Consider the following 53,757-nt stretch of genomic DNA (forward strand, 5'->3'; position numbering starts at 1 on the left):
CTCCAGGCGCGGGCGATTCAGGCGGCCACGCGCCAACGGCTCACTCCACGTCGAAGCCTCAAACTGCGTCCACAACGACTCATACAACTCTGCCGCATCATTGCCGGCTTTCAAGAAGATAAAGTTACGGATGAGGTCTGTGGCATGCAACTCAGCGCCCCGACCATTGAGCGTTTCGAAAATGATCTGCGCATCGTCCTCCTCGCCGAGCGAGATGCAGACAATTGAAAGGTCAGATAGGACAGCACTGGCCAGGGCATTCTGGCGATCAATCGTGGCATCAGGATCCTGCGGCTCTGACAACCAGTTCGAAATCAATTCGTGGAACAGCAGAATCGCTTCCAATGCAGGCGGGTGAATGACGCCGATCTTGCGAAGCGATCCTGTGGCAGTGAAGCTCGCGGGAAAGCGTTGGAGATAGTCGACGATCGAATCGGCCGTCATCGCCTTCTCGTACTGGCCCCGGTCACGAAACGTCGGCCACAGTTTGAATTTCTCCACAGACGGGTCTTCCATCGTCTGCGGGTTATCGTTCATGAGACAGGCTTGTATGAGGGGCAGAAGCTTGTCTGCGCCAGCCTCCCGAAACGCAAGAAGCATGGCCATTAAAACGTACTGAAGCGTCGTAAGACGCTGCTGACCGTCGATGATGTGGTGGCGCTCAACCCCGATGAGCCCATCCTTCTTCTGCGGCTCAAGAACCACTGCGCCCATGAAGTGCGGTACCGGCTTTGCCCCGATCAATCTGCTTTGGGCTTTGTCTCGGATGTCATCCCAGAGCGGCAGCCATTGCTCGTCGCGCGACCAGACGTACGGTCGTTGAAAGAACGGGACGACATAACGACGCCGGTCCTGGAATACCTGCTGCACACTGAAGGTTCTGGATTCCATGGGGATGCGCTTTGACGAGTGGAATTGTCGGGAAACTTATCACACCCGGGCTGCGCGGCCCATGGCCAGGCGCACAAGCAAAAAGACCCGCCGTTCTTCCGGTTTTGAGGACGGCGGATCTGATCGAATTGCAAGGCATTCAGAAGCCCGGTGCGGGGTCTACGCTTACAGATTCAGCGCGCTTGGTGGCGATTGTCTCAACCACCTGGATCTTTCCGAAATCGATCCCCGTCGCGAGCCGTGCATCCTTGTGATCAACCTCCTTGTCTTCCAACGTTGAATGCGCGTCTGCGACTCCAATGTCAATCAGTTTTTCAACAATGTCCGCCAACTCTTGCGGGGTCGCTCGCATCTCGGTCTTGATAGGAATGGTCACCATCAGTGTCCTGTCAACCGAATCCTGCAACCCGTTTGCCTTCCCTGCCGCCTCTACACTAGAACCTTCCAGGGCCACTTGCGCGCGCACTCGCTCGCGCAGCGCAAAGAAGATTTCGGTTCTGCTTTCGAGATCGTCTGAAGCGTTTTCAATGAACCACCACAATGCATCCTGAAGTGGCAAGCCATTAACGTAATCGAGGTACTTCGGCGCGCCAGGACCTGCAGATGTCCTTGACATTACGATGCCCCAAGCCTCCGGGTTCTCCACGCCTTCCGTCTCGATCGCGTCCAGCAAAGCCGCGCGCTCGCTGGCGAATGGCCCGTGTTTCGTCGGCGCCTGATCTTCGGTGTCTCGCCAGTAATGCTGCCCTTCAATAACTTCCGACCGAACACAGGGGAGCCATAGCTCGCCTCGTGTCAGCCCAATGACGCACACCTCGCGCAGTTCCTCGTTCGACAGCGCATGGCAGTTGTATTTCGATTCCATGGTATGAAATTCCCCTCTGAAGACTGAATACGTTATAGGTCCGGCGACGCGGCCGGGCTCGATGCGGGATCGCTCTGGATCCGTTCGATATCAGTCCTTGGGCTGACCAGTGCCCCTTGCGCGCCCCCATCGACAGCCGGCGCCGCAGCTTCCGAAGCAAGCAGGTCCTGCGCGCGCTGCTCCAGATGCGCATAAAGCGGTACGCTCTTCAGCAACTCCACAGTCTTCTCTGCGAGAACGATTCGGTCGTTCCAGCGCCTTAGATCATCCGCCGAATAGTCACCGTTGATTTCAATCTTCATGTCCCGCAGCTCATGCGCATCGGACACGAGCGAGTCCAGCGAACCTAAGCCCGCGGATTCGAACTGACACGACGTCTCTTGCTCGTAGTGACGGACAGCGCGGCCCATCTCCACGATGAAATCCAGCCCCGCGCGATCACAGTGGTGCATGAGGTTCGTCAGCAGGTCAGCCACTGCGTCTTCCTCATCGCAGCGCGTTTCCGCCTTGAACGTCGCGAGGGCCTCGCGAGCCCACGACGGGCGCTCCGAGTTCATCCCCTCAGGATCGGGAACTTCAGACAGCTGCGCCAGCATGCCCATCTCCTGCCTTGCACTTTCTACAGCTTGGCGAATCACCTCCTCGCGCTTGCCGGCCGGCAGATCCTTCCCACCCACCAGCCGGTGCACCGCCTCCACCCGGCTTGCACTGGGGTCTTCCCCCATCGCCGTGAGGGCTTGGATGACATCTTCTTGCGTGACGTCGTTTGTCTTCTGGTTCATGTCTCTTTCCTCAGTGCAAAGGGCCCGGCTTACAGGTCTAATGAAGGTTCGGCCAGGTCATTGATGCTCTTCCCCTCAGAAACCTGCGAGGCCGCTTGATCCACCTTGGACATCATTTGCTGAAGCATCGGGAACAGATGGTTTCCTGCGCCAACGATAAGTGGACCCTTCAATCCCAGGGCATCGTCGATACCTTGGCGACACGCTTCCGCCTCAGCAGGCGAAGAAAAAACAAACTCCACGATATCGGCGTCCGCTGTGATATCCGTCTCGCGTGTGAATGTCACTTTGCTGCCGACCACGTTCAGGCCATCGATCTCATCGAATTCGTCCTCAACGGCACCGATCCCTTCTTGATAGGCCCTGAGTTCGTTTTGCGTAGCGAATTTGCGCTCCAACATGTTGTCCGGACGAACGCCGTTTCTGGCTTGGGAAATGTCCTCCTGTGTCGGAAGAATAAACACGACGATTTCCGGCGACTCCTTCGCGCCATCGGTCAAATCATTCTCCGCGGCAAATGCCAAGCTAACCTTCTCCCAGCACCAGCCCGAAGAACCCACGCTAAACACCTCAACACGCTGACCATCGACTTCAATATGAGTCGCCTTTTCGATGGCCACTTCCTCGCCTTCGTCCTTGATGCGAACGACGTTGTTGCTTACATCAAACTCAACCTCGTCGGGCATCAGTTCGGCGATCATCTGCACCGAGGCCCTGGGGAAATACGGCTGCTGGAAACCGTTCCAGAGCAGTCCACACGTGTACGCAGGAATACTGACGTCACCGTCAAACCATTCCCCCGTGACGTTCACGGCCTTGAACAGCATGTCAGGCTCTTTTGGGCGCCCATTGGTGCTACCTGCATTGGCCACCTCGCCACCGTCATATAGTCGTGCCGCGTATGTCTGCCCGACAATCTTGACCGCGTTGTCAGAGAATCGGCGCACGAGATCGACGGTCGTGGACGCGTCGTCATGCTTCGAAATTCGGACGCAATGAGGTTCAAGCGCGTTGCGTCCCTCTGAGTAGTACTCCCCTTGCAGCTGGTAAACGTCTTCACCACCAAAGCCCACGAGATACACCACAGCTTCCTTCTTGCCAACGGCGGTATCGAAGGCTCGGCTTGCGATGGCCGTGCCGTCTTTCGCCTGCCAACCGCAAGACACCAGCGTGTCGGTCACACGAGCGATGAATTGCGCCTTCGGCTCCAACACATCGACGTCATGCTGGGGAACGGCTACGCCACTCTTCATGCGAATGGCACCCCAGGCAAGGGCATCACCAAAGGCGGCAGCCCACGCCTGCTCCTGATTCGGATACTTCCCGTCGGCGTACACTTTCGCCTTCGGGAAAATCGTATGGCGCGCCTGCACACTCCAAACGTATTGGTCGGCTGCACTTTTAGCCAACTCGACGCTGTAACCCATCCCCGCCAACATCTGCGGCAACGTCTCGACTTGCCTACGCATTGCGTCCACCGCAAGCCGTTTCGCCTGATCGCTTGAACCGACACGAAAACCTTGCACGTTGACAAACGCGCGCACCGCCTCGACACGCCCTGCACTGGGATCCTCGCCCAAGCTCACCAGCGCGGCGATGACTTCTTCATTGGACATCTGTGTACTCAGCGAGCCAACCATTGCATGCTCCTCAATCCAGAACTGGCCGCGCGTCAGCCTGCCGCGCCTAAGCCGAAATCAACCGCCAATGCGGCGTCTCACACGCCAACGTCCGGCGAGACGTTTTCCTCGCGGGCTCGGTTCTTGTCGTTGACGTATTCCGTGTAGGCCTCGCGATCGAGCCTCCCAAAATTGAGCCCGTGCACATCGCAGTAGTGCCGCAGATCTGCGAGCATCAGTACAACCGCATCGCGCTCATTGGGACCGGCCACGAGGGAGGCAGACTCGTCGGCAACACGCCATGCCTTCATCGCCTGTTCGAATCGAGCAACCTGCATCTTCGGATTGAAGGACTGCTCTGCGCTGAACTCCGGCATCTGCGCCGGAATGCTGATGGCAACGTTCACGCGGGCCGGGTTGCCCAGATCGTTCAGCATTTCCTTGCCACGTGCTACCCAACGATCCGCTTTCTCGGCACCCATGTGTTCGCGATCGGCGCTGCACGGATCTGCCAGGAGCTCCGTCAGGTTCCCCAGCGCGAGTTCGACGATCTTCACGTCCTCACTCGCATCCTGTTCCAGCAGGCTGTAGTACTCCTCGCGCTGTTGCTCGGTGTACTGAAAGCATTCGTCCAAGCCAAAATGCTCACACACGAATTCCCAGGACGGGCGACCTTCGTGCGTGGCATCCTGCTCTTCATCGTCGCGCTTGAAATCTTTGACGAACTCTCCCAGCTCCGCCGAGCCCTCTGCGTCCCCCTCGTAGTAGACACGGCCGCCCGAAACAGCCTTCACGAAGACCGTGCCTTCGAGCTCGTCGTCGGCGAACCGATACGGGGCACCGACTTCAGGCTCGACCGGAGCAGCCGCAACTACGTTGTATCGGGCCGGGTTCGGCGTCATTTCCAAGACCCAATTGAGCACCTTCACACGCGTATCGAGTTCCACACGAGCATCGTCACCGACACGCGGAAATTGAGCTACCGATAGATCATCACTGTTGAGGGAGTCGCGGAATTTCGCGAGCTCCTTTTCAAACAGGTCCCTGCCCCAATTGATTTCTTTGGCCATCACTTCAGGCGTCAGCGGAATCGATACCTCGCCCTTCTTGACCGGCGTTGTGTTGACGTCAGGAAGCATCTCCAGAACCCAGTTCAAGCACGAGGCGCGAGTGTGCAATTCAATGGCTGCAAGCACGCCAGTACGGGGGAATTGCACACCCGAGTAGTCCTTCGAATTCAGCCCTGCATTCGCCTTGGCAAGATGTTGCTCGAAGAGAGAGCGCGCTTGCCGAAGGTCAGCCGCCATCGGCGGCAAGATCTGGTTCGGCTGCACGTGAACACGCTGCTCGTCGACGGCGCGGCGAATAGCATCCTCCCCAACCAGGTCGCCCTGCGCTGCGACCAGCGCGTGAACGGCATCAACCCGGCTGCCGCTCGGATCCTCGCCGTGAAAAATCAATGCAGCGAGTACGTCTTCTTTGCTTACACCGTTGCCATTGTTGGCTTGCATGATTCGATCCATTGTTGTTTGTCTGGGAAGGGTTACTCACAAGCCCGGAGCGGGCGTGCTGTCGTCCGGAGTGCTTGCGCGCGCAATCGCTGCGTCAGCGTGCATGCCCGCAAAGACGTTGGTAGCGGCATCGCGGCGGCGCGCGATCCATTCGGCGCTGGGTCGCTCATTCGAAAGTCGAATTCCCTCGCCCCACTGCATCAGAGATTCACCCGTGCGGCGATCCCACACGCCGTACGCTCCAACCGTGCACGTCACGATCTGAAGGTTGGAGACAGCCACCACCGGGTATTCGCGCCCAGCATGATCAAAGAGCGGCCGGGTAGGATCCAACGGAGCAACAGGTCGCGGATCCGCCTCGCGCAGGACCGTCATTGCTTCGTCTGGGATGCTGCTCGGCGCGGCCTTGGCAGTTCGCTCGTGCCCCGCTCGCCCTGCTTTCGCGCGGATATCGAGTACTGACCCGAAAACGGAGTCCTTCATTGCATGCTGCTGCAGCAGATCCGTTACGCAAGCGGTGAGCTCCGCCAGCTGCAGCGGCAGCTCAAAATCTCGCGGCAGTTCCTTCGGCAGATCCGTCACCTCGATAACCTTGTCCGGATAGAGACCGGTACGGGAAAGAAGCTCAACAAGCTCCTGATGACCAAACGGCGCGCCAACAGCCAAGATCAGATCATCCGTGGCATCTGTGCCACCGTCGAATCCGGCCAGCGTCAGTTCAAAAGCGAAGTCACCGGCAGCCGCCGGAATCTGCTGGCGCACGGCATTGACCGCCAAGCGAATCACGTCCTCACGCTTGCCGACATCCAGCACCATCTCAGCCAGGTGTGCGTGCACCGCTTCCACCCGGCTGGCGCTCGGGTCTTCACCAAGCGCACTCAGCGCAATCAGAACCTCTTCTGAGGTGACGTCCGTGACGGGTTGGGGAGAATTAGGTTTCATGGCAGCCACTCGGGTCAGAATTCAAGGCCTTGCTGCGCTTGCACAGCGAGCGCCGGCTGATCACGATTCGCGATGGCCGCGGCGGAACGCACGCTGTGGTGCGCATCGTTTAGCAATGCGTGTTGCGCCTCCTCGCTGCAGCGCGCGAACAGCGCTTCAGCGACCTTGAAGCGCGCGCCGCGATCCAATGTCTGCAGGTCAGCGGCTTCGATCGTGTCCTGGCCCGCCAGGTGGTTGACCTCGTTGTCGCGCAGCGCGTAGAAGAACTGCACAACCGGCGCCGGCATGCCGCCGCGCGCGTGATAGCGGTCGCTCAACTCGCGGGAAGAAGGAAGCTTTTCCGGGGCGGGACGCTTTTCGGGGGATACCTGATCCTGCTCGGTGAGGATCTCGGCCAGCGCGCGCGCCTGCGAAACCGGCGTGGCCGCGAATTTGTCCGTCAGCACCTTGCCTGCCACGGCTTGGCGCAGTTCGGCCATCAAAGTGGGGTTCTCGTCCGCCCATTGACGCCAGAGCCCTGCGTACGCTTTCCAGATCTCGTCTTGCGTCATCGGCTGCAGCGGGCTCTTGCCCTTGCCCAGGCGCCAATGGTTGCCCTGCACCCGGTACCCTTTCACATCGAGCTGGTACGCCTCCTCAATGGTTCGGCCGTCGGCAAGGCGCGCATTAAGGGCGCTGAAGCGCTTGTCACCAGCACTGGATATCTCATAGCCTTCGACGCCGGCAAAGGGGTAGCGCGACCAGGCAAATGCCGAGCGGCGTTCCAGCTGCAGCGCCTGCAGCTGCTTTCGGACATCGACGCTGTAGACGTGCAAGTCATTCGCATCGACGACGTGCGACTCGCGTCCTTCGTCCAGGAAACCATTGCACGACTGCACGGCCTGGAGAAGCGAATCGGTCTTGTGCGAGCAACCTTCATCGCACCACACGGAAAACTGCCCGCTCACCTCCGTTGGCCGGACTGCATCGGCAGCTTCAAGCTGAGCACGTGCCTCACCGCCGTCGGCCAACGACGGCTTGAGATAATTCGAATCGTTCGGCACTGGCGACCATGTCACACCATGGATTTCTACAGTCTTGTCGTAAAGCAGCTCCCTGAGCGGCACCTCAAACCGGATCTGCTTGCCGTGGTTACTGGTGTCGCCCGGATGAACCGCGACGCCACCAAAAAGGGTTGCCTTCGCGTCGTGGATGACCACCACATCCGCATCAGCGACCGCGAACGGGTAGCCCTTTAGGCGCTCAACCAGTCGCACCGGATAAACGCCAGGCAGCACCGTATAGAACGCATCCCATGCCGGCACAGGATTGCTTTCCCGGTATTCGGTCGGGGAAAGAACCTTGATGAATGCGGCGCCGCAAGCGTCGATGTGATTGCGCGCCGCGGAGACGACCTGCTGAATGGCCTCGGCACGCTCGCCAGACGGCAGATCGCGACCGGCAAGCTGGAGGCTCAGAGCTTCCACCCGCGTGGCATCCGGATCCTCGCCAAGAGTCGCCAGCGCCTCAATCACTTCTTCAGGCGTTGGTTGAATCGTTGCATCCAACTTGCCTGGGTGTTGCCCGTTTGTGTTGCCGAGTTCGACAACCGGCACGTATGCCTTGCCGTTCCACGCCTGCAAGTCCTCCATCGTGGCCCCCTGCCTGCTGCGATTAGCTTGGAGCAACGCATCAGCATGATCAGTGGCGCCGATCATGATCCAGCCATACGCCGACCGGCAGCGGTAGGACAAAAGCCCATGAGCGGCCAGCGGCTTGTTGGTGAGAGAGATGTCTTTCATGTTCAAGCCCCTTGAGCCCGTAGATTCAGTTCGTTGCGCCATGTTTCTAAGCCAGCCCCATCGCAGCAGCTTCGACTTCCGCCGCAGGGGCGCTGTCCGGCTCAGACACGGCAGGCGCGATACCGATGAGGGCGGCGATCGTCTTCTCGCCCTCACTGATCGCATACGCGATGTGGTTCTGACCGGCCAGAACGACCGGCGCACCACTTGAGGTGTCAATCACAACCTCGAAATGCGGGAGCGTACGAGCAAGCTCATAGCGAAGATCGCCGAGCCCGTTGGCCGCGTGCTTTGCGTATTCCTCGGTCAGCAGGTCAGTCGCCTGCTTCTTCGTCATCATCCCTTTGATTGGGTACTCGCCATCGCGCTGCCACACGCGCGCTTCGGTATCCACTTCATCAGTGCGATAGCGCCGCACGTCTTCGAGCAGCGCGGCCTGGTCCTCTTCCAGCAGTGAGTACGGGGTCTGGCCACGGGCCGACTCATGTGTGAGATCTGCACCGAAATCTTCCAGCACCAGCAGGCAATTTGCGAAGCCGAGCGCGGCCGCATAGTGGGCCGCCGTTTGCCCTTCCCTGTCGGTCGCGTTCGGATCAGCGCCCGCTTCGAGCAGCGCTGAGACCACCGACGCCCGCCCGCCGCGGGCCGCTTCCATGAGGGCATTCATGCCGTTGCCGACATGCAGTTGATTGATCTCAATAGGCCTGGCAGCCAGCTTGGCGACGGCGCTTGCCGGCTTACCCGTCCACACGGCGTCATACAGCTTGTTCTCCGCGGTGCTCACACGCAGCAGCGAAGTTTGCTGAACATCGCGATAGACGTCGTGCTTCTTGACAGTCGCATACAGGTGGACGCGATCGCCCACGTTGGCGACGTCACCGCCGGTGCTGAACCACACCAAAATGTTGCCCGCATCGTCACGGAACCGGTATAGCGTCTTGTCGCCATACTGGTCTCCCGGAATAACGGTGCGACCAATCACGACAACGGGGTGGTGCTCGATCTTTTCGTCGACCGTGCCGACGAACTGACTATCACGATCGCTGTCGCGCTCTGCAGCTTTGCGCTGCTGGTAGTCATACGAAGGCACAGCCGCAGCAACGATGCCGATATGGCGATCTGCAACGTCATCAGCAGAACCCAGCACTGATAGGTTATGCATGAACGTCGAGCTGGCCCGAAGCGCGTCCACTTCCTCAGAACGAAGCCAGGCAATAATCTTTTTCGCCTTCTCAACATCTTCCGGACGGACAACCTCAGGCTTGATGATCGGGCGCTTAGCGAAGTGCTCGCGAACGATGTCGCTCGTCGACATGACCATCTGCTGATCCGCTTTCTCCTTCGAGCGGTAGCCGCTCACCCGCACTTCCGCACAGGCGGCTTGGAGCACACGCTCAATGGGAAGCTTGGCGTCCTCACCGTTCGCATATGCCGGCTCACGGAGCTCGTCGATCAGGTCGTGCATCTCGACCAGCAGCTGCAGCATTGCCGTTTGGTGATGCGGGTCGTCACCATTGAAAAAGTCAGTCAGACATGACTGCCCGACCTGCTTGTATTCGCCGCTGGCGACCTCTTGCAACACGAAGGTGTGGACCCGTTGCCGGTTCAGCTGACAGTGATCGCAGTTAGGTTCGCAGTGCATGTATGACTGCGGGAAATCGAGACCACGAACCAACGGCGCATCCGCACCGGGTATGTGTTCGAGCTTTCCGACGATCCTATGGCCGGCAATGACTGGCTTCTGCCCAGTCACTTTGACGTCGCATGCCTGAAGCTCCACGCGTTCGCCGCGAGTCTCGCCGTCGTAGACGTGGACCTTCTCGAAGACTGCCAGCTTCGGCTCCGAAGCCTCCAGCGTAATCATCGGCATGCCCAGCTTGGCCGCACGCTTGTTCAGCCGCGCGATCACCTCACGCAGGCGCCCCATGTGCTCCAGTGGAATGGTGAAGATTCGCGAGAATTCGCCGGCAGGCACCTCTACCGTGTTCGACTCGGACATTGCGTCGAGCCGTTCGCGCGCTTGCGTCACGGCGAGACGCACACCGGAGGCGCGATCGCCTTCTGCCATGGGGTCGCCGGTGATGAGGCCTCGGACGGCCTCCACGCGGTTGACATCGGGATCCTCGCCGAGGTCCACCAGGACCTCAAGCACCTCATCAGCTGTCAGTACATCTCCTCTTGTCACCTGGCTCATTTTCGGCGCCTTGTCCGTTCATGCTCTTGGCCAGGATCGTATGCAAACAACTTAAAAAGAGCAAATATACTGAGCTATTTTGCGTTTTACTCCATCAATGATCTTTTTTAATATATTTTTCCGTTACCAAATCAGGGGGTGCGGTGTCGCTAGTGTGTGGCCCGGACCGCTATCCGTACGGCACGCGATCCGTCCACCGACCAACATGCACCTGGCTCCCAGCCCGATCCCGGGCAACAGTGCAAATTCGCTACAAGGTCCCGCACCGAATCCTCAAGGCGGCCAGCACCAACTCACCACATTCGCATCGGTTTAAATACCAGGAGACACGTCATCCCTCTCAAGCTGCCCACCCGGTGATTCCACTCTGATGAGTCCGCTTGGTAGCCTCCTCCACGTAGGATCCGCACGAACCCTATCGATATCTTCTTGACGGACAGACACCCCATGGCGGATCCCGTCCCGTACTACCTCAGGCGACGGGAAGTCCATTTTCCCCTCTCGCCCCCAACTACCAGAGCACCAGTTCAATAAGCGATTCCCGTTGACCTGCAGCTCACGAATCCCCAACCACCCTGCATATGACGGCTGCTCAAGGTAGGAGAGAATCGCCTTCGTGTCCCTCTCAGGCAACGGATCCCCCTTTGCTGAGTAGCAGCCTTTGAACATACCCTCGCCAACTTCTTGGGCGCGGCGGAATTTATCCTCCTCGCTCAAGGCGTGTTTCAGCGACCCGGCCTCCGATTTCGTCAACTGACGGACAGGCTTGTACGGCTCGTTCTCGTCCAGAGCCTTCTTGATTTCCCTTGCGCATTGCACAAGTGTCGGATGGTAGATTTTGGCAATACCAGCGTCCTCCGATCCGAACCCCAGTGCTTCAAGCTCAGCCTTCGAGATCGGCCCCGACCAGCTGGATGAAAACGGCAAACCGTTCGGGACCCGCTCGAACAGAAAGTATTCGAATTTGTCTGCACCCTTTTTATGTTCGCCGCGCTGCTTTGATCGCTGCACGCAGAATTCGCGTTTCGTCCGCGGATCAACAAATTCATGCTCCACCAGGTTGTGCTGGCCCTTCGCTGTTGCCACTAGTGCTTCACGAATTGCCTCCTCTGTAGCCGGCAAAGGCGGCGACTCAGGCTGATCTAGCACCAGCGCCTGCTTCAATGCCTCTCTTACCGCCTCAAGGACGAACTCTTGTCGCTGCTCGATGCCTGGAACCTGATCGAAGCCCACAGGGATCAGCGAACCGGCCACCAAACTGAAGTAGGCATAGTCCACGCCCTGCACCGCGAACTGAACGCCTTGCGAATCACCAACAACGCGAAACACCTGTTCCTTGTACTCATCCAACGAAGTAGCTTGCGGCGCCACGTAGTGACTCGGGTGCCATTGCCCATCTACATGGTGGGCAAACGCAGTCGACAATCCATTTGGAAACCTCTTGTCTTTCAGCAGTTCATGCACCCTACGCACGCGATTCGCGACCGGGTCCTCTCCCAATTCGGACAACGCCATCAAGACTTCGTCTTCGGTAATCGCGGCAATCGGCGATTTCTTCTTCATCGTGATTTCTCTTTGAACGGATCGCTTCGCATTCAAGGCTCGTACGGCATCGAGCTGGGTGCCTTCAGTTTCGCCTTGGCCATGTTCTGGTAGACGTGATCCGGGGCCATGGACATCCGCCCGCCATCCCACTCTGCACGCATGTCATTGAGAAGCCTGGGATCGATCCGGTCTGCGTGCTGGCGCAGGACCTCCGCCATGGCATCACTGATGCGCTCGATCACTGCCTCCGGATTGGAAACACGGCACATCGTCTTGCCAAACGCGAGCACCTCCTCGCGCGACGGGTATTTGCGCTCCTTGTTCAGCTTGAGCGCCATCTGCCGATCCGCGAGTTCCACGCCGTGCCGATTCTGGTACCGGTAGACCGTGGTCGTCACAACGTCATACAAAGGCGAGAGCATCGGTGAGCCCTGGGACGGATGCTCGTATGCCAGGCTGAAGTTCTTCAGGTGCGCATCGCTGTTGCGCACCATCACACTCAGTGCGAAGTACTCGAAAAATCGCTGCGCGCTCTCCGCGGCGTTCTCGCGGCAGTACGCGTCGATCACGCGTACAACGTTCTCGTAGCTGCCCTCGTACTTCTGCTCAGCCGAGCGGTTCATCAGCACGGTCATGTCCTCCTGCCCGAGCTGCTGGTCGCCATCGATGTCAAAGCGTTTCATCACGAACAGGTCGCCGGAATCGGAGAGCCAGAACTCCGGTACCCGAATCCCCGCGACGCGAGCCGCCTCCATGCAGAGGAATTCGTTTTGCGCCAGATGCGGGTAGTCGTCACCGCTGGCCTTCACGATCAAGTTGGGCGTGGCGATCGTAGCGCGCTCACCGAGATGCGAGTCGCCCTCCAGGTCGGGAATCATGACCTTCGGCTGGAACCCAGAGATGCCGGATTGCAGATAGGTGTCCACCAAGTACTCGAACAGCTCGGCCGACTGCTTACTCTTGAGCACCTCCGACAGCGCCACTTTGGCTGGATTGCCTTCCGGGCCGATGTCCGGCTCATAGAAGCGCAGGCGCCCAATCTGGTTGGACCCGGTCAGCGCCAACAGCCGCATGTCATCGAGGTTGTAGACCTTCGCGAACCGGCGCCGGATCCGCTCCAGCAGATAACCCTCCGGCCGGTTCATCGCAAAGATCGGGTGGAGCACCGAACTGCCATAGCTCTCCGCGCGAAGCGGCATGCCAAGGCTCACCTCGCGCTCCCGCAGCGGAGTGTCATAGTTGAAGACGAAGCGGGAATCCTTGTGCAGGATTCCCGACGAACCCTGCGGCGTGTAGATGCTGAGGCGTTTCAGCTTGTCATTCATCATCTTCGAGGAACGAAGCAATGGTGTCCACGGTGGGGCGTACGTCAGTGATGCCAACGCCCTTGCCAAGAAACAGCAGCATGTTGAACATCACGTGCGTGCCCACATTCTTGCCGGCCTCAAGGTCCGCAATGGTCTGGCGCCGCGTCTTCAGCGCGCGCGCGACGTCTTCCTGCGTTTTCCCCAACGCCTTACGCGTGTTCTTGAGCAGGGTTCCAAGATCCTTGGGTGTGAGTGCTGTGTCCATAGGTTCGATTAAGCGGACATCTTAGAAGCCAGTATAGGCAAATGTTCGCTTAATCGCACGAGAAATGGATCAATCGCGGCGTCTTTAAAATAGACAAGCACCGATCGGATCACATTTCCAGACTGTCTTCACCGCTTGTCGCAGTTGCAGCGGCCCCTTGCGACTCTTTTCGCACCGGAACGTCGAGGGTTGCGCGTTCTCGCTTGGCCATAGTGACCTCAAAGCGGACAACCAACTCACTGGGCTGTCGGAGCGGGTTAGGGATCTTCGCCGTGGCCGGATCCCCCTGGTATGAGTCCCAGAAGGACTTGATCTCAGCGAGCTTTGCCAGCCCTCCAGCCTTGCTGAAATATCCTGCCTGGTCGAAGTAGCGCACAGGCGCGTAACCGTTGATCTCCGGCTCGCCACGCACAATCCCATCGAACGTGCACCAGAGCAGCTTGCCATCTTCCAGCTCCTTGTATTCGCGAAGCAGCGACTTGGCGACCGTTGCGTCCTCCGGGGTATCCGGAAGGAAGCGCGCGCAGAAGTCGTCTGCATACATGGAGCCTCCAAAGGGCGAAGGCTTCTTGTGCTCACTGAGTCGAATGTCGACCAGCTGCCAGCACCCCGTGCCCTCATGTAGCGTCATGGCTGCAACGACGTCGCGCTCATCGCGAGCCTTCGACGGGTCGTCGATCACCAGGGAGATACGCCCCTTTTCCGTGATCAGCTTCGTTTTGACGCCGGTCGGGCCCTTCCCTTCCAGGCGCTCAGAAAGCCCCAAGATGGCCCGGAAGTCTTCCGCCTTGCGCATGGCCTTGGCTGACCCCAGATCGAGCGTCACGTCGAATGCTGAGCCATCCGCCCAGATCCTCAACCCACGCAGAACACGGGGCTTTTCATGCTTGGAGCGACGCACCAGGTCAACGCACGTTTCCGAGAATTCCGCGGCGTAGCCCGCCGCGATCGCGTCGTTGATCACTTGGCGCTTTGCTGCGGAAAGAACCGACAACATCTTTGGCACGCTCGCGCGAGCATCATCGACAGCCGAACGGATAGCTTCAAGCCGCCCCTCCGTTGGAAGCGACTGGCCAAGCAGATGCTTGTGCACGTCCTGTACGCGGGTCGCCGTGGGATCCTCCCCGGCTTGTACCAACGCGGACATGACCTCTTCCTGGGTGATCTCTCGTTGATCGGCTTCAACTGCCATGATTTTCCCTATGGAGACGGCGATTCATCGACATCACTCTTTGTGGCACGCTGCGATGCCAATTTATTGGCCATTTCGACCGGTTCGAAGCTCGCTTCGAGCGGCGATGTCCAACACGTCAACCCTCGTTCTCTCGCGGTCCGAAACTGCTGACTCGTCCCGACACAACCGTTGAAGTAGCCACCGTCATACTGGTCGTACGAGATTCCAATCTCTCTGAGAAGACCCGCATGCTCCGGCGTCCCCTCAATCACGCCTTCCCACTTTATGGTGGCGACCATGGGCACGAAGTCGACGCGCCCGTGGCCTGACGATGGCACTCGCTCCGAGATCGAGAGCTTGACCTTGATGTGGTCCCTCGATCCTAGGCAGGCATATCCGGATCCTCACCCGCGGCGACCAGCGCCAGCATGACTTCCTCTTCGCTGATCGGTTTGATCGGTGACTGATAGCTCATTGTCTTTAGGCTCCTCGAAGACAAGTCGCTCACATGCCCGGAGACGGAGCGACATCGTCCTGTGTCGGAATCAACTTTTGCACTACGACCGGATCAAGTTCATATCGACGGGCGACATCTGCAAGGCCGGCACGTCCAAGCGCCTTCGCCGCCTCCTCCATCGCCTGATCGAAAGCATCCGTGATCCCCTCGATGTGAAGGACAGCATCCACCGCACCTGCTGTGTTGGCGCGCAAAAGAACCCCAACCAGGGACGACAGCGCAGCACCTGGCGCAGTCTGCAGTACCGCAGGCTTCGTCTTTTCGCCCAAAGCTTGCTCAACCAAGCTCTCGACCGTGCGCCGCAGATCTCCAGCGAGCATTGGGAAGCGACCATCGTCGCCATGCTCTGCGAGCCAGCTGAGCTTTTCGATGTCTTCGACGCTGAGCGAATACTGGTGCCGCACCCCAGTCTCATCAGACTGGTCTTCCTCGGGCACGAGCCGCTCCTGCAGAAACGCGGCGTACTCGTACTGCCCTGCGATGAACGCCAGAGTGCGCTCATCGCGGGGCGTTAGCACCAGGAAATGCCGGTCGCGCAAATCCAGGGGCTCATCACTGATTTTCTCGACGCTCCCGGAATCGGTATAGGCGCCCTCTTCATAGTCGTCATCCTGCGCAACCGGCCGCCCACGCCAGTCAACCACGTCGATCTGGAAATCATCGAGGTTCTCGATACCCTGGCGCCCGTGGAAAATGTCCTTCGCGGCCCCAGCTCGCTGGCCATTCGACATCCCGGTGTCGTCGAAATCAAAGTTGACTGCCCAAATGCCGGCGAGACCTTCATCACTCGGGTCATCGAGCTCGTCCACTACCTGCCTCACGTTCACACGCAAGCTTCGGCCGCAATCGACCATTGCGCCCGGCACAGGCCAACGAGGAGCCCCGTCTTTCACAAGATCGGGCCCCTGATCCGGCAACCGGGTCACCGTATGCGAATCGCCATCATGAGGGCTCTTCCAAGTGTCGCCCACTCGGAGGCTGCGGATGCCCGCCAGATCTTCGACAGAGTAGCCCGTCGCCTCGCTGAAAAACTCCACACCGAGCACCTGCGTGCCGGGCTTATGGAAATTCTGATCCCACGATGCCGAGTACTGTCGAAGGTGCATGTGGTGAGCCATCTCTGGAGAAATTGCCGTCATGTTCTCGTTCCAATAATCAAGAGGTCAGGGTTCAAGATCAGCAGGAACGTCGGCGCTGCGCGAAACTGCGATTATGTGCTCGCCGAGCTTCGTTTCCAGATCGGCGATCGCCTGTGCAACGGCTGCGGCGTCAGATGCAGCAACGCGCGCCTCGCCAACATGCACAACCTCACCCGCCTCACCAATGGGGACGCCCTTATACTTGGCCGCAAAGAGAGCATCCGTACCATCAATGCGAGACTCCATCCATGCGGTACAGTCGTTGTAGAACCTGCAGAACACTCCCGGCTCAAATTCCTCTGTCCAGACACCTGGGAGCCGCAGCGTCAGCTCGCCTGCGCTGTTTTCCTTTTCTGCCTCTTGCGCCGCCGCAACCAATCGCTCCACATACTCGATCTTGGCGACGTCCTTGCCGCTGCACACCAAAACATCTGCAACAGTATTCAGGCGACTGACGACTTCGCGCGATTGCCCGTGGAAATCGTCCGTCTCGCTGAAAAACATCCTGAGATCAGCTGTCGTCAGCATGAATTGATCGTAGAGAAACGCCCACGCCTTCTGCTTAACATCGGGCAATACCTGGTCGTTCTCTACGGCGACTCGCGACTCACGCTCCAACACGTGAAAGCGGCGTGCCGCACGCAGCAGAAATTGCTCCATGACCGCGACGCGCTGTATCCCTGCGAAACTCTCATTCGCCACATAGGCATCGAACGCCTCATCGTCCTTCGGCAATTCGTCGAAGGACCCTTCTTCTGTTTTGACCGGCACCGCAGCCTTCGCTTCCATAATCAAGTCTCCCTAAGCCCAACGATCACTGACCAAGCCCAGCACTGTTGTCCAGCGACCGGTCAAGGGTGGATTGATACTTTGCTGCATTGGCCCGCGTCATCGTCACGGCATCCGGGAAGGCACGCTTCAGCTCGAAGAACGTCACGATGGCCGTTTCGCTCAGACCCCGGTCCGGCAGATTGCCCACGATGCCGTCGACCGGACACACCACCACATCCTTTGGATCCAAATGCTGGTCGATCAGGCTCACAACCCAATCCCACTCAGCCTCACGCTTATCGCCGAACGCGCCCATGAACTTCGCGAACGCACGTTCGCCGCGAAGGCCATCCGCATCCAGACGCTCCAAGCACGCGATCGAGCGCCAGTCACCATCGCGCCGATGCAATTCCGCGGGTAACTCTTCCGCGAACGTTTCGAGCTGCTCTTTGGCGGACTCGTCCAACCGCACCATGAACTGGCCGGAATCCTCGCGATACCCCGAAATCTGAATGCCAAAGGACTCCAGCATGCTCATCTCCCAGCGCGGCGCCGTCACCGTGCCGTAATACGCGACCTTGCCGCTCGAACGCCACCCGGTGGGCGGCAAAATGCGTTCGCAACGCTGAACGTCGCTGAGCACCTCGATCACACGTGCGATCAAAGGCGATGAACGCTCAACCGCTTCGCGGTAGGCCGCATTGCGCATGTTTGCCGCGATGAACCCTGCGCAGTACTGCCGACGGTCGTCGTTCACGAGCACTGCATAGTCTTCCAAGTCAGCCTCTGCCATGCGGCGTGCCAGACCAGGCTGCAGGTCTTCAATGCTGCGCCCGTTCCTTGTGAGCTGCGCATGCCGTGAAATGATCGCCAGATCGGCTTGCGCTTCCGGGTTTTCAGCGATCAGCCGAGCAAGCTGCGCGCTTTTCAGGTCTTCCTTCTCCGCCACCAGCCGATCATGAGTGGCGTTGCACTCACGGATATCCGCGAGCACGTCGGGTGCGGCTTCTTCAAGCGCTTCCAGGTATCGGCGTGATCGGACTGACTCCATGCTGATGGCGAGATTGAATCGGGCTTCCGCGCCCCTCACTACCCGGAAGTCCGCTGCATCAAGCGCAGCCCACTCGCGGGCGATGCGCGTGGAGACCACCTCGACATCCTGCCGGCGCAGGATCTCAAGCCGAGGATTCGGCCCCGCACCCACCTGTGCATTCAACTCGGGCAGCTTCGCGTGGAAATACGCATCACTCCAGAGCGCGGCGCGCTTCTCGATCGCAGCGACCGCTGCCTCCTGGCGCTTGCTGGAACCATCTCGTGCCTGACGAGTGACCATTTCCTGCAAGGCCTGAGCGGCCTCATTACCATCAATGCACTCGCGAACCTGGTCAAGTGGGACGTCCAGATTCCCACCACCGACAATCATGCGGAGAGTGGGCTTCTTTTCGGTGGTGTGCGTCGTTTCCATGGGGACTCCAAAATAATCTTTCCGAGGCACCACGCCTCTTAGCCCAACTCGGGTCCAGATTCCGCAACAACCTCAGGCGCACTGACACCGTGCGTGGCAAGGATCTGCGGAACCATTGGCGCAACCCAAATGGCGTCGCGCATCGCTGAGACGCGGCCTTTCAGCGCTTTTTCCAGAAAGTCCAATTCGTCCTTGTCTTGCGAGGTCCGCATACGCGAAACCATGTCGGAGGTGTCAGCCTGCATTTCGGACACCGACATCCAGTCACCGCGATCAATTTCGAAAACCATCTCGGCTGCGGCCTCGTAGACACGCACTCGGCTGTCGGTCACACCCAACACCACGCTGGGGGACTTCCAACTGCTCGGATCCGGACGGTAGAAACCAACGGCACCCGGCACAGGCACTGAAATGCCCATCGCCTCGTCTTCCTTGACAGCGTGATGAGCGCCCGCGTCCACCGCGCGGCGCCGCTCCGCTGACTCAGCGGCCTTTCGTTCCAGCAGTGCATTCCGGGCGGCTTCCACTTCGCGAATGACAGCGTCGCCTCGACCGTCCTCAGGTAGCACAACGCCTTGTCTGAGCGCGCCATGAACGGCTTCAGTACGCGACGCTGTCGCCTCTTCCCCAAGCTGAGCCAGCGCCAGCAACACTTCTTCTTTCGAAATCGGATTCATGTTCGACTCACCAACCTGTCCGTTGCGGTTACATAGCTGGCATCGGGGCATCGTCCGCATCCCCAATGCTCAGTTGCCGACCGTTCTCGCGCACGCGGAGCGTCAGGTCACCACGCTGAATCGTGAACTGTTCAGAAGAGTTCCGAGCCTTGAACACGAATGTTTCAGGCGACATCGGCGTACCGGCGTTGTAATGCGACAGGGAGACCGGGTGCCAGATTTGCAACGTGGGTCTGCCGGGTTGAATGCTCGACACCTCATATTCAACGCCGTAGCGGACGGGCAGATTGGCTTCTTCACAGGGTGCGCCCGCAACGTCTGCGAGATCTGCGAAATGGGCTGGCAGTTTGCCGGTGCCGTATGGGTCAGCTTCGAAGTTGTCGAAATCGAACACTTCCACATCCACGCCCGGGTCGTGGAAGGTTTCCGCCACGCCGCCTCGAACCATCACGAGTACACGCGGGTGCGACCGAGCAACATCCATTTCGGCCGAAGGCACCGCAGTCGGCACGACGAGTACTGCGCCTTCGTCACGCACACCAACCAAGTCGAAGAGATCGTTGTAGCTGTCGCCCGTCGGGGCGATCTCCCGATCATCGAGGCCCTTGTTGAAGGCTTCGACGCGATTCCGAACCGCGCACAGTTGCGCCAGGGCTTCCTTGCACGCCGCCACATTGAACGCGCCATCGTGTGATGTCGCCAACTGCAAGGCAGCAATGGCGTTGGCTACCGACGGCTGGGACGGAAGCGGCGCGGCACGACCGGCCTCCGTCTCAGACACGATCTCCCTTCGAACCTGCTCCACGGCGGCCTTGACCACAGCCGATCGGTAGTCGCTCGGCCCAAAAAATGGGTCCAGCCGCTTGCGCACGGCATCGACCCGGCTGACGGTCGGGTCTTCCCCCGACGCCACCAGCGCCTCCATGATGTCTTCCCGGGTTACCCCAGCGATGTACGTGCGTTGAAACATGGCGATCCTCGATATTGAGATCAGGTGCGCCGAAACGGCCACCGAATATCCAACATCGTAGCAACTGCCTCATTAGCATTCAAATCGACATGTATTTTATGTAATCACACCATTCGTGATGCATTTTCATATTTCTTTTTGCTCCTAAATGTCACCGTCTACGGGGTTCACCGCCATAGCAGCGCCAGGAACGACAAAGCCCCGCAGTGGCGGGGCTTTGTAATGCTCGCAGCTAAGAGGACCGACCCGAATCGCCCGTCAGGGACGTGGGCCTGGGTCATCCACCCCATTGACCATGGTCTGCCAATCATTCAACAGAGCCAAGCACCGATCATTGGAAATCAATCGATGGAGGAAAGCTTGCTTCAGGGCATCAAGCGCGGCTTGCTGCAGCGAGCTCAGCCCACGTTCGCCTACCCCGGGAACAGCCGCGGAAGGAGCAGGCGCCAGAACAGGCGGCTCTTTGGATCCCAAAACCAACCAGTCAATTGAAGCCCCCACCAACTTTGCAAGAGGCCCAACCTGCTCCAGGCTAGGCACCGTCAGCTCTTGCTCCCACTGGGAAACAGCCCCTTGGGTGATGCCGAGTCGATCGGCGATCGCCTTCTGAGAAAGCTTTGCCTGCTTACGCGCGTAGGCAATACGCTGACCGACAGTGTCAAGCCCCACCGCGTCGGCCGCATCACCGCGCGCCACGCCGGCAACAGTGGAACTGGGTGCCGACACTGCCCCCAGCGCATCCAGCTCGCATCCTGCCCGCTCGATCGCGTCGCGAATCCCCGCAGCTCGATCACCCTCCGACAATGGATTCGATGCGACCCTGGCATGAACAGCGTCGACCCGGTTCGCAGTGGGGTCCTCGCCCATGGCAATCAGCGCTGCCATGACCTCATCGCGAGTCACTTCGGAACCAGGCGAAGTGGCAACTACTCCCATGGCTTCGTCCTTCAATTACACGTTGACGATCACATTCCCGGCGCCATGCCCTCGTCGGCCGCGGGCGCGGCGGCGGTATTTTCGCGATCGCCTTGTGCGAGCTCGACTGCCCGGGTATTGATTCGACCGATCAGCTCCTTCCAATAGGCCGCGGAATCGCTGTCGATGTCCTTCGCCGCCATATTCCACTCGGCCCACGCCAGCTGGGCGGCCTTACGGCGCTCCAGGTCGACCGCAGCACCAGTTCCTTGCCACGTGGCAATGCCTGCGTCGGTCTTCAGGTACTGATGGAGCTCCACGCGGAAGTCCTTAGGGAAGCTAGCCAGTTCAGCCAAGGCTGCCGCCTTCTGCGCCGGACTAATCTCGACGAAAACACCTTCGCGCTCTGCGTCATATGCCGCCACACGGAAGCCGTAGCCCTCCAGCATGCTGGCCTGGTCGGCACTGCAGCCCACAAAACCAACATGGAAATCAGCGTCCGGCTGAACCGCGAAGTCAATCTGCTCGGCCAGTTCCCGCTCCGCGTACTCGGTCCCGATGAGGCCCCAAATTGCCTCACCCTCCCCGAGTCGCTCCCCATCGCGATCGAAGTGATACACACAGACGCCATACACATTGCCATTGGCCCAGTCGGAAAACTCTTCCAGGCTGCTGTTCGCCGACTTGATGAACTCCTGTGCCGCCGCCTCATGCGCCCGAGCACGCAACACCACCGGGGCTTCGCCGGTGGCCAGCGTAGCTTGAATCGCATCACGCCGTTTCGCAAACTCTTCCTGCAGATCCTCGCACGGCACGAATACGCCCGACGGGGCAACATCCCACTGCTGGTCCACATAGGAGACGGTCCCGGACACCGAGTAGCTCACCAGACCGTGCTCGTACTTGTCCACGACAAACGCGAGCTTTCCCTCCTCCAGCACGGAGTTGAGGAAGGCATCCCGCTCGCCCTGCGACCCGAACTCCTTGAAGTCCCCGAACCCATCGTCGTTTGTGCGCGGATCCAAATGCCGGGAATCATTGTCGGGCACCAACACGCCCACCACGAAACCGCTGCCAACACGGACCACCTTCACCTCGATCGCTTCCGCGCAAAACGAAGGCACCTCCACGTCCTTGCCGTTCGGCAAGTCCACGGTTGCAACGGTGCGACGGTTGATTTTGGCTCCCATGATGCTCATTCCTTATGTTGTCTGCCTTGCACGGCCGAATGGCCAGCATTATCTCACTCTGAAACCACGCCCATTCACATGCCAGGCAACGGGCCGTCTTCTTGTGCTTTCGTCTTCGCTCGGGCCGGATCGGGGTACCAATTGGTCGCATCGTCCACAGCGACCTGCAGATCGCTGTGCGTCTTCTGCTCAATCCAGCTGTTGCGCTCTGGGTGGTAGATTTCGACCTCATACCAAGTCGCATCAGACGTCACACGCTTGCTCACACGCATCGCTTCCGGGCGGAAATCGGTCACCGGCAAGAACAGCATCAGCTTGGATTCGACCGGCACGCGGTAGCGGTCCGCGTCGTCGAACCTCGCCGCGAAGTCAGGTACCATCGCTGCGTCCGCCGACTGCTCGGCTCGCTGAGCGACCACTGTGCTGCCCGTCAACTCTTCCAGACTGACCGGATCCGTGACCGTCAACACCTCTTCACGATCTTCTTCGAACTTGGCATCCAGCACGCCTTCCGCTTCCGCCTGACTCAGCTTCTGCTCAGACCAGGCCAGGTATCCGGTGGTACCGTACTCGTGCTCGTGGATGACCATGAAGGGCTTCAGACCATCCAAGGCGTGAGCCTGATCCAGAAGCTCACGCGCACGTGTTCGCAACGAGGCCGCTTCCATCAAGCGCGCCTTGGTCAGAGATGCCTGCGCCCATTGGGGAAGCTCAGAGGTCCGCTCCAGCCCGCACTGCTCCGGCTCGTCTAGGGCCTCTCCGTTGGCAGTCAGGATCGAATCCTGCACATCCGCCACCTCGGATGCAGTGGCCTCCACCCAGCCACGCACCGAGTGCTGCAGCTGCAATGCGCTCACCTTGTGCTCAACGATGTCGAACACCAGACGGCACGACCGATCGCCTTCACGCGCGCTGAAGATGTGGCTCCAGCCGCCCACGATGTATCGGGCGTGGTCTTCAGCGGAGCCAACGGGCGATCCCCCTGATGCCAGGCCAGCGCCGGCACTCAACGCAGTGACCGACTGACGCGAGGCCCAGGCAAAGACGGCGTTGTAGTTCCCGGTGACCGTCTCCGGCACCACCATATCGCGCATGGGGCCGGAAATACTGCCCATGGCAATCCACCGTTTCAGATCGAAGTCTCCAGTCGAGTGCTCGATGTCTCCCAACACGATGTGTCCACTGACGTCCCGCCGGGCGCCGCTTCGAAGCACCCAGCACGCCTCTCCGCTGTCATCAAATAGCACAACCCGCCCTTTCACCGGCCATGTCATGTTGCCGCTGTCGATCTGTTGACGCGCATGGACCACGGCCGCACGAACGGCCTGGTCTCGACCGAACCCCTCAATTTCCTCGTCGTAGTGATCGGCGACTGCGCCCCAGTCAATGAACGCTCGCACGCCCTCGACTCGGCTCGCGCTGGGATCCTCGCCCAATGCGACCAGCGTCAACATCACTTCCTCGGCTGACCCCTGCTCTGCCTGATGTACCTTGCCCATCCGAGACTCCCTGCTCTCAACAATCCGTTTCCGATGCCGCAGTCTAGGGAATTTCCACGAAATCAGGCAACGTAATCTTTGATTTCATTAAAACCTTCTACGGACGACGAGACAAAATAGATTTTTTTGTGCTGATTTGTGCAGCCGGTTCACCATGGCACCGTCTTTCGCAGTTATGAAACCGAAACGCGGGCAGTGAAAGGGACCAATACGGCAGCAGTTCGAGGTGCTGTGGAGGGTCTATAAAGCGCCGTAGGCGCGTTTTAGGAAACACCCCAAAAAAAGACAAAGAGTCTTTCCGCCTTTCATGGAACCCGAAGGGAGAAGAGAGAACAGTATTCCCCGACTTTCAAGGAGACATCGAACGAGGCATTCCCCAGGCTTCACCGAAGGAATACTCGCCAGAAATCGACACGCCAGCAAGTCAAGGGATCACGAACAGTGCAGTAAGCAGTCGGATCCACCAACCCTTCTGGTACGGCGAAACCTTCTCCATCCAGGCGGATGTGCCGGCTCCGTTACCCAGAACCCCAAAGTGACACACCCTCTGGGTATGGGTATAGCTGGGCTACCGCTTGCCGACGCTGACATCCGCAGAGCCCCACAGTTCGCCTTGGCCATACAAGGCGACAAGCGTGCCCTCAGGCTTCAATTCTGCAGCTGTACCGGCGACAGGGAGGACCCACGCATCGTAGGCGCCATGCACCGTACCCCGGCCGTCGAGCCAGCCACCGCGCAAACCGATCACGGCGACCTCTGCGGACGCAGCCTTTTCCGGAACCACTCGATCCGAAACGACCAGGGTGGCGTTCGACATTCCACCAAGGGGGACCGCGGAGAACTTCGCGTGCGTACGACGACCGGTGTATCCGTCGCGCAGCGCCTCGACACTCACACCGCGGGCATCATCGAAATCGCATGCCAACGCGACCCCCCTCATTGAAAAGAGCCCATGCTGGCATCTTGCATGGGTCACTCCTCGCTTCTGGCGGCGCTGCGCCAAGCCAAATCAGCAAGCTTGCGAGAATGGCGGTCATTGTCAGTATCTCCAAATCGAGATGCGCTCAACAGTCGGCGCACTAAGGCAGCTGTCTAGCCCAGAAGACAGCAAGGCCAAAGAGCGAGGCAGTCACCACAAGCCACGTCAATGCCTCCGGCAAGAAAACCCATGGGTTGAGAAACTCTGCAACTTTCTCAAGTGCAGGATCGCGCTTCGCGAGCTCGACAGCGACCTCTCGGTCGCGTCGCAGCAGAATCATTCGGAAAATGCACTTGCAGGTGGCGAACGCCGCGGATACCGAAAACACGAAAAGCACATAAGGCACCCACCACAACACTGTAAATAGGTTCTGCATGTTTCTGCTTATTCTTGACCGATGGAAAATTCATGGTCCAAAGTTGTCAGTGGTGGGTTAGGCGGCGCGGTAGCGTTTGAAGGAAGCGCGCACGTGATCGATCGCGTCGCGGCATTCCACGCACGTCACTAACTCGCCGGCTTCAGCAAACTCGACAGGCTCATCGGTATCGCCGGACTCATGCGCATCGCATGCAAGCCCACACAACGAATATTCACGACCCGCTATTGTTCCTTTCGCGTGTTTCATGCCATCTCCTCAGTTATCAGTGGTTGCTTCTGCGATTAGGCTTTGCACCAGCTTCGATTGCTTCGCATCGCCGATAACCCAGAGGCGGCGCCAGACATATTTCCTGCGCGCCATACGCACACCGCAACGAACCTCCGCTTCAACCATTGCAGGCCGACCGTTTGCAACTTCCACGCGGTAGATACGTTCACCTCGAATGATGGTGGGCATGTGTCCGGTTCCTGATGTTCAGTGGCAGCGGTTAGGCGGCGGCCCTACGCAACTTGATCGCCACGTTTCGAGCCTGCGGAATAAGCCACTCTTTGCGGTCCCTTACAGCTTCACGCCAGATGCGACGTGCAACCCGGTAATCGGACACGACCTTCCCGGCCAGAGCGAATCGAAGTGTTGTGCTTGTCATGTCATCCCCTCATCAGTGAAGTGGCAGCGGTTAGGCGGCGAACAGCGGCACGCTGTTGAAGAAGTCGCTCGGCGCCACGTTGTCGAGCGCGGCGCAGCGGACGATGCCGTCGGTCTTGGTACGCAGCCAAACCACGTCCTCGGCGTCTTCGGGTTCTTCGTCCTGCTGCACGTATCCAAATTGCACCCGTGTGCACTGGTGAAAAATGTCATCCGCATCGCGGTAGAAAACAGGTTTTTTGTCACGCAGCGCGATAGCAAGCGCGAGGCGTTGTTCAGCGTTCAACATGCTCATCCCCTCATCAGTCAGTGGCGGCGGTTAGGCGATCAAGCCGCCCTTGTCCCTTTCGATCCAGCCGCCAACCCATGCGGTGCGCAGCTGCGGATCTGTGTAGGGGCATGCGTTGATTGAAACTCCGTTGATCCAGGCAACCCGCCCCTCCCGATACGCTCGCTTTTCGTTCACCATCTTCCCCATACTCCTGATCGTTAAGCGCATGATAAGTGCACATGTGCACCATGTCAACCACATCGTTGATCTCAGGCCGCAGCGCCGAAGCTTCTCACCACTTTTTCAACTGCCGCCCCTCATCACTCACTCAAGCACTCAGTTGTCGACAAGCGGATCGCATACGCAAAAGCCGGGTACGCCTCTGCGTGGCCACAGCCACCGAGGCGTACCCGGCTTAACCGGAAGTACTGGAACTTACTGGCAGCTCAGCACAACACTGCCGCTGGTGTCACCCGACGCAGAGCTCTTTGCGGTGAACACCACCGCGAGGTTCGGCTGCGTCGCGTTTGACCCGATCACGCTGGTCACCATAGCGATGCCGTTGCCAGAGGACGCACTACCGGCTGCGACCGTCTTATTGATGGCTACCGATTGATCAGCCCCAATGCTGTAGGTGATGTTGATCGTCGCATTCAGCGTCGTCTTGTCGATCGTTGCCGTCGCGGATGTCACCGTACCCGGTGCAGTTGCACCGCTTACTGCCGTCGGTTTAGTCGCAGCTGCGAGCGTGCAGGCGAACGTGCCGGCAGTCTGCGAAGCCTGTAGCTGGATCGGTTTGCCGGCGACATAGTAGGCCCCCTGGTTGGCGTTCATGGTTGGGACGTTCTGCCCCTTGCCATTCGTCCAGCGGCCGATCTGAAAGTCAGATGTGCCGGCGAGGTCAGTGATAGTGCCCTGCGTCAGCGAAACCGCGACTGCGCCGATGTTGAAAGCGCTGAAGCCGCCGCCATCGAGCTGCGTTTGACTCGAAGCTGCGGCAGACGATGTCGAACCCAGGGTATTTGCGCCGAACAGCGTGCTAGAACTCCCGTTCGGGCCCATGTAGATCAGCGCCAGCGGATCCGCTGTCACCTTCGTCGAGCTCCCCTGCACCGTGATTGCCGCAGCTACTGGCTGCGAACTTGACGTGGTCGTCGTGGATGCCGTGCCGGCCCCATCACCGCCGCCGCCGCATGCAGCCAGCAGTACAGCCGAGGCCAACACAACCGCTCGAATCGAAAACAATCGCATCAAACTTCCTCCAAGATAAACAATGCGCGGCAAGTGCCGCTTGTGATGAACCTGCAACTACGTTTAGTAAAAGGCCAGCCCGCTATCGTTGCGCGATGCAGGGCGTACCACATGCGGATCAACGCCCGGCACCTGCGCTTCGGCGTGCTTCGCGGCAGGGAGCCAACGGTCGTTCACTTCCTTGTGGATCGCGTGCAGTACGCAGCGACGGGTCAATGCGTCCCCCTTACCCTCACCGTTTGCGTCCTCGAACAGGATCGCCTCACGAAGGCCATTGAGTTCGCTATCCGTGAGCTGCGAGTACACGCTCGTGTTTCCGGCGGCTTCGGACGCGAGCGCCAGATCGACAGTCCTCGCCGTGCACTTTTCAAGGCGCATGGGGAAGCTCTTCTCGTAGTCGAGGAGCTCGCAATATGCCGCAACGTCACAGCGCACCCGGAAGCAGCCCGTCTGATGGTCGTAAGGAGTGAGCTCAGCGCCCAGAGCGCGAAGGAAATCACGCTCTTGCTCAGGCGCCTGCACATAGCCGTGGAATACCGCCACATCAAGCGCAGCATCCTGGGCCCGAGCGCCCGCTGCAAGAGCGTCGATCCCAACATAGGTGTGCAATCGCGACATCAGGTGCGCCGCCGCCGAGTGTTTGTTCTCTGCGTGTCGACCCAGGTAGTCGGCTAGGCCCGGCGTTAGCGACTTCGCCAAAGCAGCTTTGACGGCGTCGCGATGTGCCTGGCCAGAAAAGGGCACCCCATCGATTTCATCAATGAGCCGCTTTGCCTGGGATTCATACCGATGGAACGCATCATTCACGTGCCGATAGAGCCGGGTAAAAAGCCCACCGCGCGTCGTTTGCCTAAGCGAGTCGCGCATGACTTCGTCGGCTGCCCCATTCAGCATCGCCTGCTGATCATTCTGAGCTCGCTCGGCCTTCGTCATGCGGATGCGCCGGAGAATAGCGCTAGCGACCGAATAGCCAACTCCGCCGGCAGTGATCGCTCCCGCAGCTGGCAGCGCTGCAGCACCCGCAGCGGCAATGACACCAACAGCGAGTAGCGGACTTCCTACCGCTAGCGTCTGCCCGCGCCGCGTGGCCGCCTCGGCCGATCGATCCAATTTCAATCGGTTGCTCCACGCTTCATCGCGCTTATTCTCGAAATATTTGTAAAGGCCCTTGGAGTCGGCCTTGATGTGCTCCGGGGTCAGCCGCGCCACAATAGCCCCCAGATCCTGATCCAATTCGGCGTAGTTCATATTCTTCACCTGGCTCAGTGGTGGGTGACCGAATCCGCCATGCGACCCGTAACAGCTTCCGCCACCTTCAGGAGCGCCTGAACATCCGTGTCATCGGCGTCGACCATCGCTTCTGCGATGCTGTCTCGCATCAGCATCATCGAATCCACCAGTTCCAGGCTGCGGCCAACAACGCGGCGCATTGCCTCATCCTGCGCCGCGTTGGTCACTGTCGAACCGATATCAGCGCCTTCAAGGATCTTGTCAGCCGCGGTCTTGAGCCGGCTGATTGCAACGTCGAGGTGCGAGACCGCGACAACGATTTTTTGCACCTGGGCGGTATCTGCTGCACGTCCCTGCGCGGAGAGCGCGGCTCGAACGGTGTCCGCGGAGATCAGTCGACCTGTCGTCATCAATTCACCTTTGGAATTTTTTGGGCCCTTTGGCCCGTATTCATGCCCCAGATCTGAGGCCTGCCCCCCCAGAATGGTACGCACTCTCAAATACAACCGCAAAACAAGCTTTATTTTTTGCACTATGTGTCGTATACGATTCTTTTATATATATTTTTTTGACTCGTCATTGGGCGTAATAATGGCGCCTCATCGGCGCCGCTTCAACCCTACTCAAAGGGGGCTTAGGCCACTGGGATCACACCGTAGCCCTAAACCCGACCAACGCCGGCGGAGGTGTCGGCTCCGCTGCGGCCAACGTTGCAGCAACCTCCTTTCGCCACTTCGCCCGCTCCCAACGCTGCGTCAATTCATCCAGCAGGCCTTGTACAGCTTTTCCGCGCTGGGATTCACTTAACTGGACCTGTTCGCCATGCATGCCTCGATATACGACACCAGCGAACGCCTCCAACATCGATTCGTCTTGGTCCATGTCCGGAAGCCTGTCCGCCAGGTTCTCAAGCACAACGATTCGGCTAAGCAAAGGATGGGCAGGATGCCGTTCCTGGAATCGATCACGCATAGAGCGTGTGGCAATGACACGGTCAAGAGCAAGCTGCTCGCCGGGATGAACAGTCACGCCGTCGAAGAGCTGCGTGGAGGCGACGACTTCCGCACCGCCCGATGCGAATCGGGTAATCACGTCGCGGACAAGATCACGTGCTCCACCAAAACACACTCGGTGCGCCTCGTCTAGCAATACAAGGGAGATCGTATCGAGGTTTCCCCGGCCCCCTGCGCTACCGAGTAATTCTGGGAGCTTCGCCAACAACGCGAACAAGTCCCGTCGCTCCCCATCGAACAAGACTTCCTTGTCTCGAATACGCAATGTCACCAGTAGGCTGGACTGCGGATTATCAAATTTAGGGTCACCCGACCAAGTCACCTGGTGGTCAAGATCGCCGCCGGGTGTTCGCCATCCTTCAATCAAAATGCGGTGGTGGCCCCGCGACAGAAACGTGTCCTCAAGCGCCGAAGCCGCATCAGTAACCAGGCTCACAAAGATGCAACGCCCGCCGCGCACGTGTTCCGCTGCCATTCGCAAGCTGAGGATAGTCGTACTTCCGCCCCCAGGCCCACAACAAACAAGCGATGTCCTTCCGCCACGGCCGGCCCTATCGAGATGTGGCCGCTCTACGCCTCTGGAGGTGCGCACATCTGACTTACTCTCGGGCTGGCGCTTCTCAATCGCCGCCAGCATGCGATTCCAGTCGGGATAATTCTCCGCGGCTGCCAAGGCCTGCAGTCCGTGATTGGTGGAGAGGTCGTAACCGAGGGCGCGCAGGCGCGACGTAATGCGCGCAGCCCGTTGCTTCGCTTCTTGATGGGTGATCATTCGTTGTCCTGTTACCAGCTACCGCAGCAATGCAGGGAATTGGCGCTCGCTTTTACCAATCGCTGGCGACAGAGTCGAACGATGATGGTGGAGGGACTGCTCCTGTCTTTACGCTACTGGAGGTCCAGCGCGAGCGGGCGGCGACAGGCTGCCTTGATGCAAGCTTCTCAGGATCGGCACAAAACCGCAAGACCATGGAGGAGGCATCGCGAACGGCAGCCGCCAAATGCAAAATGCCCCCGATGGACAGATCCATCAGGGGCACTCAAAGCTGCGTGGTGTCGGCCTGTTGAACTCAGGGCCCGCCAACAACCTCCGCTCGTACCACAGACGGCGATGCTTCCGCGCCAAACGCGAACTTGCTCACAAGTTCTTCTCGATACCGATCAAAATACGCACCGAACGCCGCGTTCAACGTCAGCCGCTCGTCGCCTTGAGGATACCCAGACACCTCCTCGCTCTGCGTCACATCCGTGCCGTAGACCAGGTAGTCGCTGCGATGGCCAGCGTCCTTCTCGACGCGATCCTGAATCCAACTCTCGAAAGCACGCGCGAACAGTTCGACGTCCGTCGAGAAGTAGGGCTTGCTGCGATGCGAGTCGAAGAAAATCGCGTCGTCAAAATACGTCGAGTTCTTGCGGTACTCTTCAGGCGTGTACTTCTCGCGCACCAAGGTCAATCGGTCAATCATTCGCCGTTGCAGCGATGAAGTGATGAAGATCCTCCCGAGGGTCTCTTCCGCCCTGGCGGGGATGCCGGCGGCGCCACCAAAGCGTTCCAAAGCATTGCGGGTTGCTTCCACCAGGCCGGCAACATCGGCGAGCGGCCGAATATTCAGCACTGCCAAGTCTTCGCGTACCGTCCGGTGCTCTTCGATGAGCTCCAGCACCTTCGCCTTGAAAGCGCCGTTCTGCTTGCCTTCCGGGAGCAGCCAATCCAAGGATGCCGCCCATTCATTGAGGCGCATGTCCATGTATTCGCCGAGCGGCACTTCCCTCTTATGAAGCGTGATCGTGCTGTTCGCAGCAACAGCTTCCTCGCGCGACATCGGCACAGTCTTGCTCAGGCGGACGATGTTCGTAAGGTCGGAGATGATCCCCGGGAACCGCACACCATGCTTCGAGCGATGGGAGCTTACGCGCTGAGCAAGCTCAGTCGCATACATCGTGTTGGACAGACCAACCACACCCGCCAGGGCATCGTCCAAGGCGTGCGCCCATTCATGCGCCACACTGCCAGCGCCGTGCATCCGGGTCAGATTCATTACCTTCCGGGGACGCTCGAAATGTGCCTCGGCTGCGTCTTTCCCACCCGACCCTCGCGCTCCAAACGCGATTGCAAGTGTGCCACCGAGACTCACCGCGGTCGGCGGAACATCCAGCACACGCGCGAGATCCATCCACGCATCGTAAGCGTGGTTGAGCACGGCCTGGCGCTCGGCTTGCGGCAACCAATTGCCATATTCGAGGCCGCGGAAACCGAACGTGGCCAAGAATCGTTTCTCGTCGACGTCGGCGCCCCCGCGATAGTCAGGGCCCTTGCGCTCGATGCGTTCGAGATGAGCACGCCTCGGCGTAGGCTTCTGTTGCTTGGTTTGCTTCTCGCGTGTCGTTGTCTCTTTCACGGTGACGGGCGACTTGATCGCCCAGACCCAACCGCCTTCAGTATCGATGTGCGCCGCGGCTAGCAAGCGCGCGAGTTTGTCGCCGCAACGCAACTTCCCAGAAGGCTCCTCAACCACCGTCGGCAACACCTGCTCCAGAAAGCGCTGGCCAGCGCCGTCAAAGAACCAGTGAGCCGGATCCCATTTGCCAAAGGCGTGGTACAGCTTGAACGAACCGCTGGAGAACGCGTCCGGATTCAGCAAATCACCATTACGGTGAATCTGAATACAGGCCAATTGCAGATCCGATTCGGTCTTCACATTGGCCAATGCATCTCGGACCACTGAAATAGCGCGCACAAAGCTCTCGCAGCGCTCAAGAGGCAGGCCTTCAAGCGCGCGGCGATCCAGGAAGATTTTTGTCCTGTTCCGCCCTCCACGGAATGGCGTCACCGGGAGAGCATCCCGGATGGTCCGAATGACGTGAGCGACCGCCGGTTCGACGCCAGCTGCTCGCATCCCGTCAAAGTCGAGCTTCGGCCAAACGTGATCTTTCTTGACGAGTGCAACACGTTCGGCCTCGCCGATCGTCAGCAACTCACCCACAGCGAGCACCCGGGTTGCAAAATCCTTGCGCGCGCCGCCGATTTTTTCTCCCGCATCTTCCCGACGCGTACCGGGATGCACTTTGGCATCGAAGGGCGCCTTCATCAGCTTCTTCATGCCGTCCTGGAAGACCGCTTCGGCCGAAAGCTCCGCGTCGCGGCGTTGCGCCGCGTTGTACAGCTCAGTACGGAACTCACCCAGGAAGGACAGGAAGTCCGCGGAATAGAACTGGTTGAAGCGTGCTGCACGCTGGCTGCCGAACTGCGCCAGGATCTCCACCGACAGGAAACCCTCGGTTGGCCGCAATGGAGCCAACGCCGCCTTCATTGAGCCAAACATGGCTTCGAATCGTGCTTTGACCTCCGCCGCGATTGCAGCACCGGTCCACAACGACTGATCCAGCAGCCCGTCTGCTTTGGCTGCATCGTAGGCGGCCACGACATCCGATACGTTGGTTAGGAAATCCAGATGGTGCTGCACGTTCAGCGCGGTGTGCGCCTCCAGTTCTGCGCGAACATGCTCGCCATATTCAAGGTAGCGAGCATCCTTCAGAATGAGCAGGCGACCTGTAGGATTCGTGAATGCAACGGGAATCCCATGCGGCAACTCCAACTGCTCTATGCCCTCGTCCACACCACCATTTCCCGCAACGGCAGCGTCCCGCGTAGCATAGCCGGCCACCACTGCAGTCATTTTGGGAGCACGCAACGGCAATCCATCTACGCCAATTGCTTGACGGCGTACGGCCCGCTCAACAGCAACGACTGGATGAAAATCGAGGACTTCGGAATAATCCCCATTGAAATCCAGATTTAATGCTTCAGCGGGAGGAAGGTCCCGATATTCGAGCAGCTCATTAAGCGTATGCGCACATTGCGCAAGCTTCGCCGTAAATTCACGATCAGCCGGTGTCGTATACCAAATGCCGCGGGTCGAGCCGCGCAGATTCTGTTGCTGTTCGATAAACTGGGCCACCACACCTTCACCAACATAAACAGAGTCAAGGTGTTTAATCGTGGACAGCGGCATAGACCGCATGTCGGTGATTTGTAGATCAGGAATGAACAGACGCAATCTTTCGCGGTTAAAGGGAACAACTGGAGAATAGAAGAAGACTTGCTGCCTCGCTTTCCGGCGAGCCGCTTCTGCGGCTTCCACGGTGCCGCCGTCACGCAGCACCTCGCCATAGACTCTCTCTTCGTTGGACCTTGTTTCGCTTGCGCAAAGCGAGAAGCCCGCCTCGCGCATCAGTACAGCCAGGTCGCCTGATGCGCCACTGTGCTGTGAATAGAGTTCCCGGTTCGTCAATGCGAACTTCAGGAAGCTCCGCCCGACGGTCGGATTGAAAGCCACCGTCAGTCGGCCCCCAAAACGTTCCAAGTCTGGCCAGAGCACGGTTTCGTTTCCCCTGCTAAACGACATGCTGCTAGCTACCCCTCTAAAGTGTTATTGCTTTTATTCATTCGCTGATCCTTTCCCATTGGCCGCGAATGAGGGGTGCAAATTGCGCTAGGGCGTTGACCGCGCCCAGCTCGTCGATAGGACTTTCGTTATACGTTCCCGCAACATATTCGCCCTCTTTTGAGACGACCGCAGCAAGATAGGTCCTGATTTCTTCGCGAGCTTTAATCTGCACTTTTACACAATCTGCACCATCTACGCGCTCACAATGAACGACCAGAATCATCAAGTCGTCGTCACTATCCATCATTAGCACGGCCCCTTCCAATTGACCTAAGTCAAAAGGAAGAGGCCAATGTCTAACGACACTTTCCCAAAAAACTTTACCGTTTGTTAACGCCGCATCGATCGAGGCGAAACCGATCATCCGGTGATCTCCGGACCCGTCTGCGTTGCAGCGCGCCCAGTCAGGCGGGCCAACAGAGCGTTGAGAAGCTCCATGAACATACGGGCCATTTCACGCACGCGCTCGGCAAGCGTTGCCACGTACTCGCCCTCTTCCTTGCCGAAGCCCGGCAAGTCGCGGGTGCCCTCGATGACTTCCTGCATCGCACCGGTCACGCGGGAACGCAACGTTTCATCGCTGTTGGCGAACTTCTCACGGACATCGCGCAGGTGCTTCTCGAAGACGTCGGCCTCACGGCGGAAAGTCGCGACGGCACCAGGGTTCTCACGCCAGACGACATTCATCTGCTCGCGCAGCGGCGCAAGATCCGGGTCATGGCGCATCGCCGCGACGATATCTGCGGGGTTCTTGCCGCGCTTGCCTGCCTCGCGCACGACGGCGTCTTCCCAAACCACATAGCCAGTGATGTTCCGAACGTCGCGCGCGGCGTCCAGCACATTAGCCGCCGCACGTTCGATGAAGTCGCACTTCTGATTGGTGATCTTCTCCAGCGTCGTAAAGGCGGCCAACGGTGCGCCCTTGGTCGCAGCCAGGTAGGCACTGGTTGACGGCGTCGGCTGTGCTGGTGCGGGCGTGGCGCTGAACTTGCGGCGCAGATGGCGATGTGCATTGCTCAGAGCAAGGAATGGCAACGCCACCGTGCCAGCAATCACCTGCCCAGCGACGTCACCGATCGTTGCAGCCGCCGCCGGCACAGCAGTCGGCCCGGCAGATTGGGGCGCTTGACCAGCGTTGGCCGGAGTCGCCTGTTCGCCACTCGACTGTGCCTTGGCCCCGGCCTCCTCCTTCGCTTCAGCCGACTGCACAGGGGTGGTCGGCATCGCATTGATCAGGAAGTCAAGGTCCTTGCTCGTCGACAACGGCGCACGAGCGTGCGCCGACTGCGCCTTCTCCGCAGCAGCACTGCGCGGCGTGCGCGGCAGGTCCTTCGGCGAGCGCTTACCTGCCGCGACCTCCATCATCTTTTCGAGTTCGCTCATCGGACGAAGCTGCTGATCGCCACCTTCTGCAGCCCAGCGCTCGATTTCCTGCTCCTCGTCCGGCTTTTCCGGCTCGTCAGCAGCCGTTGCACCCCCATCGTTGGGGGTAACCGCCTCTGCCTTCTGGGTCGCGTCAGTCGCTGCTGGCTCAACAGGTGCGCTAGCGGAAGCGCCAACGTCTGCTGCCGTGGTTGCCCCACCAGGCACAGGCTCTCCTGCCTTGCCGGGACGGGTCGTGCCCGCCCGCACAGCTGCCTCGATGGCCAACTGGCTCTCATGCATCCGACGGTCGGATTCGTCCTCGTCGCCGGGGGCGGTTGCCAGGCTGTTCAGTTTCATTTTCATGTTGATACCCCGTTTCTAGTATTCCCCCAGCCAAACGAGTACGTTTACGGGCTTACCTTCTGACCCGCATTGGCCTGTGTAACCCGCTGATACGCTGCAGTAACCTGCGGAGCAACGTACTTGTTTGCTTTGTTTGCCACCAGAATCGCCTGCATCGCGTCGATACGGCGTCTCTTCTCTGCAATTCTATTATTTAGCCATAACCGTGCTCCCGCAATACGGGCGATTTCCAACATCAGCCCGCGCTGGCTCCAACCGGTCAAATGCTCTTCCCATTCCGTGTCCAGCGCTCGCCGCGTCATTTCGGCGTCCACGATTTGGGATTCACTCATGCCTTCATAGGATTGGTAAGGCGGCGCATCCGGAATCCCGTACCGCTCCCCAGGCGTTACCGTCGGCTGGGTCTGCACTGCCTCATACGACTGATCGGGCGCCGTTGCCCCGCCGCTGCTGCTGGGCCCCGATGGAGCAGGCGGCGAGCCGCCCTGCGCCTGAGTTACCGTTCCAGCACCCGCGGCATACGCTGGCGTCCGGCACATGTGTTCGACAGCGTTGCGCAAATAGCGACTGCGCGTCTGATTGGTGCCGTCGTTGGTCTCCCGCAGCCGAGTGCCCGCATAGTTGGTGACATATTCCAGATGCAAGTGCACTGGCAAATCAGGGCGGTCCATGTGCCCGCCGGTGCCGCCGGCAACACCCACCAGATCCCCAACAGATACTTGGGTGTTGCCAACCGCGGATCCACCAGTCTCGCGAAAACCGACCGCACCGCCAGATTTTAGCTTCGGCTCGACGGAGGCCAAGTGGTTGTAGAGAACGATGTCACCGTTGCTGCGCTTGAGCGCCACCCGGTTTCCGTAGCCAGAACCCCAGAAGCCGGCCCCAATCACCGTGCCATTATCTACCGCTTTGAGCTTCGCCCCCTGGCTGGGGTGGGCGGGGTCGCGCGCCTGAAAGTCCGTACCCCAGTGCACCTGAGGCGACTTGTACTGCGGCAAACTGCGCGTCTTGCCAAAGACGCTCGTGACCGTGTTGGTAGGCAGATCCACCGGGTCCGCCAAACATTGGGCCAGCGCCGGTGTTGAAACCAGTGCTGCACAACCGACCGCGGCGAGATGGCTCCACTTGATCAAGGCTGCACCTTCGATCGCACAATCCCATTCTGGACCTGCGCATCACCTTGCGCAGCGTTCCCAGCATGCAAAGCGAGCCGTGTCGCGACAATTGCTTCTTCGCGCTCGGCGGACTTGTAGCGCAGTTCCTGCATATAGAGGTCCGTTGCCATCATCTTTGCGAGCGAGATAAGCAAACCGCGCTCACTCTGCGACGCCAACGTCGTCGCCCAGGCATCGTGGTTGTTGCCGCCTGCGTACGTATTGATCTTGGCGCCCAGTGCATCGAGCACACTCTGTGCGTCTGAACCGCTGCCGCTGCGCGCAGTCGTCCAAGCCTGAATGGTTTTCAATGACGCCTGCGCCACCGACGCTACCGCATCTTGCTGACGCTTCTGCTCCAGAAAAGCCTGGCCCGTCGGGGTTGCTGCAGCCGCTTTGCTCAGCGCCACCTGTGGCACGCCGAACAGGTGGTTCAACAGAGCGGTCTTGGCCTTATCTTGGTCAGAACCCGCGGCTGCAGTCGTGAAGAAGTTGCTCGCGTCGACATCCTTTCCTGCCATGGGACCAGGCGCAGAGCACAACCCCGCCTTCGCCTCGTCTGCCGTGCAATACGTCGTGCGAGCCTGACGATAACGATCAGCGATGACGGCACCGCGGTCAGCCACATACTTACCAGGCCCCGCGTCAATCTCGCGAATGACCTTCTCCTGCATATCTGTGCCGGCCTCGCCAATCGCCACGGCGACATCCTTTGAGCGCTTTTGCTCACCACACGGATCAAATCCCTGCCCCGTCTCCGGCCCGAAATCGGCAAGAGTTTGCATCACCGCTTTGCGGTTAGAAATCTCGACATCCAGCCCAGCTCGCGCCTGCTTCGCACTCATGTTCAGCTGGATCGAATTGTTGGTTGAGGCATTGGTCTGCGAGGTGATGATCCTGACCGCACCTTGCATCATCTGGGCGTTGTAGACCTTCAGTGCCTCAAACGCCTTCTGCATTGCCATGATGGCCGCAGTAATCGCCCCCTGAACACCGGAGAGGCTCCCCGTCCAGACCATGTCGTTGACTGCGGGACAGCCCGAAGCAAAGGCGGTCGATGCCGAGAAAGCAAGAACGACGACAGCAAAGATTCTTTTGAGGTTGCGCATCATTTCGCCACCTTGATTGCAGCCTGCGTCGCCAGTGCACGGTTCTGTGCCGCCTCGGTTGCACGGCCATTGATTTGTCGATTTTCCAAGGCCAGTTCCACGGCAGCGTTCGCCTCGCGGCGCAGCGACTGCTCCAGCTCACGCAGACCGATCTTCAGACCCAAGCCACTGATTTTCACCATGTCGAGCACCACACCACGCTCGGCCTGTGATGCTTGGTCCTTCGCCCACGCTTCGGCTTGCGCCGTGCCGAAGTACTGACCAACGCGAGAGCCGAGGACGGCGTCGAAGTTCTCCACATCCGCCTGGATGGCTTTGAGCGAGTACGCAGAAAAAGCCAGCGTTGCGTCCTTTTCCTTCTTCTGCAAGACGTAGGCCATCCCCTGCGGGGTATTTGCCGCCGCCGCTGGCAACGGCTCATCCGGCATGCCGATGATGTTGTTGATCGTTGCATTCTTCGCCGCAACAGCGTTCGCACTCGGATCCGAATTGAAGATCAACGACGCGTTCATATCCCCGCCTGGGACAGCCCCCACCGAGCTGCACAGCCCCGCATCCTTCTCGGACTGCGTGCAAAACAACGCCTGGTGCTGGCGCTCGCGCTTCGCTAGCGCATCAGCGACTGAGGAATAGTGGCCACCAACGCCTTCAACCTCAGTGGACACGCGCCCCGGCACACTGGCCCGCGTAGCGACTTCGGTCTGCACCATCCGCTTGTTCTCGCTAAGTTGGTAGCACGGATTGAAGCCCTGGGATGAGAAATCGAGAATGGTCTTATCGACCATTTCCTTATTCGCCAGATCCACAGCAACAGACGCAGCCGCTTGCTCGGCTTGCAGCACAGCCGCGTCCCGCTGTTCCGCGGCGACCTGGGTCTGCTTGGCAACAATCTTCAGCGAGCTCAGCATCTGGTTCGATTGGAAGTTCTCCAACTGAGCGAAATAGGTTTGCGCGGACGTCACAACGGCGAGCATCGCGCCTTGAGCACTGGCGAGGGCTGTGGAGACCATCACCTCCGTACCGCCGCATGATGCCCATGCAGCACCGCCTCCGGCCGCCAACAAAAGGGTAGCCGCAGCCAGCTTGTTAACCGTCAAAAGAACCTTCCCGGAGATCTTTTTCACTGTGCGCTCCCGGTACGGCCCAACTGCGTTGAATGCGCTTCCGTAAATTTCATCAACGAATACCTTGCCATGGACATGTATGCCTCAGATTCCCTGCGCTGGCGCATGGCCGCGATGCATTCCGGGGTCGAGCACCGAGTCGAGTCCGCAACCGGGCGCACAGGAGCAATTCGCTTGACGAAATCCGCGGCGGCCTCGGTCTGATCCCAGCCGTACGTCTTCCCCGGCTGCAAGTGCAGAGAGAAATCCTGATCTCCGCCCTGCATGCCATTGGCGTTCAGGGTGCAATACCCAAGTTGGGCCTCAGCTACCGTGCAGTAGTTGGACGCATGCCTGGCCACCCGAGACGCCACACTCGCCGCGTAAGGAAACTGCGTTACCTGGGTAGACAGTCCCAAGGCGCCGGCAACGCCGCCCGAGCTGGCGCGGCCACCGTCGGAAACCGTGTAAAGCCGCGCCATGGCGCTCATCGCACGGGTATCAGTGGAATCCACGGTCTTCCCCATTTGGCTAGCCATTGCCACTTGGTAGCAACCATCGACGAGCTGACCGGCCGAGCCAAACTGCTCCACCGTCTCACGCATCTGGTCACGCATGAAAATCTGAACTTGGTTGGAGCTGTACGCCTGTTGCGCTTGCATCATCGCGTCCTGCTCCTGACGCACGCTGGCGCTCATCTGCTTCGTCCAGACGCCGATCGAAGTAATAAGCGACTGGATTTGCGCGACGGCGGCCTGAGCATTCGCATTGAATGAAAGCGAGACCGCAATCAGGAAGACACCAAGACGCCGCATTTCAGTTCCCGCTAAAGATGCGACTACCCAGGTTCGACACAGCACTCAGCCCGTTCGCGATCGGGTTCGTGGAAGGAGCGGGTTGCGCCGCCGGTTGAACCGCAGGTTGCACTGGCGTCGGCGCAGGTTGCGCCACCGGCGCCTGGGTAGCCGCGTTGAATGCCGACGCCGCGCTATTCGCCCCTTGGTTCAGACCGTTGGTAATCCCTTCGAGGGGATTGATCTGCGTTGGCACACCCGGCGGAGCGGAATAATTCGTACCGTAGTTCGTGAGCGTCGTGCCGACGGCTTGGCCAATCTGCGTATTCACGAAGTTGACGGCAGTTTGGCCCGAATTGTTCAACATGCCAGCGGCGACGTTGTACTTCGAAAGCGTATCCGACAGCGACTGACGTACTGCGGTGCAGGCCGCACGGACGGCCGTATTGACCAACCCCTGCGCAATCGACGTCAAAAGGCCCATGGGGTCAGGAATCAGCTTGGACAGGTCGATGTTGGTCATCGAGCCGATACAGCTTTGAGCACCACCCACCGTGAAGTACTTGGCGGGGTCGGGCTGGGTCACGCCGATGATGGTCAGCCGGTTGTTAACGGCATTCTGCGCTGCCGTTGAGAGCGCGCAATCTGCAGACGAGGTCGGCGTAGGCGCCTGCTGGGCGCTCACCGCGATCACCATTGTCATAGCCGCACCAGCCAGTACCCATATGGCGTTTTTACCGACCAACTTACCGCGTAACACCAAAGCGCTCGAAAACGCGTTCATCACTGAATCCCCAAAAGTGTCTTGTTGACGTAGTCGACATTCTCTTGACTGAGAATCCGATTGATCAGGCGGGACTTCGCTAGGGCCTGGAACCGGTTCAGCATCACGTTCGCGTTTGCGTCGTTCAGTCGATTGAGCTTGCAGAAGTCCATGAGCTGGGCGAAGAAATCCTGCTGGCAGCTTTGCAGGAACTCGATCACATAGACCGATTGATCAATGCTCAGCCAGGACATGACTTGCAAAAAATCGGGATTGTCGGCCGGCAACTGATTGCGGAAATTGATGATGAGGTCATCCAGGCGCTGCAAGCGCACCTTGACCTCCTCTGCCATCCCCTCGCCCTCTGCCTTGAGACGATTGAGCACCCAATGCTCAACGCTAGACAGAAAGAGCATCGCGTGCAGCGTCTGCCCCGTCGAGTCCTTGGCATTGAAATGGGAGGCGAGATGCCCCGGGTCGGAGATGCTGAACGAAGTGGGCGAACCGGGTCCCCCATCACCGCGCTTCTGATTTCCTGCCAAAATGCCCTCGCATCAAGTCGACTTTCGGGGTATTTTATATGAACTGGTACCAATAAAAAAACTTTTATTTTTCTCTGTCGGGCATGATTGTGCTGTCTTGGTCGCATAAGCGCCGCCATCTCCTCAACGCCTTAGCGAAGCTTGACTCGCAGGTCGCCGCGCGCACCGAACTGCTGGAGTCGTCTTGGGTCGAGCAATATCGACTGCATCCACACGAGCCGAGTCTGCCGGCTGATATCACGCCTGCACCCCAACCCACTGCCCCAACGCCCGTTGCCAAGCCAACAGCCGCTCCACCGGCTCCTGCTGCCCGCGTCACGGTCAAAGCGCCTCGCGCTCCCGACAACGACCTGGTGACGGTTCCGGACTACCTCCGCTAAACGAAAAAGCGGGTCGAGCGACCCGCCTTTCACCCTACGCTGCCGCCATTGCCGGCTCTCGTTCACGGTCCAGAGAAGCACGGGCCTTCAGAAGCTCTGCCCGCTCGACGGTATAGAACGTGTAGCCGTGCCCCTCGATAAGGTACTGCGCGAGCTCCTCCTCACGTCCGACAGGAACCGTCGCCAACATGCGGTCACCGGATGTGCGGAATTCCAGGTTGAAGCGGCACTTCTCCTTCTGACCGTCGATGGGCGTCAGCACGGGGTCAGTGAAGACTTTCCCGCCCCACTTCTTCGCGCCGGGGACCGACAACTCGATCTGGCCAACCCGCCCCATTCTGAGCTTGACACCACCGTCCTCACGATAGTCGCCACTGGGGTCCGTTGTGAATGGCCTCAGCCTGGACATCGCGATGACGAGCGCCGGGTCGCGAACCCGCTCAGGAATCGACGCGAGCGCCTTGTCGGAGATGTCCGAATACACCAGGATCCCATGCTGACGCGCGCCGGTTTCGTCGGTGTACACGACCTTGCGCCCGACTCGTTGACGCAGATTCAACGACGTCGCCTCGAACAAATTCCCGTCCAACAACCGCGCACGGCGCAACACCGTTCCGTTGCGGGCTGAGTCAAAATCCTCACGGGCCTGTCGATGTTGCGCGAACCGTTGCTTGCTTAGGTCGATTGCGTTGGCGAACAACGAACTGGCCGTCTCCATCGTCACCACATCGCTACCGGGCTTCATGGTGTACACCACGTACTCCGACAGTCGAAGGTAGGCCTCCAGCTTGTTGGGTAACGACACGCGCAGAACAACAGTTTCTACGTTGTTACCCTCCAGGTCGCGCTGCTGGAAAACCGCGCCCGGCTGCAGCGACGCAAGATTGCGCTCCAGCCAGTCCAGCTTTGCCAGCGTCGTCTTGGCCTCATTCGGTTCTTTATCTTCAAGCGCCTGTTGCACCGACTCGAACCGCTTGGGGGTATGTCGTTGCAGGATGTCTGCGCGGTGCTCCTGAAGGTAACTTGCGATGCCCGAGGGATTGGGGCTGCCGGCCGCAACAGCCATCGCAATCCGCTTGTCAATGGCATCGGCTCGTACAGCCTTCTGCTCCTCGCTGTACTCGACAACAGTAAGATAGACCGGCGAGTTGAACTGCGACCGCTTGGCCTTGCCGCCCACTTCGCCGCCCATGAATGGCGCACGCGAAACAACCTTTGCGCGCCATTCATGGCATACCACCTCCAAGGGGTTCCGGCCCTCAGCCTTGAGGCGGTCCACCTTTTCGTGGAAGCGAGCTTCGAGATCCGCGTAGATTGCTCGCTGCTCGCTGACCTTCAGCAGGCAGATACGGCCCGTGAGGACCTTGATGTAGTAAAGCGGCTGACGATGGAAGACGTCAGTGTCCTCCCGCATATCGATATCAAGACGATGAGCCAGCTCCGGATCCTCTTCGAGCAGATCGAGTGCGACCATGTCGCCTACGCTGTTGAGCAGGTCCGGCACCTCACGAACGAGGTCTGCACTATCTCGGTTCGCGACCGTACTAGCAGTCAGAGACCTGTTCTTGGAGTTGAACATCATCAAGCCTCGGTCATCCGCCGGAAGTCCTGTCTGAGGGATCTTGTATTTCGGCTTCGAGATCTGACCCGTACGGTTTGGACGGCCATCCATCTGGCGCTCCATTGCGATGTCCGCCTGCATCTCACCCTTGATCATCGTGCGTTGACGCACATCGCTGCCAACGGCGGGACTCGCCTGCATCGAATAGCCAACGGCACCAGACACCGTCAAGATGAGTGCATCCAAATCGCCGTTGTTGAACTCACGCACGGCACGGTTGGCACGCGTCTTATCCGTTTTGCCGGGGATTGCCTCGATGATCACTCGCCCATCGTCCAGCGTTCGCGTGCGCAGATTCCGCCCCGAGATTTCACCGCTCGAATAGCCGCGCTTTTCAAGCTCCTCCGTGATGTAGTCGATCGGAGTCAACGGCAGATCATCGGGCAATTCGTCGATCAGCTCACGCAGCCGCTTTTCCGCTGACCGCATTTCCTTGCTGTCAGCCCGGAACGTGTTCTTGTTGCCGTACCGGTTCACCGTGGAAACCCACAGGATCCGCTCCAGTGTCCGGTGCAAATAGTCCTTGAACGTGATCGGCCTGTCCAGAATGACATCGCCGAGATCCTTTTTCACGGCGCCGTCTTCGCTCTGTGCGAGCTCGTGGCGTTCCTCAAGAATGTCGGCCAACATCGATTCACCTGTGCGTTGCACGGCGATGATTGGCTTCTCATTCGCCTCCAATGCTTCGATGGCGAGATCCACGATCTCTGGCGCCTTCAGAGAAAGCAGCATCTGGCACATCAACGCGTGCATCCGCGATGGGAAGTTCATGCTTGTCGCGCCCATACGCTGACCAACCCGCTCCGCCTCAGGGACCGCTTCAAGCTCCTTTGCCATCTCACGATTTAGCTGCGTGACGATCTTGCCCACATCGCCAGCGATGAAGTTCATAGCCGAAAGGATGTCCGACATCTGATCGGCAATCTTTTCGTTACGCTCGGCATAGCGCGACAATACGAACTCCTTCTCCAAGCCGCTATTGTCGAGCTCACGCGAGATCAAGCAGCCCTGCGCAGCGACTTCGTAAGTGAATGCCTCCTGCAGAGAGATCGGGTCACTTGCCACTGCGTCGAGCAGCTCCTGAGGATTGACACCTGCCGGTAGGATCCGCTTGTAGAGCGCAAGATTCTTCGCACCTTTGATCGGCGTTCCAGATGAATAGAGAACATTGCCGCCATGGGCGGAAAGGTTGTCGATCATCCGGCCTAGATTCTCGCTGGTATTGCCCGAGCCCGCGCCGATGTGGGATTCATCAAGCAACAAGGACACCGGCTCGTTTGCGGTGATCGCATGCATGTAGCGAGTGGTGCGATGGCTTTCCGGGCGCCGATTGATCTGGGAGTAGGTCAGCAGCACAATGTCGGTGCCCTCGGGCAGTCGCCCTGTCTCCGCAGCGGCAACGTACTTCGGCCGGCTCAAGGCTCGGGCCACCACTTTGCCGGTCGCGTCTACAGTCTTCGCTCCATCATTGATGATGAGTGGGTTTTCGAACAGATGTCGACTATCCAGCGCGACAAGGTCCCGCTCCATAAAGTCGGAGAACAGATTGTCTGTAAGCGTGACGAAAACGGGGATCCTTCCTGCCAACTTCTCGCGTCGCGCACTGGCGGCAATAACGCGACCCTTGCCGATTCCCATCTGGTCAGCCAGCAGAAAACCCAGGCCCTTGTTGGTTGCGGCGCAGACCATTGCGACGGCATCAACCTGTTCCGGCGAAAAATACTTGCCCAGGTCCTCCAACGGGTATTGGAGCTCCTTGGCGACATACTCGTCGATGTCACCATACTGCTCGCGGATTTCCGACAGCGCCTCATATACGGGGCCCGACAGGTTTGCCGGGATCATCGCCGTCGCCTCGCCAACATTCGAGAATGCCACGTAGCGCTGCTGATACTCCGACTCTTCACGCGTGTCTTCGCGCTTTGCAGTTGCCGCGGCCGCTGGAGCCACCACCGAGGGCACCGGGGGAGCCAACGCAGGCTCAACGTCAGCGTTCACTATAGGCGCCTCGGCCGACTTTGTTTCCGCTTGCCGGGGCACGGTTGCCGGTGCAGGACGAGGAGCACCCTTAGCCGTTCCGCTGGAAGCGCTGGCCACCGCTTCCTGGGCGGAAGAGGCGTGTTCAGTTGCTGAGTGGACCGATTCTGGTGCTTGCGCGAGGAGCTTCACCGCCCAAGCACGGAGGCCCTCATACGACCGGATGATCGGCAACTGGCCGGGGATCTCCGCCTCAATTGGTTCCGGCCTGCGTGCGCCGACGACATAGATGCGCAGCGGATACGCTGCGCCTTGCTTCTTGTAGAGGTCGCCACTCACGTCAACCACAGACTCGACCGCGTAGTGGTCATAGAGATATGCGAGCAGATGCTTCGAGGCTCCAAGGATCTCCCCCGGCTTCATCACGTTGTCAGCGCCAGTAATGAAGACCGCGCGGCCGATGTCCTTGCGCGCGTGCAGGGACTTCAGAAGCAAGAAATGGTCAAGTCGACGGATCTGCATCGAATCCACGGCGCTGCCCGCCGGCAGTGACACCTCGACTCGCGTATCCATCGATCCGAAGGGTGGATTGGCGATGACATAGTCAAAGCCCTCCGGCTGATTGAATTCCGCCCGGAAGTCCACTGTCGTGGCATCGCCGAGCGCCACAGCATCCGCGATCGCCATGGCTGCGTCCACGCGCACGGGGTCAATCTCAACCCCGAATAGTCGATCGGGGGTCCCCGGGGTGCGCTCGCCGGCAATCGTCGAATACAGGCTCGCATTGCCGATTGTCGGGTCAAGGAAAGTACGGCCTGCGGTCGGCTCGCCACGCGTCAGAACCGCCTGCGCGATCGCAGACATTGGAGCGGGCGTGGAGTACTGTTGATTCGCGACCGAGTTCGGGGTGCGCTCTCGGAGGTCAGGCATCCCTCGGTAGATCTTCTCGGCCACGTCATATGCGGCCAGTGGATCAGCAGACGCTGCCTGGCCCGCACTCTGGAGCTCCCCCTTCAAGAGGACATTGAGCTCGATTTCGATGGCTTCCTGATAGTCACGCGGGGTGAATTGCCCCCGGTTCGAAATCTCCATCAGCGCCTGCACGTTCTCCCGGCGCAGTTGCTCATTGCGCACGGTAATGCGGCTTACGAATCCGCTCGCCACCTGGCGCAGATCCTCTCTGGTGTCGACGCGCAAGAAATCAGCACCGCCCTGCTCCTCCTCGCTGACAACACTCTTGCGTCCGCCCACGTCCCGAATGACATAGCGCCCCAACGGCGCTTCGAAAACGACTTCGCGCTTGTGGTTCAAGCCAATCGCGCGGGACTGCGACAGCATTGCCGTCGCATTGAGGTTCGATCGCTCTCGAAATTTCCTTTGGAATTCGTCGTGGAAATGCCGCTCCGGCCCCTTCACAAAGCGGACATTCTCACGACCAAAGGCGTTGATCAGCATCGCGCTAGTCAGCGTTTTTTCCGGCCGCACGTAGATGCCAGAAGCTTTGATACCGACCATCGGCCTGAAGCCCAGGCTACGGATCGCCGCGTCGTGCTGACCAGTACTGTCAACCATCGCCAGCGGCAGCGATTTCGCTGGGTCGGTGGGGTGTGCCCACGACCCCATGCAAAGCCCGATGGCCGAGAGGTCAACCCATTGCACCAACTTTTCCTGTTGCTTCATGGCAGAGCGCATTGTTAAAACGTGAACACAATTATCGCGTCACAACCCAGCACATTTCACGTAAAAAGCCATGTTTTCAGCCAGATTTATATATTTACACCACTTTTGGTTACAAAAACAAAAATAAAAAAGGTCGCCACAAGGGCGACCTTTCGAACCAAGCCGAGCTAGGAATTACATCGACAGCTCAGCGGCCGCAGCCGACTTCGCCAGTTGCTCGTCCAATTCGTTCACCATGCCGGCATCGAACTCTTCGGGCTCAGCCTCAACGACTTGCGTGCTGGCGTCCGCCACGCGGGTGCGTGCCGCTTCAGCGGTGGCCGCATGATCATTGGGCGTGGCGACCGAGAACAGCGACGCCTTCTTCTCGTGCAGGTCCGCGCGACTGGCCTTGGTGAAGAAGCGATAGCCGTCCTTCACCACGCTGGTGACATAGGTGTCGAAGTACAGCTTGACGTTCTTACGCTCCTTGCGCTCGATCTTGCCGTCAACGTCCGTCGGCAGGTATTCGGTACCGCGGTACTGGTGAAACGGATGGTTCGGATTGTCTTCGTACGCCTTCAGAATGCTGGCGCGCGTCGCCGGACCAGCCGAGATGCGCTCACCCGGAATGGCTTCGGCCACGTAGTCGCCGCTGCGCACCGCGTCGCAGATCGTCTGGAAGTCTTGGCGCTTGCCGGCGTCCTCGATTTGCGACAGGTCCGGATAGCCTTCCTGCGTCGACAGGCCGAACAGCACGGAGCGCAGCACCACTTCATCACGCGTCACGGTTGCCGGATCGATGATCTTGGCCAGCGTCTCATCCGGCGTGCCGGTGCGGTACACCTCGGTGGGGACACCGTTGTCGTGGTCGAAACCTTCTTCCTTCAGCGTCGCAGCGTTCACGCGGATCTCGCCCGGCATACCGGCATAGACCAGACCAGTGTCCTTCTCGATCAGGCGCAGCAGCACGAAAGGCTTGCGACGAGCACCTTCAGCGTCCGTTTCGACGAAGGCATCCTTGAGCGTTGCAATGATGTTGTCCTTGGTCAGGATCGTGGCGCTCTCGGGCTTCATCAGGTCAACGTTGACTGCCTTGCCGGTGATCAACTCGGGGTTGTCGCGATCACGGTAAATCGCCACATCCACGTTTGCCTTCACCTTTTGGCACGTCGCGCCCGGGCCCGATTCGAGAGTCTCGGCCCAGTGCGCACGGAATGCGCCCGGCTCGCCTTCGTTGCCGTCCGAAAGCACCTTCGTGAAGCTGATAATGCCGCCGGCTTCGCAGTAGACCTTGCTGCCCTTGGTGCCGAATTCCTTCGGCGTCGGGCGATGCTTGGCATCCGTGCCGATGTACTGGTTGCTGATACGCGCCTTGGCCTGCTCCAGCGTCTCGTTCGCACGCTTGTTGACCAGTGCGCCTTCGTCCACCGTCATGAGACGTACTTTCACCGGCTCATTGGTGTCGACATTGACGCCATGGAAGAAGGTCGGCTTCTTCGCGTCGCTGACGATCTCGACCAGGCGAATAACCAGAGTCTTCGGCACTTCGGCCTTGGCCGCCTTGGCGCGACCGTTCAGGGAATTGAGTTGCATGTGGTGCTCCGTAGGATGTCGATATGAAATCGACCGCGTAGGCCATTCATGCAACAACCTACCCGCGATCTGGGTGCATTTTTAGCACCAGCGGAGCACACTTGCAAAAATAAACGCCACTTTTCGGCCAATTTTCGGCGAAAGCACCGATTTATGTACCGAAATCATATTTATTTTTATATCGCTTTGTGCACAAGCGATCGTTCACTCACTCCGGCTGCCGACCCCGGAATAGCGCGCGCTGCGCAGGCGCAATCTCAGGCGACACACCCTGCTCCACCGCCCAGTCACGGAAGTGCTCCAACAATGGAGCCACGTCCCACTCTTCGACGTTCACAAGGAGAATCTCGTTACGCAGAACGTCGCCGAAGATCAGCGTGACCATGGATGCCCAGTCGTCATTCGCCAAGACGTCGCTCAAGACGTAGCCGGTCAAGGCGTCATCGCTTCGGTGGAAACGCAGGCCGGCAAACGGCAAGTCGTAGTCATCGGCGAATTCGCGGACCATCCAAAGCAGCGCCCCCAATCCACCAGTCGGCGATGCCAGTAATTCCGGCGTGACAGGCACGTCGTTGTTCAGAAGGCGGCCACCGCGTACTACGAAGTCGGAGGCCACCCTGGTCGCCAGCTTCTGCAGGCCGTTGAGGAGGTCGGTCATACATGCACCCGGGGGGGGGGATGAAATTGTCTAGTTTTATTTTATCTCACTGGAAGATAAAAATTCTCATTTCCGAGCAGAAAATGCCGATTTTTTTGAAATCATGTTCGATGCCTGGGCAGAAAAAAACCTAGCCGAAGCTAGGTTTCTCTCTTGCCGCGCGAGCCCCTAATCGCCAGACGCCATCTCGGCGACTCGCGCTCGGCCATCCAGGATGCGCTGCGTAGCTTGTTGCCCCGCCTGCTCAAGGAGATCAGGGTCATAGATCTGCTGCTCGATCCCCGCGCGAAGCGCGCGCGCGATCGTCAACGCGTCGAGGTTGCGCGCTGTCAGCTCACGCCACGCCTCGCTGAGACCCTTAGCGAACTCTGGATCGAGCGCACTGAACCAGGATGTCACGGTCCCGAGCGAGCGAGGATCGAGCTCTCCGTGAATCGGCTTGGGCAACTCTCCCGCAGCATGGATATCGTAATAGCCGACCCCCGTTTCATCGACGCTGCCCAGTTTCAACCCATCGCTTACGGGGTCACGCATCTCGATGATCTCGCCTGGTGTCAATCGCAATACTGTCACGAGCTACCTCTCCAATGGACTTCTGTTCGTTAAAACGGTTCGGGACAGGCGTCATCCGGAGCAGCCACCTGAGCCGCGCGAACAACGCCCTGGACGGCGGACAGCATGCCGTGCTCCTTGAGGATGTCGCGTGCCCGCGCGTGCGCATCGTCGATGGGGCCAGCCATCGCAGCCTCAATACGGGTTGATGATTCCACCGAAAAACCAACGCTCTTTGCGTAGTCCAGCCAGCGCTTGCCGCGTTCATTGAGCGAGATGCCAATCCCATCTTCCAGCAGGCCTCGCTGCAAGAACTTCTGCACATGCGAAACCACGGTGCTGGGTCGCCCGAGTCCGGCCTCCGCCACGTAGCGCAGCAGCGCCACCTCGCGCGGCATCGCCACATATCCGCGCTCGGGCAATGGGCGCTTCCAACAGGCCCTGGGTTGCTCGATGACCCGCGAAACACTCAACGGCGTACCCTCGACAACGATGTCGACTTTTCGCACGCGCGCCTTCTGCCCGCACTCGATGACATTCCTGGCAACCAATACGGCGACAGCATCCGGCAGATCCAGCACCGAGAGTGGCCTGCCCAGCAACAACTCTTCATCGACCGGACCGGGCGCTTCGTGCGCTTGTGAATCCTCACCGCCGCCAGAGCGCAACGGCAAAATGCTCGGATCGAACCCACACCGGTTGTTGGCGGCAATGCGCGCAGCAACCTCAACGGCGTCGGGCGTGAATGCCGCGGCGCGAATGCGCGGGTAGCTCACACGACCCCGCTCATAGGCCTCCTGAAACGCCTGCGCCGCCTCATCGATACCAAGCCTCAAGCGAAGAGCCGCCTCACCAACGACATCTTCATAGGACCATGGCCGCGATACCGCAACTTGTGCTTCGGCAGATCCAACGACCTGTGCTCGCCCGTCCGCAAGGGCCTTGGCTACAGCTTCCGCCTGCGCAAGACTGTCTTTGGAGTTGACGGGAAGTTGGGCCAAATAGGTCTGCCCGTCGCTGAGCCGTACGGCAGCATGGAAGTGCCCGACTGTCGGCGCCTGGCTGTCAATGTGGCAAAGCAAGGCGCTTTGCACACGGCCGACTGGGACGGCGTTGTAGTCCCCAGACTTCGTGAACGTCGCACCAATCGCGCGATCGACAATCCGACGGCACATTGCATTGCGCGCCGGAGCTTCAAACTCTTGGGAAAGCTCGCCGGAAAAAGACTCTTTCAGCTCTCCTTCCGTAATGGCCCGCAACCGTACGCGGTAGAGACGATCCGCGTAGGGCGTCAGAAACCGGGAAACGTCGTAGGCGATCGCATCGCCCTCCTGGTCATCATCAGCGGCAATAAAGATGCGATCCGCCCGGAATGCGGCACGCTGGATCTTCTCGATCAACGCCGCCCGCTCGGGCCGGTATTCATATGAGGTCTCGCGTAGCGCTTCGTCCAGGGCAATCGGACGCAGCCGTTTTGGATTATCGGCAACATGGCCCACAGTAGGGATGACCTCGGCACTCAAACCGATTGCGCGAAGCTTCGCGCGAATCGACTCTGCCTTGCCCGATGCTTCGACGATGACGAGGTTGCCCATTCAAGCCCACGGGAAAATGCCCGCCTCGACTATTCGCTAACCTTTCCTGCCCGCTTCTTGCTCTTAGGCGGAGGTACGAGCGGAACCTTCTTGGTCAGGAAGTGGAAGTCTCGCAGCATTTGGTTGACCATTTGTGTGGTCGACTTCTTGTGCATACGACTGCCCTGCTGATCTTCAGCAGTGCGCTGGACATACTCCATCACGTCCGGATCCAGCGTGACACGGCTTTGCGGACTGCGCTTGTTCCGCGACGGATCAAAGATGCCCAACTCCATGGCGCGCTCACGCACACGGTTGTATTCGTGATCCTTGACGCTGTGCTCGATGCGCAGAACATCCTTCGCCTCTCCGATGGTCTTGCCATCATTAACGAGGCTGACGAAGTGGTGCGCAAGCACCGTATCGCGATAGCGGCGCGCCAGGCGGTTAACCGCCGCATCGATGCGCTTCAGGTGTATCTTGCGTGGCTTCTGAACTTGCGACACCACGAATTCCACGACCTTGGCCTGCTCGCGGTCCTCAATGTAGACCTCCACGGCAGCCTTCTCACCATCGGCCTGCCTGCGCGTCTCGCTCGGCGTCCAGAACTCGTACAACCCCTCCTTATCGAGGATGCGCAGACCGAACATCTTGATGAGGAAAACGAAGTCACGCTCCATCACCCTGATGCCCTCGGGCTCCAGAATTGCGCGCAAGAATTCGAGCGACGACCGGACCGGTGTCGGCGGGCGATCGATCATGAAATCCGTATCGATCATTGTTCGCGCGAGCTTATACAAAGCGTCTTCGGACGTCGGCTCCAGAAAAGGGAACTGCTTTTCCGTCGCGCGGATCATCCCGCGCAACTGCACCTCACCAAGCTCTTTGTATCGGCTGCTTACCGGGGTCGTCATAGTTCTTTCGGATAGACGAAATATATGTTTTCGTATTCTAACCGATTCAAAATTAATTTTGTGAACTTATTCCAACTAGGCGCCTTCTTCCCGATTTGGCGAAAAGAGCCGCTCGATCTCGGCGTCTAGGTATGCCAACGCCTCCCGCGGCGTTCGGCCTTCTGACTCGGCAAGAGCATAAATCCTATGTAAGCCTCGCATGGTTTCGAGCAACTTCCACTCCGGGAGATCCTGCAAGGCGTGGATTCGCCTCGCTCTCTCCAGGAAAGGTGCCCAGGACCAGTCGGCCGCGACTGCCACAGGGAGCAGCGTCAGATTGGGCAGCTCGCGCTCAGACAATGCCCACCCCAAGGTTCGGCAAGCGAGGACGCTCCGACGAATCGCTGCAACTCATTTGGCCACCACCCCAATTCCGGTGGCGGCGCTGCGCACCTGACCGACGTGAATAAGCTCCCTCCATGCAAGCGCCTGCTCCCGCTCCATTGCCGGGGAAAGAAACGTCAGCGCAAAGAAGCCCGGGCGATTCAGGATGTTTGTCGCCGCATCCTGGTTCGCGTATCGCAAGAATGCCGCGAGCACCATCTGTCGCTTACGCAGCAGGTCAGTTGCCACACCGTCGATGCGCACCAACACCGCGCAGGGAATGCGATCCTCCATGGCATCAGATCCCAGGTGCACATCGAGCAAGCCCATCGCACAGACAGTGTTCAACAGGACGTAGCCCAAGCGATGCCCAATCGCCTGCTCAATGTCGCGCCGCGCCTGCGCTTTGCTCACACCCACCTGCGGGAAATATGCGCCGTAAGCGATCGCAAACTCGCCAGCGTCGTCCGCAATGCTCTGCGAAGCCAGTCGATGCGCTTGCGTGCGCAAAGCCGACTCCTCCGCATCCGTCAGGAGAACTACACCCGTCGGCAACTTGTGCCGACGGATTCCCGAGCTGCGCGCGAGCGGCTTCACTTGTGCACGCCTACCAAGCAACCGGTGTTTGCCTTACCCGGATCCAACCCCATTGCGCGCATGGTCTGAAGGTTCACGCTTTGGCCCTGGAGCAGACCGTCGCCATTGCTCGGCTGGCGTAGCGACGAGGCGATCGCGGCCTGCACTCGCGCATCCATGTCGGCAGCGTTCGATGCAACGAAGGGTGCCGGCGACTGGTTCGCACGCACACCCGCAAAAATCAGACCCCCACCAATGGCGACAACAGAAGCCAAGGCGATCCGCTTGAACGTCAGGAAGCGGCGCCAACCGGTCCGGTTGCGCGATGCTGGTAAGGCGACGTGAATCTTCGTGCCGAGAGAATCCCCGCTCCCAATGCCTCCCTGCGCCTGGCCGCGCGGCGATGTAATGTCATCCTGTCGCACCGCCGCATTCGCCTGGTTGCGTAGCGCATCAAACACC

45 protein-coding genes and 1 pseudogene are annotated in these 53,757 nt (G+C 59.3%); all 46 read right to left on the reverse strand.

All coding sequences use genetic code 11. The annotated features are described in order from the left end of the window. Window positions 1–891: DUF262 domain-containing protein (locus tag JHD73_RS05075; protein WP_199028431.1), on the reverse strand; the 891-nt coding region annotated here is incomplete at its 3' end. Window positions 892–1,030: 139 nt separating this feature from the next. Continuing rightward, the gene (locus JHD73_RS05080; RefSeq protein WP_199028433.1) at window positions 1,031–1,756 is read right to left on the reverse strand and encodes a hypothetical protein; all 726 of its coding nucleotides are present in this window, start codon (window positions 1,754–1,756) and stop codon (window positions 1,031–1,033) included. Between the two features lie 32 nt (window positions 1,757–1,788). After that, on the reverse strand, window positions 1,789–2,538 hold the full coding sequence (locus JHD73_RS05085) for a hypothetical protein (protein WP_199028435.1): 750 nt from the start codon (window positions 2,536–2,538) through the stop codon (window positions 1,789–1,791). Between the two features lie 29 nt (window positions 2,539–2,567). Next, window positions 2,568–4,154 carry a hypothetical protein gene (locus JHD73_RS05090; protein WP_199028437.1) on the reverse strand — a complete coding sequence of 529 codons (1,587 nt, stop codon included), beginning with the start codon at window positions 4,152–4,154 and terminating at the stop codon, window positions 2,568–2,570. Window positions 4,155–4,255: 101 nt separating this feature from the next. Beyond that, window positions 4,256–5,668: a hypothetical protein gene (locus JHD73_RS05095; protein ID WP_199028523.1), complete on the reverse strand. Its 1,413-nt coding sequence runs from the start codon at window positions 5,666–5,668 to the stop codon at window positions 4,256–4,258. Between the two features lie 36 nt (window positions 5,669–5,704). Continuing rightward, window positions 5,705–6,610 (reverse strand): hypothetical protein, encoded by a 906-nt coding sequence (locus JHD73_RS05100; protein WP_199028439.1) that lies wholly within the window; start codon window positions 6,608–6,610, stop codon window positions 5,705–5,707. A gap of 14 nt (window positions 6,611–6,624) precedes the next feature. Next, on the reverse strand, window positions 6,625–8,391 hold the full coding sequence (locus JHD73_RS05105) for a KH domain-containing protein (protein WP_199028440.1): 1,767 nt from the start codon (window positions 8,389–8,391) through the stop codon (window positions 6,625–6,627). A 46-nt stretch (window positions 8,392–8,437) separates the two neighbouring features. After that, window positions 8,438–10,585 (reverse strand): ankyrin repeat domain-containing protein, encoded by a 2,148-nt coding sequence (locus JHD73_RS05110; RefSeq protein WP_199028442.1) that lies wholly within the window; start codon window positions 10,583–10,585, stop codon window positions 8,438–8,440. A gap of 312 nt (window positions 10,586–10,897) precedes the next feature. Beyond that, on the reverse strand, window positions 10,898–12,148 hold the full coding sequence (locus tag JHD73_RS05115; protein WP_199028444.1) for a hypothetical protein: 1,251 nt from the start codon (window positions 12,146–12,148) through the stop codon (window positions 10,898–10,900). 32 nt (window positions 12,149–12,180) lie between these two features. Next, window positions 12,181–13,458: a type II toxin-antitoxin system HipA family toxin gene (locus tag JHD73_RS05120; protein ID WP_233176788.1), complete on the reverse strand. Its 1,278-nt coding sequence runs from the start codon at window positions 13,456–13,458 to the stop codon at window positions 12,181–12,183. After that, a complete protein-coding gene (locus JHD73_RS05125) occupies window positions 13,448–13,702 on the reverse strand; it encodes a RodZ family helix-turn-helix domain-containing protein (protein ID WP_199028446.1) in 255 nt (84 codons plus the stop codon). Before JHD73_RS05125 ends, JHD73_RS05120 begins: the two co-directional genes overlap by 11 nt. 109 nt (window positions 13,703–13,811) lie before the next feature. Then, window positions 13,812–14,894: a hypothetical protein gene (locus JHD73_RS05130; RefSeq protein ID WP_199028449.1), complete on the reverse strand. Its 1,083-nt coding sequence runs from the start codon at window positions 14,892–14,894 to the stop codon at window positions 13,812–13,814. Window positions 14,895–15,380: 486 nt separating this feature from the next. Further along, complete coding sequence (locus tag JHD73_RS05135) at window positions 15,381–16,532, reverse strand: hypothetical protein (RefSeq protein ID WP_199028452.1); 1,152 nt, start codon at window positions 16,530–16,532, stop codon at window positions 15,381–15,383. A gap of 24 nt (window positions 16,533–16,556) precedes the next feature. Then, a complete protein-coding gene (locus tag JHD73_RS05140; RefSeq protein ID WP_199028455.1) occupies window positions 16,557–17,321 on the reverse strand; it encodes a hypothetical protein in 765 nt (254 codons plus the stop codon). Between the two features lie 25 nt (window positions 17,322–17,346). Then, window positions 17,347–18,768 carry a hypothetical protein gene (locus JHD73_RS05145; RefSeq protein ID WP_199028458.1) on the reverse strand — a complete coding sequence of 474 codons (1,422 nt, stop codon included), beginning with the start codon at window positions 18,766–18,768 and terminating at the stop codon, window positions 17,347–17,349. A gap of 38 nt (window positions 18,769–18,806) precedes the next feature. Further along, complete coding sequence (locus JHD73_RS05150) at window positions 18,807–19,445, reverse strand: hypothetical protein (RefSeq protein WP_199028460.1); 639 nt, start codon at window positions 19,443–19,445, stop codon at window positions 18,807–18,809. A gap of 28 nt (window positions 19,446–19,473) precedes the next feature. Then, window positions 19,474–20,415, reverse strand: coding sequence for a hypothetical protein (locus tag JHD73_RS05155; RefSeq protein WP_199028462.1), 942 nt, complete (start codon window positions 20,413–20,415; stop codon window positions 19,474–19,476). A 258-nt stretch (window positions 20,416–20,673) separates the two neighbouring features. Continuing rightward, the gene (locus tag JHD73_RS05160; RefSeq protein ID WP_199028464.1) at window positions 20,674–21,300 is read right to left on the reverse strand and encodes a helix-turn-helix domain-containing protein; all 627 of its coding nucleotides are present in this window, start codon (window positions 21,298–21,300) and stop codon (window positions 20,674–20,676) included. An 80-nt stretch (window positions 21,301–21,380) separates the two neighbouring features. Further along, on the reverse strand, window positions 21,381–22,520 hold the full coding sequence (locus tag JHD73_RS05165; protein WP_199028466.1) for a hypothetical protein: 1,140 nt from the start codon (window positions 22,518–22,520) through the stop codon (window positions 21,381–21,383). A 74-nt stretch (window positions 22,521–22,594) separates the two neighbouring features. After that, on the reverse strand, window positions 22,595–24,019 hold the full coding sequence (locus JHD73_RS05170; protein ID WP_199028468.1) for a hypothetical protein: 1,425 nt from the start codon (window positions 24,017–24,019) through the stop codon (window positions 22,595–22,597). Window positions 24,020–24,587: 568 nt separating this feature from the next. Continuing rightward, entirely contained in the window at window positions 24,588–24,767 is a 180-nt protein-coding gene (locus JHD73_RS05175) for a hypothetical protein (RefSeq protein ID WP_199028470.1), read from the reverse strand. Between the two features lie 664 nt (window positions 24,768–25,431). Beyond that, window positions 25,432–25,623 carry a hypothetical protein gene (locus tag JHD73_RS05180; RefSeq protein ID WP_199028472.1) on the reverse strand — a complete coding sequence of 64 codons (192 nt, stop codon included), beginning with the start codon at window positions 25,621–25,623 and terminating at the stop codon, window positions 25,432–25,434. A 9-nt stretch (window positions 25,624–25,632) separates the two neighbouring features. Beyond that, on the reverse strand, window positions 25,633–25,833 hold the full coding sequence (locus JHD73_RS05185) for a hypothetical protein (protein WP_199028474.1): 201 nt from the start codon (window positions 25,831–25,833) through the stop codon (window positions 25,633–25,635). Between the two features lie 220 nt (window positions 25,834–26,053). Beyond that, on the reverse strand, window positions 26,054–26,311 hold the full coding sequence (locus JHD73_RS05190) for a hypothetical protein (protein WP_199028476.1): 258 nt from the start codon (window positions 26,309–26,311) through the stop codon (window positions 26,054–26,056). A 30-nt stretch (window positions 26,312–26,341) separates the two neighbouring features. Further along, window positions 26,342–26,491 (reverse strand): ribosome modulation factor, encoded by a 150-nt coding sequence (locus JHD73_RS05195; protein ID WP_199028478.1) that lies wholly within the window; start codon window positions 26,489–26,491, stop codon window positions 26,342–26,344. 237 nt (window positions 26,492–26,728) lie between these two features. Next, complete coding sequence (locus JHD73_RS05200; RefSeq protein WP_199028480.1) at window positions 26,729–27,544, reverse strand: hypothetical protein; 816 nt, start codon at window positions 27,542–27,544, stop codon at window positions 26,729–26,731. Window positions 27,545–27,607: 63 nt separating this feature from the next. Continuing rightward, a complete protein-coding gene (locus tag JHD73_RS05205; RefSeq protein ID WP_199028482.1) occupies window positions 27,608–28,792 on the reverse strand; it encodes a hypothetical protein in 1,185 nt (394 codons plus the stop codon). 14 nt (window positions 28,793–28,806) lie between these two features. Then, the gene (locus JHD73_RS05210) at window positions 28,807–29,184 is read right to left on the reverse strand and encodes a hypothetical protein (RefSeq protein WP_199028484.1); all 378 of its coding nucleotides are present in this window, start codon (window positions 29,182–29,184) and stop codon (window positions 28,807–28,809) included. Window positions 29,185–29,422: 238 nt separating this feature from the next. Further along, window positions 29,423–30,559: a hypothetical protein gene (locus JHD73_RS05215; protein ID WP_199028487.1), complete on the reverse strand. Its 1,137-nt coding sequence runs from the start codon at window positions 30,557–30,559 to the stop codon at window positions 29,423–29,425. Window positions 30,560–30,854: 295 nt separating this feature from the next. Further along, window positions 30,855–34,163, reverse strand: coding sequence for an LPD1 domain-containing protein (locus tag JHD73_RS29600; protein ID WP_199028489.1), 3,309 nt, complete (start codon window positions 34,161–34,163; stop codon window positions 30,855–30,857). 64 nt (window positions 34,164–34,227) lie between these two features. Next, window positions 34,228–34,596: a hypothetical protein gene (locus JHD73_RS05225; RefSeq protein ID WP_199028491.1), complete on the reverse strand. Its 369-nt coding sequence runs from the start codon at window positions 34,594–34,596 to the stop codon at window positions 34,228–34,230. Continuing rightward, entirely contained in the window at window positions 34,593–35,960 is a 1,368-nt protein-coding gene (locus JHD73_RS05230; RefSeq protein ID WP_199028494.1) for a hypothetical protein, read from the reverse strand. Before JHD73_RS05230 ends, JHD73_RS05225 begins: the two co-directional genes overlap by 4 nt. Window positions 35,961–36,004: 44 nt before the next feature. After that, window positions 36,005–37,093 (reverse strand): M23 family metallopeptidase, encoded by a 1,089-nt coding sequence (locus JHD73_RS05235; protein ID WP_199028496.1) that lies wholly within the window; start codon window positions 37,091–37,093, stop codon window positions 36,005–36,007. Continuing rightward, window positions 37,090–38,226 carry a hypothetical protein gene (locus tag JHD73_RS05240; RefSeq protein WP_199028498.1) on the reverse strand — a complete coding sequence of 379 codons (1,137 nt, stop codon included), beginning with the start codon at window positions 38,224–38,226 and terminating at the stop codon, window positions 37,090–37,092. Before JHD73_RS05240 ends, JHD73_RS05235 begins: the two co-directional genes overlap by 4 nt. After that, window positions 38,223–39,347, reverse strand: coding sequence for a hypothetical protein (locus JHD73_RS05245; RefSeq protein WP_368735497.1), 1,125 nt, complete (start codon window positions 39,345–39,347; stop codon window positions 38,223–38,225). Before JHD73_RS05245 ends, JHD73_RS05240 begins: the two co-directional genes overlap by 4 nt. Further along, window positions 39,344–40,141: a hypothetical protein gene (locus tag JHD73_RS05250; protein WP_199028500.1), complete on the reverse strand. Its 798-nt coding sequence runs from the start codon at window positions 40,139–40,141 to the stop codon at window positions 39,344–39,346. Before JHD73_RS05250 ends, JHD73_RS05245 begins: the two co-directional genes overlap by 4 nt. A 1-nt stretch (window position 40,142) precedes the next feature. Further along, window positions 40,143–40,823 carry a hypothetical protein gene (locus JHD73_RS05255; protein WP_199028502.1) on the reverse strand — a complete coding sequence of 227 codons (681 nt, stop codon included), beginning with the start codon at window positions 40,821–40,823 and terminating at the stop codon, window positions 40,143–40,145. Window positions 40,824–40,903: 80 nt separating this feature from the next. Continuing rightward, window positions 40,904–41,425 (reverse strand): hypothetical protein, encoded by a 522-nt coding sequence (locus JHD73_RS05260; protein ID WP_233176789.1) that lies wholly within the window; start codon window positions 41,423–41,425, stop codon window positions 40,904–40,906. A gap of 414 nt (window positions 41,426–41,839) precedes the next feature. Then, a complete protein-coding gene (locus JHD73_RS05265) occupies window positions 41,840–47,083 on the reverse strand; it encodes a strawberry notch-like NTP hydrolase domain-containing protein (RefSeq protein ID WP_233176790.1) in 5,244 nt (1,747 codons plus the stop codon). A gap of 174 nt (window positions 47,084–47,257) precedes the next feature. Further along, complete coding sequence (locus JHD73_RS05270; RefSeq protein ID WP_199028505.1) at window positions 47,258–48,658, reverse strand: hypothetical protein; 1,401 nt, start codon at window positions 48,656–48,658, stop codon at window positions 47,258–47,260. Between the two features lie 208 nt (window positions 48,659–48,866). After that, window positions 48,867–49,316, reverse strand: a complete 450-nt coding sequence (locus JHD73_RS05275) for a hypothetical protein (protein WP_199028507.1) — start codon at window positions 49,314–49,316, stop codon at window positions 48,867–48,869. Between the two features lie 168 nt (window positions 49,317–49,484). After that, on the reverse strand, window positions 49,485–49,889 hold the full coding sequence (locus JHD73_RS05280; protein ID WP_199028509.1) for a hypothetical protein: 405 nt from the start codon (window positions 49,887–49,889) through the stop codon (window positions 49,485–49,487). 29 nt (window positions 49,890–49,918) lie between these two features. Beyond that, a complete protein-coding gene (locus JHD73_RS05285; RefSeq protein ID WP_199028511.1) occupies window positions 49,919–51,463 on the reverse strand; it encodes a DNA topoisomerase in 1,545 nt (514 codons plus the stop codon). Between the two features lie 29 nt (window positions 51,464–51,492). Next, the gene (locus JHD73_RS05290; RefSeq protein ID WP_199028513.1) at window positions 51,493–52,356 is read right to left on the reverse strand and encodes a hypothetical protein; all 864 of its coding nucleotides are present in this window, start codon (window positions 52,354–52,356) and stop codon (window positions 51,493–51,495) included. A gap of 390 nt (window positions 52,357–52,746) precedes the next feature. After that, window positions 52,747–53,316, reverse strand: a complete 570-nt coding sequence (locus JHD73_RS05295; RefSeq protein WP_199028515.1) for a hypothetical protein — start codon at window positions 53,314–53,316, stop codon at window positions 52,747–52,749. Beyond that, window positions 53,313–53,757 (reverse strand): annotated as a pseudogene (locus JHD73_RS05300) (hypothetical protein); the annotation flags it as partial. The pseudogene JHD73_RS05300 and the gene JHD73_RS05295, both read right to left, overlap by 4 nt.

This window comes from Ralstonia sp. ASV6 (assembly GCF_016429285.1).
Classification (GTDB): domain Bacteria; phylum Pseudomonadota; class Gammaproteobacteria; order Burkholderiales; family Burkholderiaceae; genus Ralstonia; species Ralstonia flaminis.

Coding starts and splice junctions, on each gene's coding strand:
- JHD73_RS05110 (WP_199028442.1), bottom strand. CDS start 10,585: ATGAGCCAGGTGACAAGAGGAGATGTACTGACAGCTGATGAGGTGCTT.
- JHD73_RS05090 (WP_199028437.1), bottom strand. CDS start 4,154: ATGTCCAATGAAGAAGTCATCGCCGCGCTGGTGAGCTTGGGCGAGGAT.
- JHD73_RS05170 (WP_199028468.1), bottom strand. CDS start 24,019: ATGGGCAAGGTACATCAGGCAGAGCAGGGGTCAGCCGAGGAAGTGATG.
- JHD73_RS05270 (WP_199028505.1), bottom strand. CDS start 48,658: ATGCAACTCAATTCCCTGAACGGTCGCGCCAAGGCGGCCAAGGCCGAA.
- JHD73_RS05165 (WP_199028466.1), bottom strand. CDS start 22,520: ATGGGAGCCAAAATCAACCGTCGCACCGTTGCAACCGTGGACTTGCCG.
- JHD73_RS05130 (WP_199028449.1), bottom strand. CDS start 14,894: ATGGCAGTTGAAGCCGATCAACGAGAGATCACCCAGGAAGAGGTCATG.
- JHD73_RS05225 (WP_199028491.1), bottom strand. CDS start 34,596: ATGATCGGTTTCGCCTCGATCGATGCGGCGTTAACAAACGGTAAAGTT.
- JHD73_RS05150 (WP_199028460.1), bottom strand. CDS start 19,445: ATGAATCCGATTTCGAAAGAAGAAGTGTTGCTGGCGCTGGCTCAGCTT.
- JHD73_RS05180 (WP_199028472.1), bottom strand. CDS start 25,623: ATGAAACACGCGAAAGGAACAATAGCGGGTCGTGAATATTCGTTGTGT.
- JHD73_RS05230 (WP_199028494.1), bottom strand. CDS start 35,960: ATGAAAATGAAACTGAACAGCCTGGCAACCGCCCCCGGCGACGAGGAC.
- JHD73_RS05135 (WP_199028452.1), bottom strand. CDS start 16,532: ATGACGGCAATTTCTCCAGAGATGGCTCACCACATGCACCTTCGACAG.
- JHD73_RS05255 (WP_199028502.1), bottom strand. CDS start 40,823: ATGACAATGGTGATCGCGGTGAGCGCCCAGCAGGCGCCTACGCCGACC.
- JHD73_RS05190 (WP_199028476.1), bottom strand. CDS start 26,311: ATGTTGAACGCTGAACAACGCCTCGCGCTTGCTATCGCGCTGCGTGAC.
- JHD73_RS05160 (WP_199028464.1), bottom strand. CDS start 21,300: ATGGCAGCGCTGATTGCCATGGGCGAGGACCCCACTGCGAACCGGGTC.
- JHD73_RS05100 (WP_199028439.1), bottom strand. CDS start 6,610: ATGAAACCTAATTCTCCCCAACCCGTCACGGACGTCACCTCAGAAGAG.
- JHD73_RS05085 (WP_199028435.1), bottom strand. CDS start 2,538: ATGAACCAGAAGACAAACGACGTCACGCAAGAAGATGTCATCCAAGCC.
- JHD73_RS05140 (WP_199028455.1), bottom strand. CDS start 17,321: ATGGAAGCGAAGGCTGCGGTGCCGGTCAAAACAGAAGAAGGGTCCTTC.
- JHD73_RS05115 (WP_199028444.1), bottom strand. CDS start 12,148: ATGAAGAAGAAATCGCCGATTGCCGCGATTACCGAAGACGAAGTCTTG.
- JHD73_RS05125 (WP_199028446.1), bottom strand. CDS start 13,702: ATGGACACAGCACTCACACCCAAGGATCTTGGAACCCTGCTCAAGAAC.
- JHD73_RS05120 (WP_233176788.1), bottom strand. CDS start 13,458: ATGATGAATGACAAGCTGAAACGCCTCAGCATCTACACGCCGCAGGGT.
- JHD73_RS05210 (WP_199028484.1), bottom strand. CDS start 29,184: ATGACGACAGGTCGACTGATCTCCGCGGACACCGTTCGAGCCGCGCTC.
- JHD73_RS05205 (WP_199028482.1), bottom strand. CDS start 28,792: ATGAACTACGCCGAATTGGATCAGGATCTGGGGGCTATTGTGGCGCGG.
- JHD73_RS05155 (WP_199028462.1), bottom strand. CDS start 20,415: ATGTTTCAACGCACGTACATCGCTGGGGTAACCCGGGAAGACATCATG.
- JHD73_RS05290 (WP_199028513.1), bottom strand. CDS start 52,356: ATGACGACCCCGGTAAGCAGCCGATACAAAGAGCTTGGTGAGGTGCAG.
- JHD73_RS05185 (WP_199028474.1), bottom strand. CDS start 25,833: ATGCCCACCATCATTCGAGGTGAACGTATCTACCGCGTGGAAGTTGCA.
- JHD73_RS05250 (WP_199028500.1), bottom strand. CDS start 40,141: ATGCGGCGTCTTGGTGTCTTCCTGATTGCGGTCTCGCTTTCATTCAAT.
- JHD73_RS05195 (WP_199028478.1), bottom strand. CDS start 26,491: ATGGTGAACGAAAAGCGAGCGTATCGGGAGGGGCGGGTTGCCTGGATC.
- JHD73_RS05095 (WP_199028523.1), bottom strand. CDS start 5,668: ATGCAAGCCAACAATGGCAACGGTGTAAGCAAAGAAGACGTACTCGCT.
- JHD73_RS05275 (WP_199028507.1), bottom strand. CDS start 49,316: ATGACCGACCTCCTCAACGGCCTGCAGAAGCTGGCGACCAGGGTGGCC.
- JHD73_RS05265 (WP_233176790.1), bottom strand. CDS start 47,083: ATGAAGCAACAGGAAAAGTTGGTGCAATGGGTTGACCTCTCGGCCATC.
- JHD73_RS05285 (WP_199028511.1), bottom strand. CDS start 51,463: ATGGGCAACCTCGTCATCGTCGAAGCATCGGGCAAGGCAGAGTCGATT.
- JHD73_RS05215 (WP_199028487.1), bottom strand. CDS start 30,559: ATGATCACCCATCAAGAAGCGAAGCAACGGGCTGCGCGCATTACGTCG.
- JHD73_RS05105 (WP_199028440.1), bottom strand. CDS start 8,391: ATGAAAGACATCTCTCTCACCAACAAGCCGCTGGCCGCTCATGGGCTT.
- JHD73_RS05240 (WP_199028498.1), bottom strand. CDS start 38,226: ATGATGCGCAACCTCAAAAGAATCTTTGCTGTCGTCGTTCTTGCTTTC.
- JHD73_RS05145 (WP_199028458.1), bottom strand. CDS start 18,768: ATGGAAACGACGCACACCACCGAAAAGAAGCCCACTCTCCGCATGATT.
- JHD73_RS05200 (WP_199028480.1), bottom strand. CDS start 27,544: ATGCGATTGTTTTCGATTCGAGCGGTTGTGTTGGCCTCGGCTGTACTG.
- JHD73_RS05080 (WP_199028433.1), bottom strand. CDS start 1,756: ATGGAATCGAAATACAACTGCCATGCGCTGTCGAACGAGGAACTGCGC.